Origin of the sequence: Kordia zhangzhouensis (assembly GCF_001005305.1) — a bacterium.
GTDB lineage: Bacteria > Bacteroidota > Bacteroidia > Flavobacteriales > Flavobacteriaceae > Kordia > Kordia zhangzhouensis.
The window spans coordinates 1-57,671 of record NZ_LBMH01000004.1 but is presented as its reverse complement, the minus strand read 5'-3'; the positions used below and the strand labels follow the sequence as shown (position 1 = coordinate 57,671).

Genomic DNA, 57,671 nt, shown 5'->3' with positions numbered 1-57,671 from the left:
GTAACACCTCGTGGTGGACGTGTTTCTGGGACTTCCTCCATTGTACAATTGGACGCTTGGAATTGGGAAGATGCAGCCTTAAAAGCAGATGACGGAATTCATATAAATTGGCCCAATGATTACACAAAAGGTAGATCATGGCTTGGCGAATCTAGAGGTTTACGCCCTAATGAAAATTATTCTAAACAAGTTCAAGAGATACAAAAAACCTTTGATGAAGCCGCAGCTTATCTAAATGGTGACCGAAGCCCAAAAAATCTACCTTTTGAAGCAATGAGTGGCTTACTAAAGGGAACTCAATCACTATTTGTTCATGTAGAATCAGAAAAAGGAATTTTAGATGCGATTGATTTTGGAAAGAAAAACAAGTTAAAAATAGTAATCGTTGGAGGATACAATGCACATAAAGTGGCTAATGAGCTACGTTTACATAAAGTTCCTGTATTATTACACAGAACACATTCTGTTCCTGAGTTAGATGACGAAGACTACGATTTGTCATACAAAAAAGCAAAGTTATTAATGGATGCTGGCGTGCTTGTTGGGTTGGAAAACAGCGGGCAGATGGAACGTATGAACACACGTAACCTTCCTTTTTTAGCTGGAACAGTTGCAGCGCATGGTTTGAATAAAGAAAAAGCATTGCAATTGATTACTTCAAATACGGCACAAATCTTAGGAATTAATGATCGTTTAGGAACATTAGAAGTTGGTAAAGATGCTACTTTATTTGTAAGTGAAGGAGATGCATTGGATATGCGCGGAAATATCTTGACACATGCATTTATCAATGGTCGTGAAATTAGTTTGGAAACACACCAAACAAAATTATGGCAACGTTACTCTAAAAAATATAGTGAAAAACAGTAACTTTAATAAAAAAATTGAAATATCTATGTTTATAGAATTGTAAAATAGCTTTGTTATGAAAAAGATACAAAAATTAACATTCGTATTAGGACTCGCAATAGTTTGTCAAATGTCTGCCCAAGAGCAAGCAGTCACTATGAATAAAGACAATCCTACCATTGAAAATTTTCAATTACCAAGTTTTACTGAGTTATCAAATCATATTGCCACTGAGTATACGACTACACATGAAAGATTACCAAATTTAGCAAACATTGGCGAACATATTCAAAAAAGTATCCCTCAAAACAGGTTCGATGAAAATAGTATTTCTGCTACGTTTCGCAATCTAACTTCAGAGCACTCCATCTTACCAAATATTAGTTCTCAACGTTTCCAATTGAGAAATAGTTTAAACAACATCATGTTTAATGGATTTGATATCAATCAATTGCATCTAAACGAAGCCTATAGAGGTCAATTTTAATTAAACAATATAAAAAAACCTCTTCCATATGGAAGAGGTTTTTTTAATACTTTTTCTTTTTCAATATTCAATTTATTCCCTTGGCACTACAACCGCATTTTCTGGCAGTGCATATGTATCATTACTATATTCTTTATCTGTTAACACTACGTTGGTAAATGTAACTGTATTTCTAGCCTCTGTTACTTTACCTGTATCGTCCGTGTGATACCAAGTAAGTGTTTTAGGCAATAAAACACCTTTTACTTTTTGCCAATCTCCATAGCGAATATAACTAACTTTATCACTTGGTTCTCCGTTAAAATAGGTTACCGTATAACCTAACCATTCCATTTGATAACTTTCTGGATCATAATACAAGAAATAATTATCTTCCGGAGAATCTCCTATGTTTTCTCCATATGAAACTTTAATTCCTGGATACAAAACGCCATCATACAACAAACTGTCTGTTTTTTCATAGGTAATTCCATCATCTCCCAATACAAAAGGCATTGCATAAAAGTAGAAATATAAATTGTGGTAAAAACGGGCATTACTTCTAAAGGCTGTTGAATCTTTTTGAGCTAACCATACATCTTTTCCATCAAAACCGATTGTAAAGTTTTTTCCATCAATACGAGTTTTCCTAGAAGGCAAATCAGTAGTGTGTTTTTCTAAATGGTCAGGCTTTACCATTTCATACACTAGAGTTTGAGCTTTGTTCCATTGACTAATCCCTCCATGCGCATCAAAAACCTTCTCTAAATTTTCAGGATATTTTTTAGTAATTGCGTTTAGCACTGTGTTAGATTCTGAAGCAACAGGCTTCTTTGTTTGCTCGGCACAAGCAGTTAATAAAAGTGTTCCTAATAAGAAACATAAATTTCTTTTCATTTGTTAGTTTTTTTCATATAAACAATTCAGTCGGAACTAAACATACTTCATTACACAATATCAATTAATATGAATAAAAAAATAAACTCTTTTTTATCTTTGCAACATGTACAAGCAAATCTCAAGCACACAAAATACAACTATAAAATACATTTTACAGCTTCAAGAGAAATCAAGAAATCGTAAAAAAGAAGGAAAATGTATCTTAGAAGGTTTTCGGGAATTATCTCTTGCAATGGAAGGCAACTATACCATAGAAACTATTTTATTCTATCCTGAGATTTGTCCACAACCTCACATTCAAGAACTCATCAAGAAAGCTTCTAATTCTCCCGAATATATTGAAATCACAAAAGAAGTCTATCAAAAAATTGCATACCGCAGTAGCACTGAAGGCGTATTAGCAATTGTTCATACCAAAAAACATACTCTATCCAACCTTCAACTATCTAAGAATTCTCCGCTCATTCTTGTGGCAGAAGCTCCTGAAAAACCTGGAAATATTGGTGCCTTACTTCGCACAGCAGATGCTGCAAATGTTGATGCTGTTTTAATAGCCAATCCTAAAACAGACCTCTACAACCCAAACATTGTTCGCTCAAGTGTAGGGTGCGTATTTACCACTCAAATTGCTACAGGAAGTACCTCTGAAATTATTTCATTTCTCAAAGAAAAAAATATAGCGATTTATTGCGCTGCTCTTACAGCTTCAGAACCCTATCACCATCAAAACTTTACAAAACCTAGTGCAATTGTTGTTGGCACAGAAGCTACAGGTTTAAGTGATGAATGGCTGTCAAACTCTTCGCAAAATATCATTATCCCAATGCAAGGAAAAATAGATTCGATGAACGTTTCAGTAGCTGCAGCAATCCTTATTTTTGAAGCCAAACGGCAACGTAATTTTGAAGCGTTTTAAGAGATAAAAATACCCAATCTATTTTTCATTTTTATTCATACAACAAACTTGTTTGTTACATTTCTTTGTAGTAATTTTAATTATATGACAGAAATTGATATCGAAAAAGAAAATGCTGCGATTGCCAAACAGTACAAGGAACTGTTACGCATCAGTTATCAAGTGCTTTCTGCGGAAGACAAAAAAGTAATCCGAAAAGCATTTGATGTTGCTGTTGACGCACATAAAAATCAGCGAAGAAAAAGTGGAGAAGCTTATATATTTCATCCCATTGCAGTTGCCAAAATTGTAGCTTCTGAAATTGGTATGGATGCTACTTCTATTGCTTCTGCCCTATTACATGATGTTGTGGAAGATACTGAATATACGTTGGAAGATATTGAGCGTATGTTTGGAATTACTGTTGCCAAAATTGTCGATGGATTAACCAAAATCTCGCATCTAAAAAAAGATAAAGATGTGTCAATGCAAGCGGAAAACTTCCGTAAAATGCTTTTGACTATCCACGACGATGTACGTGTAATTATTATCAAAATTGCCGATCGTTTGCACAATATGCAAACAATGGAATCAATGCCTGCTCATAAACAAGTCAAAATTGCTTCTGAAACATTGTATATCTATGCTCCTTTGGCGCACCGTATTGGGCTGTATAATATTAAGACTGAACTAGAAGATTTAGGGCTAAAATATACAGAACCAGAAGTTTTTAACGATATCCAAAACAAAATTGAAGAAAGTAAAGAAGAACAACAACAATATATTGATAACTTCTCTTCAATTATAAAAAATTCATTGGATAAGGAAAATTTAACCTACGAAATTAAAGGTCGTTTCAAATCCATTTTTTCTATCCGTAGAAAAATGGTTAAGCAAGGTGTTACTTTCGATGAAGTATATGATAAATTTGCCATCCGTATCATCTATGAAACCGAAGATTTAAGCAATGAAAAATTCCTAGCTTGGAAAATATACTCAATTGTAACAGACCATTTTCGCCCGAATCCGGTGCGTCTTCGTGATTGGATTTCTTCTCCTAAATCTACAGGATATGAGGCTTTGCATATCACTGTCATGGGACCTAAAGGTCGTTGGGTAGAAGTCCAAATTCGCTCACACCGCATGCATGAAATTGCAGAAAAAGGATATGCTGCACATTTTAAATACAAACAAGGAGATCAAAAAGAACACGGACTTGAACCTTGGTTAAATAAATTACAAGAAGCTCTAGAAAACCAAGAAGCTAATGCAGTAGATTTTGTTGAGCAATTTAAGTTGAACTTATACGCTAAAGAAATCTTTGTATTCACTCCTACCGGAGACCTAAAATCGCTTCCTAAAGGAGCTACTCCTTTAGATTTTGCTTTTAGTATTCACACCGAAGTCGGATCTCGTACTCGTGGCGCTAAAGTAAACGGAAAATTAGTTCCGTTAAGTCATGAACTTAAAAGTGGAGACCAAGTAGAAATCATAACATCAGACAAGTCTAAGCCAAATGCAAACTGGCTCGACTATGCGACAACTTCTAGAGCGCGTTCCAAAATTAAATCGTCTTTACGTGAAGAAAAGAAGGAAATTGCCGAAGACGGGAAAGAAATTCTACGAAGAAAGTTAAAACAACTTAAAATTACACTTGATGAAAAATCAATCAATGAACTCGTAAGCTATTTTAAATTAAAAACAAGTTTAGATTTATTTTATCGTGTTGGAATTGGGACAATTGACAACCAAAAGCTAAAGGATTTTGCCGCACAACGCAGTAGTAGCTTTTTCAAATTTTTTAAAAATAAAATTCGCAGAACACCTTCTATTCCGCAAGAAGAAATTGACACCCCAGAAATATCAAATCGTTATGATTTGATTGTTTTTGGAAAAGAAGAAGAAAAACTAAATTATAAACTGGCAAGTTGTTGCAATCCTATTCCTGGAGATCCTGTATTTGGTTTTGTCACTGTTAATGATGGAATTAAAGTTCATAAAAAAGATTGCCCAAATGCAGTAAGTCTACAAGCAAATTATGCGTATCGTATTATGAACGCTAAGTGGATTGATTCTTCTCAAGAAGAATTTACAGCACTATTAGAACTTACAGGAATTGATAATATAGGGCTCGTAAATGATGTAACGAAAATCATTTCGAACAATATGCATGTAAACATCAGAAACATCAGTTTTGAAACTAATGATGGAATTTTTATTGGAAGAATTACTGTAATTGTTAAGAACAATACTATTCTCAAACGATTGATTATGAATTTACAAAAAATCAATGGTATTGAAAAAGTTACGCGAGGATGAAACACCTTTTAAAAGATTCATTAAAACTAATAGGTAGTATTTGTTTAATTACATTTTTTTCTAAAAAAAAGATTGTTTTAAAAAAGTAGTATTAAATATTGAAAATTCATTTAAAAATAGTTTTCTCAGGATTCACTACAAATTTGAAACAATGATGATTTTACCCTATAAATACAATCATTGAACATTTATAAAAAAGAAGACAGCTATACATTCCAAAAATTTTGGATTGGAAATTAAACACACATACATCTTTGATTAACAGATTTATATATTTTTAGTTCACTATTTACAGCTAGCAAATAAAGAAATCATTAAATGAGCCTTTCAAAAGGCTGTTACTACAATGGTATATCTAAATTCTACTTCAGAATATATTCCTAATATCAAAAATAAATGTAACTTTGTTCTTTAATCTTCAGCATAGAGGCAACTATATATGGATGAGAATAATCAAGAAATTGTAAAGAACGTTTTTACGAAGTTTTTAGAAGACAATGGTCATCGAAAAACTCCTGAACGCTTTGCAATACTACAAGAGATTTACGAAAGCGAAGAGCACTTCGATATCGAATCGTTGTACATCAAAATGAAAAACAAAAATTATCGCGTGAGTAGAGCTACACTTTACAACACAATTGAGCTTTTGTTAGAAAGTAACTTGGTACGCAAACATCAATTTGGGCAAAACCAAGCACATTACGAAAAATCATATTTTGACAAACAACATGATCATATCATTTTGACAGATTCTGGAGAAGTAATGGAGTTTTGTGACCCAAGAATTCAAAGCATAAAAAAAACAATCGAAGAAATTTTTGATATCGATATTCACAATCACTCATTATATTTTTACGCAACGAAGAAAAAATAATTGCACAAGCAAACACAAACAACACAAACTAATTTAATACAATGGCAGTAGATTTACTACTCGGACTTCAATGGGGAGACGAAGGCAAAGGAAAAATTGTTGACGTTCTTACCGCAAACTACGATATTATTGCACGCTTTCAAGGTGGCCCAAATGCAGGACATACACTAGAATTTGATGGAATTAAACACGTACTCAGAACCATTCCTTCAGGAATTTTTCATGAAACAGCTACCAATGTGATTGGAAATGGCGTTGTGATTGATCCTGTAGTATTCAAAAAAGAATTAGATGGATTAGCGCAATTCAATATTGACATTCAAAAAAAGTTAATCATCTCTAGAAAAGCACACCTAATTCTGCCTACGCATCGCTTACTTGATGCTGCTTCTGAAGCAGCAAAAGGAAAAGCTAAAATTGGTTCAACACTCAAAGGAATTGGCCCAACATACATGGACAAAACTGGTAGAAACGGAATTCGTATAGGTGATTTGGAACTAGACAATTGGCAAGAAAAATATCGCTCATTAACCAACAAACATGAAGCAATGATTGACTTCTACAACGTAGATGTCCAATATGATCTTGCTGAAATGGAAGCGGAATTTTTTGAAGCTGTCGAAGTATTGAAAACATTACAGTTTATCGATAGTGAAGAATATCTTCATCAAGCACAAAAAAATGGAAAAACCATATTAGCAGAAGGCGCACAAGGTTCATTACTTGATATTGATTTTGGAACGTATCCTTTTGTAACTTCTTCCAACACAACAGCTGCTGGCGCATGTACAGGTTTAGGTGTTCCACCAAATAAAGTACAAGATGTATTTGGAATTTTTAAAGCATATACCACTCGTGTAGGCTCTGGTCCTTTCCCTACAGAACTTTTTGATGAAGTTGGTTCAGAAATGGCGCGTATCGGACACGAATTTGGTGCAGTAACAGGGCGACCAAGACGTTGTGGATGGCTGGATTTGGTAGCGTTAAAATATGCTTGTCAAGTAAATGGTGTTACACAATTAATGATGATGAAAGGTGATGTACTTTCTGGATTTAAAACCTTAAAAGTATGTACTGCATACAAATACAAAGGTCAAACCATCTCACATTTACCTTACAATATAGAAGAAGAAAATGTAGAACCAATCTACACAGAATTTAACGGCTGGAAAGAAGATTTGACAAAAATGACCAATCCTTCACAATTTCCAAAAGAGTTGAATGATTACATCAACTTTTTAGAAAAAGAACTGGAAATTCCAATCAAGATTGTTTCTGTTGGACCCGACAGAACACAAACGATTCATAGATAATTAAAAAGCTTCCAAATTGGGAGCTTTTTTTTGTGTCATTTTTAAGGGTTTTAACATTTTTTATGGCTTTAGGAATGGTTTTTGTTAAGTTTTTAGGTAACTTTGATATTAACTAGTAAAGCGATTTTTATGTTAGGCGGATTCTTTAAAAAGAGAAAAAATAGAACTTTCAATTATACTCCTCAGTACTACAAACCTGAAGAAGAACGTTCCTTGCCCGATAGAAGTTTTGCTAGGTACAGAAGAGCTTGGGAAGATGCTGGCGAAGCAAGTAGAAACAGAAAAAATTCAGAAGTCTCCATACGTCTGGTTATTATATTTTCAGTCTTGGTTTTTATTGCACTTTATCTTCTAGACTTTGAAATATCAATCTTTTTTTAGACAGTAATTCATGGCAGACATAATAAAGCTTTTACCCGATCATGTAGCGAATCAGATTGCCGCAGGAGAAGTGGTACAGCGCCCTGCATCAGTAGTAAAAGAATTACTTGAAAATGCAATTGACGCTAAAGCAACCGAAATTAAACTGATTGTTAAAGAAGCAGGGAAAACACTCGTACAAGTTATTGACAACGGATTTGGAATGAGCGAAACTGATGCACGTCTTTGTTTTGAACGACATGCAACATCCAAAATCCGTACTGCTGAAGACTTGTTTAATTTACACACTAAGGGTTTTCGTGGAGAAGCCTTGGCTTCAATTGCCGCAATTGCACACGTAGAGTTACATACGAAGAAAGAAGAAGTCGAATTGGGTTGCCGTATCAAAATTGAAGGTAGTAAGATTATCTCGCAAGAAGTTGTTACGACACCTACAGGAACCTCAATTGCGGTAAAAAATCTATTTTATAATATTCCAGCACGACGTAATTTTTTAAAATCTGACGCTGTAGAATTGCGACACATTATCGATGAATTTCAACGAGTTGCATTGGCACACCCTGCTATTTCTTTTGTGTTATATCACAATGGAAATGAATTATTTAATCTTCCTGTAAGTAACATTCGTCAGCGTATTGTAAATATTTTAGGAGGAAAAACCAATGAAAAGTTGGTTCCTATTAATGAAGATACAGATATTGTAAAAATCAGTGGTTTTGTTGGAAAACCTGAATTTGCTAAAAAGAATCGGAACGAACAGTTTTTCTTTGTAAACGATCGTTTTATCAAAAGTCCGTATTTGCATCATGCAATTGGCGCAGCGTTTGAAGGCTTACTCAAGGAAAAAATGCAACCGAGTTATTTCATCTATTTAGAAGTAAATCCAGAAACGATTGATATCAATATTCATCCCACAAAAACAGAGATTAAATTTGACGATGAACATTCGCTCTACGCAATGTTGCGCGCTACGGTAAAACATAGTTTGGGACAATTTAATATTGCTCCTGTTTTAGATTTTGATCGTGATGCCAATTTGGATACGCCTTATAATTATAAAGACAAACAAGCTTCTATTCCAAATATTCAGGTAGATCGCAGTTTTAATCCTTTTTCCAATGAAAAAAAAGGAATAGGAAACACGGCAACAGCTCCGAGATATACACACTATAAGAAAGAATCAAATGAAGGTTGGGAAAGTTTATATGTTGGCTTAGAATCAAAATCGAATGGAAATACTGCTTTTTCTACTGAAAATATAGAATTTGAATCGGAAGAAGTGACAAGTTCTTTATTTACCAATGAAGAGCAAAAAGAAACACTAACCTATCAATTACATCGAAAATATATTGTAAGTTCAATCAAATCGGGCATTGTGGTTATTGACCAACACAGAGCACATCAACGTGTTTTGTATGAACAATTGCTACGAAATATTACAGTAAGTGATGCCGTAAGTCAGCAGTTATTATTTCCTGTCACCTTGACGTTTTCTACTAGTGAGATTGCGCTTTTAACAGAAGTAAAGGAAAGTTTAGAAAATATTGGTTTCATGTTTAGCAATATTGGCGACGACAGTATAGAACTTTCTGGAATTCCGTCCAATATTTCTGAGAGCGAGTTACAAATTATCATTGAACAAATGTTAAACGATTTCCAAGGAGAAATTCCAGATGCTGGATTTAGTCAAACCGATGTTTTGGTCAAATCATTGGCAAAAAGTATGGCGATTCGAACAGGAAAAAAACTCGAAATTGCCGAACAAGAAGCACTAGTAAACAACCTATTTGCTTGTAAAGAACCCACTATTTCACCTTTTCAAAAAACTATTTTCATCACGCTTAGCGTAGATGATCTCGATAAAAAATTCATATAAGGTATGATGCGAATTACCGACACTGTAAAACATTTAATCATTATTAATGTCATTCTTTGGCTTGCCACTATGATATTACTAGAAAGAGGTATTGACTTAGTTTCTTTACTTGCGTTGCATTTTCCGGAAAATCCAAACTTTCGGTTTTGGCAACCTGTAACGAGTATGTTTATGCACTCAACAGAGAGTCCAGCACATATTTTATTCAATATGATTAGTTTGTGGATGTTTGGTTCTGCATTGGAAATGCGTTGGGGAAAAATAAAATTTCTTAGTTTTTATATGATTACTGGAGTGGGCGCTGGCCTCATACACACCTTAGTGAATTATTACGAATTTCATACAGCACAGAATTTATTACTAGAAAGCGGATTTTCCATAGCTCAAATAAATGAACTTTTCCAATCTTCATATGAAGGTTTTTATAATATACTAAATTCTAACGCAAGTAAAATTATAGATGCGCAAGCAGTTTATAATAATGGAATATCATATTATGTACCGGCACTTGGTGCTTCAGGCGCATTGTATGGCGTGTTAGTCGCTTTTGGAATGATGTATCCAAATACAGAATTGATGTTATTATTTTTACCAATTCCGATTAAGGCAAAGTATTTCATTCCCGGACTACTTTTGTTAGATTTTATTGGCGGAGTTGCAGGTGGCTTCAGTTTATTTGGCGCTGGAAAAATTGCTCATTTCGCTCATTTAGGAGGAGCTTTATTTGGCTTTTTGCTTATGTGGTACTTTACTAAAACACAGTTTAACAAAAATCGTTGGGACTGATGGACTCAAAAACACGCATATTAACTACGTTTCGTGGATTCAATGCATATGAAAAACTGATCGCGCTTAATATTGCCATTTTTGCAATTGTAGCTGTATTTAGTGCCGTTTATCATATGTTTACGAAAGATTATGTTTCGTTTTTTTACGATTACTTAGCTCTTCCAAAAGATCTAGGTGAATTACTTGTAAAACCTTGGACGATCGTTACCTATGCATTCATGCACGGCGGTTTTTTTCATTTAATTTTTAACTGCATTGGCTTGTATTTTACAGGACGTATTTTTTATATGTTTTTTACTGAAAAACAATTTATTACCGTTTATGTTTACGGAATTTTTGCAGGCGCTTTGGCATTTTTGCTTGCTTATAATTTACTACCTGCTTTTGCGGGCGACAGAGCTACTTTAATGGGTGCTTCTGCAGCTGTTTTGGCAGTTACAGCGGCAGGCGCTACGTATGCTCCAAATTTAATCGTGAATTTATTTGGTGTATTTCCTATAAAATATTGGGTACTGGCCATCTTACTCGTCATTTCATATATTGCTTCCATTCCGTATGACAATGCTGGCGGTCATTTTGCGCATCTAGGCGGATTATTAATTGGCTATATTTTTGTAAAACAATTACAAAAGGGAAATGATATAGGAATAGGTTTTGAGCGTTTTTGGGATCGACTGAACGCTTTTTTTACAACAAAAAAGAAATCTCCTTTGAAAACAGTATACAAAAAAGAGGAGAAAAAACGTTCTACTACTACCAAAAGCAGCGCATCAACTCCATCTTCGGAAAAACAGCAAAAAATTGACGCTATTTTAGATAAAATTAGTAAGTCTGGTTATGAAAGTTTGACCAAAGCTGAAAAGGATTTTTTGTTTAAAGCTGGAAAAGATAATTAATCATATGAACGAAGAAAAGAAGAAGAAAAAGTTAAGTTTTTTAAGTAGAATTATCTTCTTCTTCAACTCTGTGTTTGCTGCATTACTACTCCTTTCTTATATATTACCATATGCGGTTCCTAAAAGCTTTCCTATTTTGTCTGTTTTGAGCCTACTAGTCCCGGTATTTATTATTATTAATTTTTTCTTCATGCTGTTTTGGATTTTAAATGTTCGAAGACAGTTTTTAGTATCATTTGTAGTGCTAATTATTGGCTATTCGCATGTAACGTCTTTGTATAAGTTTTCTAAAAACACATCTAAAGCTACTGAAAATTCAATTTCTGTAATGAGCTATAATGTTCGTTTATTTAACATTTATGAATGGCTTAAGGAATCGCATGTAGACAAAAAAATTGTAGATCTTGTACATGCAGAGTTTCCAGACATTATTGCTTTTCAAGAATTCCACAAAAAACAAATCCCTGCTTTTTCCTTTTATCCACATCAATATGTGGTTCTTACAGGAAAGAATAAAAAGACTGGACAAGCCATTTTTTCAAAATATCCTATCATTCACAAAGGTTCTTTAGACTTTCCGAATACAGCAAACAATGCCATCTTTATAGATATTGTTAAGAATAAAGACACTATTCGAATTTATAATATACATTTAGAATCACTTCGTATTAATCCGCAAAAAGAAGAACTTTCACAAGAAAATTCGGGGCGTTTGTTAAAACGCATGGCAAATACGTTCAAAATGCAGCAAACACAAGCTGAACTTTTTGAACAACATCGCAAGCAAAGTCATCATAGAGAAATTATTTTGGGAGATTTTAATAATACACAATTTTCAAACGTATATAAAAAAATTAAAGGCGACATGAAAGATGCGTTTGTAGAAGCTGGACAAGGTTTTGGAAAAACGCTCGATTTTGCTTTTTTCCCAATGCGAATTGATTTTATTTTAGCGGATCAATCGTTCGTGGTTCACAAATTCAAAACCTTTTCGGAACACTATTCTGATCATTTCCCTGTACAAAGTGTGATTTCATTGCAGTGATTTTTTTTGGGAATTAAAATTTATACTACACCTTTTTCTTTAGCAATTTTCCATATTCTTTTATAGGAACATTTGTTTTATAAAACGACGGCTACCGTTCTTGCATTCAACATTTTGTAACGATATTTTAGCACTCACATTAATTTTAAAACCTTTTTATTATGAAGAAAGAGAATGCTAAATTGCTATTACTTAATAGGCAAAAAATTTCTAGTCTTAAACCAATAAAAATTATGGGTGGAGGCAAAACTTGGGGTTGCACACATACATTGGAATCGATATGCAAAACCAGTATTTGCTATTCTAATGATGGGAATGAATGTAATTTTACAGAGTTAAATTGCCAAACAGAACCTACATATTGTTCAGGCTCTTAAGCTTTTGTACATTTTAAGAATACCTCGCGAGCTTGCTCCGAGGTAATTTGGTTATCATTAATTTTATCAAAACGCCATCATCCAGCAATCTGCCGCATCTGCTAGTATATGAAATAGCAATCCTAAAGCTAATAGTCGTGTTTTACGGAAGAATAACATAGTAAAATACACTACAATAGCATAATAGCTATGTAACGGATGAAAATTGATACTACAGCGATTCGGATCAAAAATAGGAGTCGCAAGTAAATGATCTAAATCAATCAACATTCCTAATAAAAAAATACCATAAACCATTTTCCAGGATCTTCGAAAAAAGAACACAGCCACCAATAGAGGAACGATAAAATGCAATCCATAATGCACAAACGCTCGCAATTCCATTATTTGATAGTTTGCTGCTCTAAATAAGAAAGAGCATTTGTTCCTTCATTGAATAGGAGGTCTAATATACTTAAGTTGGGAAGAAAGCCATGTTTGGCATCAAAGACTTGCGTATATTCATCAAATTGATGAATAGCTTCTTTTTTTACATCAACCAATTCTCTAAAGTCTTTTAGATCAGAAACTATTGATTGATATTTTTGTGTTTTTTGAGTATTTACTTCTAGTTGCAAACATTCGTTGATAATCTCAATCGTATCAAAATTCAGATCGATTAAATAAGTATACTTTTTTTTAAAAAGAGGAAGTAGCTCGTCTTCATAATATTCAAAATAAGGGGATGCTCTATAAGCGCTTTCAAGCGATTTAAAATGTAATCGTTGCCAAGCTGTTTCATTCGCAATTTGAATATCTCTATATTTTTGATGCTTATCTTTTTTAGAATGACGCACCGGAACATTTAACATGAGGCTTCCGTTTGCACCATAAATATATGTTCGATTTCGATAGGTTTGTTTTTGGAAATTATCTTCCATTTCAAATACAATCTCCTCCGCATTTGCAAAGACAACATAATGCGCAATACTTGGAAAATATGTAGGATGAACAATGCTATTCACTCTGCTATAAATTAGTTATACCCTTGTTATTTTGCTTCTTTTTTTCTCTTTCTAAAATAGTTGAATGCAAACCAACCTGCGAGAGCAAATAAAAAGTATTTGAAGTATGATATTGGTTCTCCATTACCGCTAACCGTAGTGAATAATCGATTCCATCGAATTTTATTAAATATACCTTTAGCATCCGTATCCCAACTCATCCAAATAAACACTGGTTTTCCTAATACGTGATCAAATGGTACAAATCCCCAACTTCTAGAGTCTTGAGAGTTTCCTCTATTGTCACCCATCATCCAATAATAATCTTGCTCAAATGTATAAGAAGTAACTGGTTTTCCATCGATTTGGATTTGATTGTCTTTTACAGTTAAATTTTTCCCTTCATATTCTGCAATAGCACGTTTATACAAAGGAATATTATCCATATTTAATTGTACAGTCATTCCTTTAGCTGGAATGGTAATTGGTCCGTATTGATACACATTCCATTCAAATTTCTCAGAATGAGGAAACACATCTCCGCGCTCTCCTTTTGGGAACTGAATCTTTTGTACAGAAGCTACATTGTGATGATTTTTCAATTCTTCTGCAGTCTTTTCCGTCATCCCTGCAAATTGATATATATTATTTTGACCTGTATATATATCATCAGTGATGTCATAACGATCATGTAAATATTGTTTAGAGAAAGGAGCTCCTTTAGATTGTACTAAATAACTAAACTGCAATTTTGCACGATCTGGTAAATCATTTTGTACTCCATCAATGTAAACGTAGCCATCACGAACTTCTAACTTATCGCCAGGCAAACCAACACAGCGTTTTACATAATTAGAACGTTTATCTAAAGGTTTATAAATTGATTTACTATTAGGATTATTAATCACGGTCAACGTATCTGCTGGCCAGTTAAACACTACAATATCATTTCGTTCAATGGTTTCAAAACCAGGAAATCTGTAATATGGTAATTGTGGTTCTTTAAGATATGATTTCATCCCTGTAAAAGGCACTGCATCATGAACCATTGGCAATGCAACAGCCGTCATTGGTGTACGCGCTCCATAATGTATTTTACTTACAAATAGAAAATCACCTACTAGTAATGTTTTTTCTAAGGAAGATGTTGGAATCACGAATGGCTGCATCACATACGTATGTACTAATGTTGCTGCTACAACGGCAAACAAAATTGAAGCTATCCACTCGCCTGCTGGTGTTCTTGGTTTTAGGCTTCGCTCATGTACATATGAGACATCCAACATATAATTTACGTAGTAAATGTAAAATCCTAAGGTTACAATTACCAAAATTGTTTCCATGCGATCTGTACGACCAAAACTTCGAATCGTTTCTACCCAAAGTACTGGGAATACGATTAAATTTACGATTGGAACAAATAATAAGATTACCCAATACCACTCTTTAGGTCTATTGATAATCTTCATTAATACCACTGCATTATATACAGGAATTGCAGCTTCCCACGCTTTTCTACCTGCTTTTATATAGAGTTTCCATGTTCCTAGAAAATGAATTACTTGTACTAATAAGAAAAATAGTATAAATCCTTGCGTAAACGTCATGGTTGTTTCTTTTGATTTTTACAAATATATAAGTCGAATGCAAATATATTTGATATTTATTATATGTTTAACACGTCTTTCATCGTGTATACGCCATTTTTACCTTGAAGCCATTCTGCGGCTACTACAGCACCTAATGCGAATCCTTGTCGGTTATGAGCTTCATGCTTTATAGAGATAGTGTCAATAGTTGAACTATACGTAATTTCATGTGTCCCGGGAACTTCTGGAATTCGCTTTGCTATGATTGGAATTTCGTTTTCTTTTTCAGTACTATCTAATTTCCAGCTATCATAATTGGTATATTTCATAACTCCTTCAGCCAAGGTAATTGCAGTACCACTCGGAGCATCAAGCTTTTTTGTATGATGAATTTCTTCGACACTTACTTTATAATCTTGCAGTTGAGACATCATTTTAGCCAAATATGCATTCATCTCAAAGAAAATATTGACTCCCAAACTAAAGTTAGAAGCATAAATAAATGCTCCTTTCATTTTATCACAGAGAGCAACAACTTCATCGTATTTTTCCAACCATCCAGTTGTACCAGAAATGACAGGCACTTGTTTTTGAAAGCAATGTGTAATATTTTGAAAAGCTGCTGACGGAATGCTAAAATCGATGGCTATATCAACATTTGAAAAGTCATACGACGCAATGTCATTAGAAATTTTGTGTATAATTGTGTGTCCTCTCTCTATGGCAATTTTTTCAATCTCCTTCCCCATTCTACCATAGCCGAGTAAAGCAATATTCATATATATTTTGTTTTGAAAAACTAAAACTTAAAGTTAAGTGTAACTCCTAGGTTTCTTGTAAAATCTACCGCATTTTGATCTATATGTGGGCGTAGTGACAAATCGTCACTAACATTAAACTGAAGTAAATGCGCATCTACATTAGCATCTACAATATTTAGCACATAGGCCACCACAGTAAGTAAAAGTGATAAATCTCGATTTCGTTGATAAAATTCTTGAGCATCAATTAACGCATCATTGTCTGCTACGATTCCTTGAAACTCGTCATCAGTAAAGCCTGCTAAACGGCGTTTGTAGGCACGACGATACCTATTGTATTTATTGTTATTATCTACATAAAAATATATTCCTGTTCCAAGTGCAGCATATACAATAGGAATTTTCCAATATTTTTTATTGTATGCCTGTCCTAGTCCTGGTAAAATAGCAGAATAAAAAGCTGCTTTTGATGGAGACAATGGATCAATTGCCTTTTTCTCAGCAGTATTTACAGTATCTTTAATTTTTAATACCGTTTCTTTTTTCTCTTTTTCTTCGGTTGTTTGTTCTGTTTCGTTTTGTGCCCATGAAAATTGCACTATAATACAGAAAAAACAGAGCATAAACAGCATCTTATTTCCCACTCTTAAGCAATTTTTTAATTCGTGTAAAATCTTCTTCAGAATGGAAAGGAATTGTGATTTTTCCTCTACCATTTTTCCCAACTTTCACATCTACTCTATGTCCAAAATATTCTGAGAATTCTTTCATTCCTTTTTTGATGTATTTTGGCATTTCTTCTTCCTCTTTGACAGGAGTTTCAATAATGTGATCTTTCTTATAGTTTTTCACTAAAGCTTCTGTGTCACGAACTGACAATGATTTGGATAATATTGCCTCGTAAATCTCTAACTGATCGTTTGTGTTTTCAACATTTACTAAAGCACGTCCATGTCCCATACTTAAAAAACCATCGCGCATTCCGGTTTGAATGATTGGATCAAGCTTTAATAACCGTAAATAATTTGCTATGGTTGAACGTTTTTTCCCTACACGCTGACTCATTTGTTCTTGTGTCAAGTTAATTTCGTCAATCAATCGTTGATAAGAAAGTGCTATTTCAATAGGATCCAGATCTGAACGTTGAATATTTTCAACTAATGCCATTTCGAGTGACTCTTGATCGTTGGCAATACGTACGTATGCTGGAATTGTTTCTAAACCTATCATTTTAGACGCGCGATAACGACGTTCTCCAGAAACCAATTGATAGGTATCAAAACCTAATTTTCGAACCGTAATAGGTTGAATAACTCCTAACTCTTTGATAGAAGAAGCTAATTCTCGCAACGATTCTTCATTAAAATTAGTTCGTGGTTGAAAAGGGTTTACCTCAATTGTTTCTATTGCTAATTCTACAATATTTCCAACAACTTTATCTGCATTCTTATCTGAAGCCGATGTAATATCATTTTCAGGATCTTTTAATAATGCCGATAATCCACGTCCTAATGCTTGCTTTTTTGTTGCCTTCGCCATAAATCTTATTTACCACTGTTTTTCTTGATCACTTCGTGTGCCAAGCTTAAATAATTGGTAGCTCCTTTGCTACCTGCATCATAATTAATGATACTTTCTCCATAACTTGGAGCTTCACTTAATCGCACATTTCGCTGAATAATGGTTGAAAATACCATATCATTAAAATGTTTTTGTACTTCTTCTACCACTTGGTTTGACAAACGCAAACGAGAATCATACATCGTTAGTAACAATCCTTCTATATCTAATGCAGGATTGTGTATTTTTTGAACACTTTTAATCGTGTTTAATAGTTTTCCTAAACCTTCCAATGCAAAATATTCGCACTGTATCGGAATCATTACTGCATCAGCAGCTGTTAAGGCATTTAATGTCAACAATCCTAAAGATGGCGCACAATCTATCAAAATATAGTCGTATTCATCTTTAACAGATGCTAATGCCTTACGCAGCATATATTCGCGCTGATCTTTATCGACCAATTCAATTTCAATCGCTACTAGATCAATATGTGCTGGAATGATACTTAAATTTGGAGAACTTGTCTCCATCACAACATCTTTCGCCTCTAAAGTATGTTCTAATAATTGGTAGGTTCCTTTTTCAATACTTTCAACATCAATTCCCAACCCAGAAGTAGCATTTGCTTGCGGATCAGCATCAATTAATAACACCTTTTTTTCAAGTACGCCTAGAGACGCGGCTAAATTCACTGATGTGGTTGTTTTTCCAACACCACCTTTTTGGTTTGCAATAGCAATTATTTTGCCCATTTTTTGTTTGAGGATTTTAAGCGATAAAAATACAATTATTATTGAGTTAATGAAATGAAAATTATTAACAACTATACTAAGTTTTCGTTAAATATACATCTTGAAATTGTATTCCATTGAATTGTAGATTGTGAGGGAATCCACTGGTTTAGAAGAAAGAGTGTCGTATTTACAAGTTAAAAAATCATAAATTCTAAACATTGCATATAAAAAAGTTTATTTTTGAACGAAAATTTAAACAATTGTCATCCTTTGCTATAAACTACTTTGACGCAATTGTTTTTAGATTATGAAACGCTTTTATGAAGAAATTAATTGTCTTACTTTTTTTTACACAGATTGTATTTTCGCAAACACAGCCTACTAATAGCCAAAAGACCATTATCAAAATAGTATATGGTGGTGATTTAACTGTGAACGAAAATAAATACCCTGGCGCAAAAATATTTTCTAAAACAGATACAAGACAAGTGCGTTTTGAACATGAAGGAATGGATTTGTGGTGTGATAGAGCAGTTTTGTTTCAAGACAGAAATTGGGTAAAAGCATACGGAAATGTATTTATTCAACAAGGAGATTCTGTTGAAATGTCTAGCGAATATATTGAGTATGATGGCAATACTAAACTAGCTGTTTCCAAACGAAATGTACGTCTGCAAAATACAGACATGACATTGACAACAGACACTTTATATTTTGATAGAAACGCACAAGAAGCCTATTTTAACACAAAAGGAGTTGTAAAAGATAGTGCAAGTACATTAACCAGTATCGAAGGACGTTATTTTATGGAAAAAAATAAATATCAGTTCCTAAAAAATGTACAAATTAACAATCCTGAATATACAGTCAATTCTGCCCAATTAGATTATTACACAGATTCCAAACATGCATATATGTATGGACCATCCACAATTAAAGGAAAAGAATATACAATATTTTGCAAACGCGGTTTTTACAATACAGTTTCTGAAACTGGGTATTTTGTTAAGGAATCACGAATTGATTATGACAACCGAATTATAAATGGTGACAGTTTATATTTTGAAAAAAATACTGAATTCGCATCTGCAACAAACAACATAAAAATTACAGACACCATTAATAAAATGGTCTTGAAAGGGCATTATGGCGAAATTTTTAAAGCCAAAGATTCTGCTTTTATAACCAAACGTGCTGTGGCTATTAGTCTGATAGAAGAAGATTCCATGTACATTCACGGAGATCGTTTACTTGTTACAGGACCAGAAAAAAACAGAGTTATTAGAGCTTACAAAAATGTCAAGTTTTTCAAAACTGACATGAGCGGAAAATGCGATTCATTATTTGCCGACAACAAATCTGGTATAACAAAATTGCTTCGTCGTCCAATTATGTGGAACGGAGATAGCCAGATGACAGGAGATACTATTTTTCTAATCTCAAATGTTGAAACCGAAAAGTTAGACTCTCTCAAAGTAATTAATAACGCTTTTATTGTGAAAAAAGACACTCTTGGAGATGGGTATAATCAAGTAAAAGGTCAAAATTTGTATGGAAAATTTAGAGACAACAAATTATACGAAGTTGATGTTATCAAAAATACAGAAGTTGTCTATTTTATGTACAATGATAAGAATGAGTTTATCGGAATTGACAAAACAATCTGTAGCGCTATCAACCTAACATTGAATAATAATCAAATAGAAGATATTACCTTTTTTACACGTCCTGATGGTGTAATTTACCCAGATAAAGACTTACCTAAAAATGCTCGTAAACTTCGTGGTTTTATTTGGCGAGGTGATGAACGTATGTATACTAAAGATGACATCTTTGATGAAGACGACAATAATATAGTTTTACCAGTAATACGAGGTATAAACAACCCTATAGATCCTTTAAAAGAAGATGAAAAAGATCCTGATAATACGCCTGTAAAGCCAACGGTTAAAACCACTGTTCCTGATAAGAAAAAACAACTCAAAGCAAAAAAACTAACGGCTCAATCTGAAAAAGAGAAACATTAAAGACGTACACTTTATATTTTCTATAATATTCACAGAAATTACTTTGTGTATATGTGTATTATTCCAGCTGTTCACATCCTTACAAACCTTGCAAATTGTAAAAATTAAATTAATAACAGTAACGCATTTAATATAAATATTAGCTCTTCTGTAAGTCAATCTATTACCGCTTATAAGTTTCACGTTTTCCCATATACATTTTAATCCAAACACATACAAAAACACAGGTTTTTCCTCATAATTTTGAAATGAACAAAAACCTAAATAAAATGTTACGAAAAAAACTTATGCTTGGCGCTTTAAGTCTTACAATTGTAAGCTGCTCTCATGATATATCAGCGCCCGAGTCCATTCAAAAAAATGCAGAAACCTCTTTTTCAAGCCCCGAAAAAGCCTATCCTCATGAAAAAGGAGAAATTTTCTATTTGAACTCTAAATCCTCAAATCCTACTCGTGTTGATTTCATTGACGGAAAGTTTATATGGAATAACGACATGATTCTATCAGAAGATCAAGTAGCAAAGTTAAACAACCCAAATCTAGCTGAACGAGCAGGTAGTAACGACTTAGCAAAACGCTGGCCAGATGGTATAATTTATTATACAATTGCTCGAAACATTCCAGATCAAACACGAATTACAGACGCTATTGCCCATTGGGAAGCAAATGTTCCTTCAATTCGATTTGTAGAAAGAACTTCTGAAACCAACTACGTCATGTTTACTGTTGGTCGTGGATGTAGTTCTTTTTTAGGAATGGTTGGTGGACGACAATATATTTTTGTCGCTTCAAGTTGCAATACAGGAAATATAATTCATGAAATTGGTCACTCACTTGGGCTCATTCATGAAATACAACGAACAGACAGAGACAGTGCCATTCTAATCAATTGGGAAAATATAGTAAATGAAGAAACCTCTCATTTTAATACGTATGCTGATGACAATATCAATGGGTTTCAATTTGGTCCTTTTGATTTTAACTCAATTATGATGAATGGCTCTTTTGACTATAGCAGCAATGGACTGCCAACTATTGTCAAGTTAGACGGAAGTACTTTTCTTGCCAATAGAAGCTCATTATCTGAAGGAGATCTAGAGACTGTTAGTAAAATGTACGATCATCCTGAAATTAATGGAACTTCTATTATTTGTGATAATAGAAGCGTTACGTATAATCTTGATACTTTTGTCCCAACAGCTCCTTCTTGGTCGGTTTCAAGTAATCTACAAATTATTTCAAGTTCAAACATATCTATTACGGTACAAGCACTAGATTCCAGCACATCCGACGAAGCTTGGATACGCACCGATATGAACGGACTTATCACAACAAAAGAAATATGGATTGGAAAGCCGTTACTTCCTACAGACCTCATCCATGAACCTGTATTTACATGTGTTGGAAGTACTATAACTGCAAAAATTCTTGGCGCTGAAACATACGAATGGAGTATCTCTAGAGGAACAATTAATTTTCCTGCTTTAGCAAACGATAATACTTATGTAGGAAGCTCTGATACAATTTCAGTAGAACCTGTAAATGACCCCAATGGATTTACAGTACAAGTAAAAGCCACGAATTCATGCGGCGAAACTAACTATTTCTCCAAATTTATTCCTACCAACTGCAATGATGGAGATGGTGGTAGCGTCCCTCTTTAAAAACAACGTATAAAACAATAAGAAAAAAGGAATACTGAGTTGTCAGTATTCCTTTTTTTTGTCAAACCTCTCTTTTTTCTGTAGACAGAAACTAAGCACTAAAACAAATACTTCGCAGTAATTTACTTTGTATCTTTGCTTTTATTTTCTAAAAGCATCATTTTATAAATGAAAAAAGACTTTTTTACATATCAAGCCCAAACAAGTCCTCATCCACTCGCTATGGAAATATCGCATGCTGAAGGAAGTTATATTTATGATACCAATCAAAAAGCATATTTGGATTTTGTAGCAGGCGTTTCTGCATGTAGCTTAGGTCATAAACACCCGAGAGTTGTTAACGCTATCAAAGAACAACTTGATCAATACTTACACGTAATGGTGTATGGAGAATATGTACAAAAAACTGCAGTAGATTTTACCAAATTGCTAGCTTCTCAACTACCTAAACCTTTAGAAAAAACATATCTTACTAATTCAGGAACTGAAGCCATTGAAGGCGCTATGAAACTTGCCAAACGTTTCACAGGAAGGTCTGAGATTATTGCTGCCAAACGCGCTTACCACGGAAATACACAAGGTGCGATGAGTATCATGGGATTCGAAGAACGTAAAGGACCATTCCGCCCACTGCTTCCAAACATTAACTTCATAGAGTTTAATAATGAAGATGATTTGAACAACATTACTACCAAAACAGCCGGTGTAGTTTTAGAAACAATACAAGGCGGCGCTGGTTTTATTGTTCCTACAAATAATTATTTGACGAAGGTAAAAAGACGTTGTGAAGAAGTCGGAGCCTTATTAATTTTGGACGAAATACAACCTGGTTTTGGTCGCACAGGAAAATTGTTTGGTTTCCAGCATTACAATGTAGTTCCCGATATATTAGTCATGGGAAAAGGTATGGGTGGCGGAATGCCTGTTGGAGCATTTACTGCTTCTGCGGAAATTATGGACTCTCTTTATGATCAACCTAAACTAGGGCATATTACTACATTTGGTGGTCATCCAGTGATTGCCGCCGCAAGTTTGGCTACGCTTACAGAAATTACTGATAGCGACCTAATGATGCAAGCACTTGAAAAAGAAAAACTTTTTAGAGAATTATTGCAACACAAGCACATTGAAGAAATTAGAGGAAAAGGACTAATGCTATCTCTAATTGTAAAAAATGCTGACATTGCCAATCAAATTATTTTAAACTGTTTAGATGAAGGTCTTATTTTGTTTTGGTTGCTGTTTGAACCGCGCGCAGTACGAATTACTCCACCTTTAACCATTTCTGAAGAAGAAATAAAACAAGGGTGCGCTATAATTATGAAAGTTTTACGAAATATAAGAGACTAAATTGAACAATTATTCGTTTATACACACCAGCCTTAAATAATCATTGTAACCATCAATAAGAAAACGTTGTTGATTATTTTGTTGAAAACAATTAGAGAATTACTCTCAAATCAACAAGAACATCAACTACATTTAATGTTATAGAAATCTAAAAGCACGTATTGCCTATGCTATTTAGCTCTAATGAAGATGAAAATTTTGCCCTTTCAAGGTTTGAATCTATGCTGAAAACAAATAATGTTTTCTTTTTTGATTCTGCCGAATTTGAAGATATCATTCATCATTACCTTGATTCTGGAAAAGTTGCTCTTGCCAAAAAAGCAATTAAAATTAGCCTAGAACAACATCCAAGTTCTGTGAATTTAAAACTCATGGAGATTGAACTAATGGTATTTGAAAATAAATTGGATGAAGCAGAAAAGTTGTTGGATAATCTGTATTTATTAGAAACTTCAAATGCAGAAATTTACATACAAAAAGCAAATATCTACTCTAAAAGAGACGAACATTACAAAGCGATTGAACTCCTAAAAACTGCTTTAGAATATAGTGATGATTTGGCAGATGTAAACTCGTTAATAGGAATGGAATATCTTTTTATTGATGATTTTAAAGAAGCCAAACGTTATTTTATGAAATGTTTGGAGCTCGACATTGATGATTATTCTTCACTTTACAATATCATTTATTGTTTTGAATTTTTAGAAGATATCGATGGAGCTATTAGTTATTTGAATGAATATATTGATAAAAACCCGTATTCGGAAGTAGCTTGGCATCAACTCGGAAAACAATATTATGCTAAAAAAATGTTCCCTGAAGCATTAACCGCTTTTGACTTTGCAATTATTGCAGACGATCGATTTATTGGTGCATATATTGAAAAAGGAAAAGTTCTTGAAAAATTAGGTGACTACGAAGAAGCTATCTATAATTATCAAATTACTCTTGAACTTGATGACCCAACATCATTTGCATATTTGCGTATCGGAAAATGCTATGAAAAATTAGGCCAAAAAGAACTTGCTGTCAAATTTTACTACAAAACTGTACACGAAGACCCTTTATTAGATAAGGGCTGGACAGCAATTACTGATTTTTATATGCGCCAGGAAAACTATCAAAAAGCATTGTACTACATTAACAAAGCTATTAATATAGATACTGAAAATGTTTCCTATTGGAAACGAAGTGCCGAAATTCATAAATCTTTACAACTCTATGAAGAGGCTGATATTGCCTACCAAAAAACAGTTGAGTTAGGAAATTATGAACTTAGCACGTGGATTTCTTGGGCAGACATCTTGAAACTATTAGGAGAGTACAATAACAGCATTCATGTACTGTTACAAGCACTAGAATTTTATCCTGACAATTCAAAGATTGAATACCGACTAGCAGGTATGTATTTTACACTTGGAGAACAAAATAAAGGTACATTTCATTTAAAAAATGCATTGCGAAATAATTTTACCCAACACTTACAATTTCAAAAATTATTTCCATCTGTATTTACACGAATTTCTGTAAAAAATATTATTTCAGAATTTAAAAAATCGTCCACATAAAATTCCATACTTTTGCGTAGCTTTCCAAACGCAAATACATTTACATTTGTGTTTGACTATTAAATTAAATTAGCTACAAATGAATAGAAACCTATTCGATTATTTGATTATTACCTTCAAAGGAATTGCAATGGGCGCTGCAGATGTTGTTCCTGGTGTTTCTGGTGGAACCATTGCTTTTATTTCTGGCATTTATGAAGAATTGATTACCTCAATCAATAACATCAATCTAGATCTTTTTAAAACATTTAAAAACAAAGGAATTAAAGCTGCGTGGGCACAACTTAATGGTAACTTTTTACTTGCACTACTTCTTGGTATTGGTATCAGTATTTTATCATTAGCCAAAATCATTAAATCATTACTTAATGACGAACCAGTACTTTTATGGTCTTTTTTCTTTGGATTAGTAATCGCTAGTATTCTCTTTATTGGCAAACAAATAGAAAATTGGAATTGGAAAACAATTCTCGTTTTTTTACTAGGCACAGTTCTCGCCTATTACATTACTATTTTACCAAGTGGAGATGAAAGTATACAGGCATCTTGGTTTGTTTTTATTGCTGGTGCATTAGCCATTTGTGCCATGATTCTTCCTGGTATTTCAGGAGCTTTTATTTTAGTTCTTTTGGGTGCATATGAACCCGTACTGTCGGCTATTAACAATAGAGATATAAAAACCATTGCTATTTTTGCAGTAGGTGCCGTGATTGGATTGTTATCTTTTTCCAAATTATTGAAATGGTTATTTAGCCATTATAAAAACTTGACACTTGCCCTATTAACAGGTTTCATTTTAGGTTCTCTCAATAAAATTTGGCCCTGGAAAATAATCACAGGAACTCGTATCGATTCGCACGGACAAGAAGTAAACGTGTATGGAAAAAGTGTCCTCCCAAATACATTTGAGACTGTCAATCAGATAGAACCTCAAATCCTTTTTGCAATAGTATTGATGATTGTGGGATTTCTAACTATTTTTATAATGGAAAAATTTGCTTCTAGCAAAAACAAAAAACATTCCTAACCTTTATGGAAAACACGCGCACACTGAAAGACAAAATATTGCTAGTTATAAAAGGCTTAGCAATGGGTGCTGCCAATAAAGTACCTGGAGTTTCTGGCGGTGTTGTAGCGTTTGTTGTAGGATTTTACGAAGAATTTATCTTTTCATTACAACGCATCAATGGAAAAGCATTCAAACTGCTATTCAACGGACGTTTTAAAAGCTTTTTCGAATACATTAACGGGCGATTTTTAGGATTGCTTATTCTCGGAATGTTAATCAGCTATTTTAGCGTTTCCAAAATACTCGATTACTTTATTCAACATTACGAACTCTATGTTTGGTCTGCTTTTTTTGGAATGATTCTAGGTTCAATCTATTATATCTCAAAAGATTTTAAACACTGGAATCAAGCAACAATAATAAGCTTGCTTATAGGCGCATTCTGCGGAATTGCTATTAGCTTAATGAATCCTGCCAAAGAAAATGACCATCTAGGCTTTGTATTCATTTGTGGAATTATTAGCGTTTCTGGAATGACGCTTCCCGGGCTTTCAGGCTCATTTATTCTTATCCTTTTAGGAAATTATGTACTGTTATTGGTAGACTCTGTTAATGCTTTGTACGATACAATGGCAGATATGTTAAAAGGGAACTTTGAATTTACAAACAACCCTGAGCGTATTCGTGAACTAAAAATTCTCGGTGTTTTTACCGCAGGTTCTGCTGTAGGATTAGTTACACTATCACATCTGTTGAATTATGTTTTAAAGCACTACAAGCATATTACTACGGCAGTTATTATTGGTTTTATTTCGGGTTCTCTAGGTGTTGTATGGCCCTGGAAAGAAACCATCTACAAAACAGATGATACTGGCATTCATTTATTAGATTCTAACGGAAAAATGATCATTCAGAACTATGAGCGAATGCTCCCTAATATTGCTTCAAGCGAAACGTGGATTGCAATCTTCTTTATTTGTATCGGAATTTTAATTGTATTAGCTTTAGATTGGTATGGAAAACGAACTCAAAACGTATAAAACACTTTTTGGACTACTCGGTAAACACATTGCGTATTCGTTTTCTCGTGGATATTTTTCAGATAAATTCAAGAAGTTAAATCGGGACGACCATTTTTATACCAATTTTGATATTCCTAGTATTGAAAAATTTCCTCAACTCATCTCTGAATATTCAAATCTCAAAGGAATGAACGTTACAATTCCTTACAAAGAAGCAGTGATACCCTATCTGGACAATCTTCATAAAAAAGCGAAAAAAATTGGTGCTGTCAACACTATCAAAATTAAAAAAGACGGTTCTCTAAAAGGCTACAACACTGACTGTTATGGCTTTAAAAAATCCATTAAGCCCTATTTAGAAAAACACCATACGAAAGCACTAATTTTAGGGACTGGTGGTGCTTCTAAGGCGATAGCATTTGTTTTTGAAGAACTTGGTATTGATTATCAATACGTATCTCGAAAACCCAAAAACACGCAAACAATATCCTATCAGGATTTAAGTGAAAAAATAATGAAATCACATCCTGTAATTGTGAATTGTACGCCATTAGGTACTTTTCCAAAAATTGACGATTGTCCTGATATTCCTTACAAATATGTTTCAAAGGATTTCTTGCTGTTCGATCTAATCTATAATCCGTCAGAAACTACTTTTCTCAAACTCGGTCGTTTACAAGGAGCACAAATTGTAAATGGGTATAAAATGTTAGAATATCAAGCCGAAAAAGCTTGGAAAATCTGGAATTCTTAAAAAAAGTCTGATTTTTTAGAGCAATTCTCGCAGTTTCTCTTCAGTAAAACTTTGTCATTTTGTTTGTTGTTAGTATCTTGGGACTTTAAAGCTTACGACGAACCTAAACATTTGAAGATGTTAGAAGAAAAAGATGATAACCTGCAAAATGCAGATGGAAATTTAGAAAAGCAATCTGCTACTGAAAACACGAATCCTGTTGCTGACACAGAAAATAACCATTCAACAGCAGTTGATACAGATATCAGTAACACTCAATCAGTAAATCAAACTTCTGACGATGAAGTAGAAGATTCTGAACAAACTAAAGAAGAGCATAAAGATGCAGTAAATGAAGTTCACGAAAGTGTTGCCGAAGATGCTGAAGACGAAAGTGCAAACGAACGACATGAAATTCCTTTGTTAGATTATCATTCAATGAGCATGGAAGCCTTAGTAGACGAATTGGAAAAACTCGTCAAGAATGAAAAGGTACAAGCCATTAGAGAACATGTGGAAGGCATAAAATCTGAATTTAAAGAAAAATACAATGAAGTGCTAGAACAGCGAAAAGAAGAGTTTTTGGCGGATGGTGGTAATAGTATTGACTTTCAATTTTCATTGCCTGTAAAAGGTCGCTTCAATGTGATGTATAACGAATATCGTAGTAAGCGTTCAGAATATTATAAAAATCTTGAAAAAGATCTCAACGCAAATTTAGATAGACGTTTAGCTTTAATTGAAGAACTAAAAGGGTTGTTGAATATAGAAGAAAATATTAACACGACCTACAAACAATTTAAACAAATCCAAGAAGCTTGGCGTAATGCTGGCGCTATTCCAAAAGCTCAATACAATAATGTTTGGCGAACGTATCATCATCACGTAGAGCGTTTTTACGATTTTTTACACTTGAATAGAGACTTACGTGATTTGGATTTTAAACGCAATTACGAAGAAAAACAAAAAATTGTAGCACGCGCAAAAGAATTAGCAAATGAAGAGAATGTAATCCATGCATTTCGTGAATTGCAAAATTTACACAGATTGTGGAAGGAAGATGTTGGTCCTGTTGCTAAAGAACTACGTGAAGATATTTGGAATGAATTTAGTGAAGTAACTAAAATCATTCACGACAAACGCCAAGAATACTTTAAAAATATTGATCAGATTTACGAGCAAAATTTAGTCGTTAAAGAAGAAATCATTGCTAAAATCAAAGATATTGCTACTGGAAATTTTAAAGTCCACAATCAATGGCAAAACAAAATTAAAGATGTAGAAAAGTTACGAGAAGCTTTTTTCAACGCAGGAAAAGTTCCTCTAAAAGTCAATGAAGAAACGTGGGCTAAATTTAAACAAGCTGTACGTGAGTTTAACGCTAATAAAAATGCTTTTTACAAATCTTTAAAGAAAGAACAACAAGAAAATTTAGCTAAAAAACTAGCACTTATTGAACTTGCTGAATCATTGAAGGATAGTGAAGATTGGAATGATGTAACTCCTAAAATGAAAAAAGTACAGTCTGATTGGAAAAAAATAGGACACGTTCCTAAAAAGATATCCGATAAAATCTGGAAACAGTTCAAGGATGCTTGCAATCACTATTTTGACCGTTTACACGCTCAAAAAAATGCCGCTAGTGCTGAAGAAAAAGTTGCTCTTGAGAAAAAAGAAGCCTTTTTGGAAACCATGCTATCCTATACATTATCTGGTGATGCAGAAAAAGATATTGAAAACATCAAAGAAAAAATTGCAGATTGGAAAGCTATTGGCAGAGTTCCCTACAATAAGAAAAATATTGACACTAAGTTTAATAAAGTAATTGATGATTTATTTAAACAACTAAATATTGATAAGCAAGAGTCTGAATTAATCAAATACAGTAATCGTTTAGAAAATTTAGATGAATCAAAGATTAACTCTGAACGTATTTTTATAAGACGAAAAATTGATGAAATATCAGGAGAAATTCGCCAGTTAGAAAACAACTTACAGTTCTTCTCTGATGCGTCTGCAGATAATCCTATGATTAAGAAAGTACATCAAGATATCAAACGACAAAAAAGAGCGCTGGATACATGGAAAGCCAAACTTAACCAGCTTCGTTCATTGTAAAATGAATATAATTTATATATAAAAACCGTTTCAAATTGAAACGGTTTTTTATTTTTAAGACGCAACAGTAATTATCAAATTATTATAATTGTTTTGCTTCTTCCCAAAAAACATCCATTTCTGCCAAAGTCATATCGGCTAGCTTTTTATTAAGTTCTGCTGCTTTTGTTTCTAAATATTGAAAGCGTTTGATAAACTTTTTATTGGTTCGCTCTAATGCATTTTCAGGATTAATTTTTAAAAATCGCGCATAATTAATCATAGAAAATAATACATCTCCAAACTCAGATTCCATTGCATCACGATCTCCTTTAGCCACTTCCTCTTGAAACTCAGACAACTCTTCTTGCAACTTCTCCCAAACCTGTTGTGGCTCTTCCCAATCAAAACCAACACCTGCTACTTTATCTTGAATTCTGTTGGCTTTTACCAATGCCGGCAAACTTCTAGGCACGCCTTCTAATACTGATTTTTTTCCTTCCTTTAATTTTAAATTCTCCCAATTGCGCTTCACTTCTTCTTCATCTTTCACTTTAACATCTCCATAAATATGCGGATGGCGTGCAATTAATTTTTCACAGATTTCATTTGCGACATCAGCAATATCAAAAGCATTAGTTTCGCTTCCTATTTTTGCGTAAAATACGATGTGTAACAACACATCTCCCAACTCTTTTTTAACTTCTTCCAAGTCATTATCTAAAATCGCATCGCCAAGCTCATAAGTTTCCTCAATAGTTAAATGACGTAAACTTTGCATTGTTTGCTTCTTGTCCCACGGACATTGCTCTCGAAGTTCATTCATTATAGTTAGTAAGCGATCAAAGGCAGCCAATTGTACTTGTCTAGAATTCATATATGTAATTTATGAGAAGCACAAAACTACTAATTTTAACGGCAATCTCTCCTACTTTTCATTGTAGAATGTAGACAATCTTTGTACTTTTAACTACATAAAAAAACACCATGAAAACAACCATTACCGAATTATACAAAAGAGAACTTGACCGATTATATACAGAAATTGATTCGTACATAGAAGAAGATTCTTTATGGAAACTTGCCGATCATATTTCAAATTCAGGAGGCAATTTATGCCTTCATTTAATTGGAAACTTACATCATTTTATTGGAAAATATATAGGAAATACCGATTATGTTCGTCACCGCGAAGCAGAATTTGACACAAAAAATACACCTAAAGCTACATTACTTACGGAAATTAAAACTGTACAAAAAACTGTTGTTTCTTCATTAACCCAATTACAAGAAGAAGATCTCGCCAAAAACTATCCAATAGAAAAAAATGGCGAAATAGTTACCATCGGACATATGCTATTACATCTATTTTGGCATTTGAGTTATCATATTGGACAAATTAATTACCACAGGCGTTTGCTAGATCAATAATACTACTATTTTTCCGGATAATTACTAGTGAACAAAACCGATTGGGATACAGGTTCAAAATAAAAAAGGTAATACATCCGTATTATTCAAATCAAATCATTCCTAGTAAATAGTTAGACTTTTCATATAGTACGAATAAGCGTCTATGTGTTATTTTGCAAAATATGGCATGCTTTATGTCTTACATGATACAATATAATTACGGAATTAAGTTTGTAGTAAAAACTATTCCGTACATTTGAAATTATAAAACATAAAATAACAATGAAAAAAACACTATTCGCTCTGTGTATTCTATTTATCGGATTCAATGCGCAAGCACAAACAGAACAAGCAGAAGTAGATAAGCAAAAAGCTGCTAGAGCTATGGAACTCATGTCTAAAAAAGTAGATATGACTGTAGATGAGGAATTATTTATGGCAGTAACTCAAAACACTTATGTTTCTGAAAATCCAAAAGCTGTAGTAATGGCAATGATGATTCCTGAAACTTATGCAGATTCTAAGAAAAAAATGGACACAGACATGTCTAATAAATTCAATGTAACTAGCAAAGGAGAAAAAGAAATCAATGGCGTTAAAGTTTTATATATGAATGGAACTAGCGAAGCCGAAGGCGTTACATTGAACAATACTATTTATTGTATAGAATATGATGCTAATACTTGTATCATGTTTATAGGAATGGTTGAAGAAGGCGCTGACAAAAAATATACAGACGCGATTAATGCTTCTGCACAATCAGTAGTCAAAAAGTATTAATTTGATCTTTTTTAAACTAAAAAATCCAGCGAAAGCTGGATTTTTTTTGACTAAACTTTGGTAATTCGTGCTATTTATTCTTCTTCAGAAGAACTTGCTGAAGTAAACTCAGTAATTCCTTTAGAATGCAATAGATTATACCATTGAATTACTTTTTTAATATCGCTTGGGTACACTCTATCTTGATCATAATCTGGAAGAACTTCCGAAAAATAATCAACTAAAGCTTCTTTCGAATCCTTATGACTAATTGAAGTAGCTGCTCCGCTTTCTTTTTCTTTTACTTTTTCTAATACATCTCCAAGCGGCATTTCTTCTGTATTCGTATAGATTGCAATTTCAGATAATAAACTTACATTGTGTCGCAAACTTACAGAGATTTTCTTTCCATCTGCTAAAGATTCTGCAACAAAACCGTTGCGAGTTTGTGTTTTCAATTCATAAAGTCCTGGTTTCCCAGAAATAGCTAATATTTTTTCTAAACTCATAGTTATTTTCTTCATTAAGGATGGCAAATATAAAAATTGTGCCTAATTACAACACAATTTTAACGTTAATTTACCAGCGTTATTATCGTATTTTTTTCGCTTCAGGAAAACGCATTTTATAATCAACTTTAATGCGTCCACGTGATATATTACTCAATTTTCCTTTCAATAAACGTCTTTTTAGTGCAGAAAGTTTATCCGTAAATAAAATTCCTTCAATGTGATCGTATTCATGCTGAATCACTCGTGCAGCCAAACCATCAAATTCTTCTACATGTTTATTGAATTGCTCATCGTAATACTCAATTTTAATCGTTTCAGGACGAAATACATCTTCACGAACATCTGGAATGCTTAAGCAACCTTCGTTAAAAACCCAAGGTTCTCCATCGCGTTCTACGATTTTTGCATTAATGAAGACTTTTTTCATGCCTTCTAATTGCTTTCTTTGTGCTTCATCCAGTTCTTCATCATCGGCAAAACCAGTCGCATCAATAATAAATAAACGAATTGGTAATCCTATTTGAGGAGCCGCCAAACCAACACCATACGCATTATACATAGTTTCAAACATATCTTCTAAAAGCGTATCTAAGTTTGGGTATTCTGGTGTAATGTCAGTAGCAACTTTTCGTAACACTGGATCGCCAAAAGCGACAATTGGTAAAATCATATTTCTTTCATTTTGCGACTGCAAAAATACAAAGTATTACGAAATTACTACACTATAAGAGATTTTAATATTAATAGACAACAAGTTTTTTAGTAAGTTTTTGATCTTCTACTTGTACACTTACCATATAAATTCCTTGTTTTAGAGAAACCGTTTCAATATGAAAAGTATTTACATTATGTACTGCATGCTTCGCTATACGTAATCCGTTGATGGTATAAATAGAAACTGTTCCTGAAACTTTTTTTCCAAAAGATAGCACAGAACCATTTCTTTTTTCAGAAGGATTTGGATATATCTTTATTTCAGTAGTTTCGAGTTCATTAGTAGAAAGAGTTTGTCCGCTCAAAGTTCCATTGACATAGGTACACTCTCCAAAGCCAAAATCTGCCACAAAGTTATTTGGATCGGCCAAAGGTGGACCCGATACCAATACATATTCTAAATTAGCTCCATTACAAGAGGTTTGTTCAAAAACACTACCATCTATCGTAATAGTCATAGGCCAATCTGAACAATTGGTATTTCCTTGATCAATTTTAAAAAAAGGTTCACTTGCTGTCGTTTGATTAGCTAGTGTACCAGGGCATGTTTGCGAAAACGCATAAGACGCTAGAAGCAAAGCAATTACAAAGGTTACTATTTTATTCATAAGTAGGAAATTTATAATATGTAAGAAAATTACAATTTTTTTATTTAATACAACTTAGAATACTTACTAAAACTGGAGATTCGACAAAATGCATATAATTAAAGCTAAAAACAGCATTTTATCACTTGTATAGATACGATTGTAAAATGATAGTAGCACTTATTTCGTCAATCAGCTCTTTATTTTGACGTTGCTTTTTTTTCAATCCACTATCTATCATTGTTTGAAAAGCCATTTTTGATGTAAAACGTTCATCAACTCGTTTTATAGGGATTGAAGGAATTGCTTTTTGAAGTAACTGAATAAATTTTTGAATTAACACTTCACTTTCTGAAGCTTCATTGTTCATTTGTTTTGGCTCACCAACTAAAAATAATTCAACATTTTCATTGGCAACATAGTCTTTTAAAAATTGAATCAAATCATGTGTACGCACAGTTGTTAAGCCAGATGCAATGAGTTGCATTTCGTCTGTAACTGCAATTCCAGTACGTTTTTTACCATAATCTATTGCAACAATACGTGCCATAATTTTTTTTACAAAAATAGGGTATATATTTTATTGTATACACGCAATTGCGAGGTTAATTCTAGTAAAGAAAAATCTATCGCTGTTTTTTCAATTAATAATTCTTATAAAGAAGGAAGTCATTATTACTGTTCTTTGCTAAAAAATAATTTTGAAACGCATCCTAAAAATGTAAATAGTAAAGGAATAAAAAAATTACATTTTGTTTGAAATCAGTAAAATCTGTTACACTTGTAAAAATCAACAAAAGTTTCTAAGGAACGTTCTATCTTTGCATAACACAATTTAAGAAAAACACACACAGAATATGATCGCATTAAAAGAAGCTATTGAAAATGCTTGGGACAACCGAGAATTATTAAAAAATGAAGATACACAAGCTGTCATTCGTAAAGTTATCGATTTACTCGACGCTGGAGAATTACGTGTTGCAGAACCTACAACCAATGGTTGGCAAGTAAATGAATGGGTTAAAAAAGCGGTTGTACTCTACTTCCCAATACAAAAAATGGAAACATTAGAAGCTGGAATTTTTGAGTATCATGATAAAATTCCTCTTAAACGTGGATATGCTGAAAAAGGAATTCGAGTTGTTCCTCATGCTATTGCTCGACACGGAGCATATGTTTCCAAAGGTGTCATCATGATGCCTAGTTATGTAAATATTGGTGCGTATGTTGATGAAGGAACCATGGTTGATACTTGGGCTACTGTTGGAAGTTGTGCACAAATTGGTAAAAATGTTCATCTTTCTGGCGGTGTTGGAATTGGTGGTGTATTAGAACCGCTACAGGCTGCTCCAGTAATTATTGAAGATAATGCTTTTATTGGTTCACGTTGTATTGTAGTAGAAGGCGTTCGTGTAGAAAAAGAAGCCGTTTTAGGAGCTAATGTAGTACTAACTGCCTCAACAAAAATTATTGATGTAACTGGAGAAAATCCTATTGAATTAAAAGGGAGAGTTCCTGCACGTTCAGTGGTAATTCCTGGTAGTTATACTAAAAAATTCCCTGCGGGAGATTACCAAGTACCTTGCGCTTTAATTATTGGAAAACGAAAAGAAAGTACCGATAAAAAAACATCGCTAAATGATGCTTTACGTGAACATGATGTAGCAGTATAATTTATATTTGTTAGATTTTTAGACTTGATTGATTGTTACAACTATTGATTATAACTTTATAAAAGTCTAAAAATCTAACCTACAAAGTACTTTTATAACTTCTACAATTTGATACGTTTATCGTCGTTTCAAATATTTTTTCTTCAAATACTTTTTACGATTGATTTTACGCTTGAAAGCCTGACTGTATTTTAAAAGTAAGTCTTGTACTTCATATAATTCTTTATTGACTAATTCAGCATAACGTTTACTAATAATGTGAATCATTTGTTTAGAAAGCCACAAACGTTTTAAATTTTCCATTCGCTGCACCAAATTCATAGATTCAAACTTCATACGATTCAAGTCGATTAAATAAAAATCGTATTTAGTATTATTCCGTTTAACTATCAACGTATTTCCTGGCGAATGATCTAAAAAGTTGATGTTATTTTCATGCAATTGAAAACAAAACTCAGCAAATTGCTCCAAAATAACGGTACGATTTTCAAACAACGGATCGTGGATTAATGCGCGAAAATCAAAATCATAATCTATATGTAAACTCACATAATAGCTTTCTTTTAAGCCCAAACCTCTGTAATTTTCAACATAAGCGACTGGAAAAGGTGTTTTAATTGCACGCATCAACAATTTTTCAGCATATTCAAAAGAACGCCTCGCTTTTGAAAGGCGAAAGTATCTATACACAAAACTATTGAATGCTTTTGGCACACGAAAAGACTTTACATTAATTGTATTTTCTCCTAGTGGAAATGATTTAATTACATTTCGCTCTCCTTTAGTCACATATTCTCCTTGAGATTCAAAGTTCTGTATACAAGTTAAAATAGCTTCTTTTTGAGCTTGAAATGTAGGATGGATATGTACCTTTTGCATAATGTGAAGATATTTTTCAAAGATATACAAATGACAGTAAATAGGACAACTTTTTGATTTTTGAATAAAAACCGAATTACACAGAATGAAATTTTAATAAACGGTGAAAAAATGATATTTTGCACAAATCGTTAGTTTTACTATTTACACTACATGAAAAAAATATTGATTATACAGAATAAACGCATCGGAGATGTATTAATTAGTTCTGTAATTGCCAATAATATCAAAAAAATATTCCCCGAAAGTCGTGTAGATTTTATGGCGTATGATTTTACTACTGGCGTCATCGAAAATAATCCTAATATTGATCGAATTATACCAATCAATGAAAAGGAATTAAAAAAAATCCCTAATTTAATTAGAATGATTCGTAAAGTTCGGAAAGAACGATATGATATCATTTTTGACCCGTATTCAAAATTGCAAAGCCGCTTGATTTGCTATTTTTCTAAAGCTGCGTATCGCATTGGAAATAAGCGAAAACATAAAAAATTACCTCTTCCCTTCTATTCGCATCCTGTAAATTTGTTGGATGAAAAGACACAAAACTGCGGAAAAGCAATTGAAGATCGCGTAAATTTAATTACAAGTGTTTTTTCATTAAAAGAACCCGATTTTGAGCCAAAAATTACTTTAACTGAAGAAGAAAAAAATTACCCAAAACTAAAAACATATAAGTACCCTGTTATTATGTTGGGGATTTTAGGCAGTACTCCACAAAAATCAATGCCCTATGAATATATAGCAGAAATTGTAGATTATATAGTTTCTACCCGCAACGTACATATTTTATTTAATTATGCACCGCATCAAAAAGCGGAAGCAAACAAAATCTATGAACTTTGCAAACAGAAAGAACAAATTATTTTGGACATTTATGAAGATAGTATTCGTGGATTTATACAACTCATGTATACTTGCGATTTAATGGTTGCAAATGAAGGTGGCATTGTACACATAGCAAAAGCGTTGAACAAACCCACATTTACTATATTTTCGCCGTACGTAAACAAAGATCATTGGGCAAGTTTTGAAGATGGAAAAAAGCACACTTCCATTCATTTGTTAGAAGAAAAACCTAATTTATTTGATACATTTACATTTGAGGAACGAAAGAAAATTGAAGAAAATCCTCATGACCTATACAAACAACTAACGCCAGAGATGATTATTCCTAAATTGGAAAAATTCTTAGCATTACACATACCAAGAAAACCATGAACCTACTAGATAAATTTCATAATTGGCGACGAAAACTTCGTTGGAACAAACAATACCGTAGAGGTCGTTGGGATAATCTTCGCAAGCCTATTGAAGCTGGACGTTATACCACAATTATAGAGTTTATAAAATCTTATGGAAAATTAAAACCTAGTATTTTAGATCTTGGTGCTGGTGAAGGTGTACTGAACGAATATTTAAGTCCAAAAGATTATTCATACTTTTTAGGTGTAGATTTTTCAAGTGTTTCTATTGAAAAAGCTAAGACTAGAAATTTTGTGAAAGCTGAATTTCTTACTGCAGATATTCATACTTATTCTCCTCACCAAAAGTTTGATGTTATTATTTTTAATGAGGCTTTTTATTATGTGCACGAATCTGAAAAACAAAACGTACTCGACAGAATGCTTTCACACTTAGCAGACAACGGAATACTAATTGTGTCTATATATCGAGAAGGAATTGGTTGTTGGGAGTATTTTGATAAATTAAAACAACTCAATTTCAAAACAGTCAAAACTAACGAAGAAAAAACCTATTGGAAGATTGGCGTGTATAAGGTTTAATTTTTTATACTCCATATCAAAGAATAAATTTCTCTAAACAACACAGCACATCAAGACAATATTTTACGCCACACCATTCTCCTTCACAATTCCAAAATTCGTCCACTTTCGCTTTTCGTCTTTGGTGGTTTTACGAATGGCTAAATTTTTATTGATAGATTCTTGATTTTTATAACCTCTCGGATGATCTAGATGCACACAAACCGCACTGTAGCGAATTTGTTTACTTTTTAATCCATAATTAAATAATCGTTCGCCCAATTCTCGATCTTGTCCTCCATATTGCATGCGTTCATCAAAACCATTGATTGCTACAATATCTTCTTTCCAACCTGAAGCATTATGTCCGTTCCAACTAGCATTAGTAGGCGTAATTGCATTTAAAAAGCGTGACTTTAAACCTGTAGACGTCAACTTGTTATTTTTAAAAGAAGCTTTCAATCCGTGTTTTTTCAACCATGACACATCAAAACAATTTCCTTCATAAATATCTTCTTTAGTAATCAATTCAGATATATTCATTGGAAGCATAAAGTATCCACCCGAAAGGAAAAATCCTTCTTCACGATGTTTAACGTGATGTTCTACAAAATCAGCGCGCGGAATACAATCTCCATCAGACATAATTATATATGGCGTACTACATTTTACAATTGCTTTATTGAGAATTTGCGACTTTTGAAAACCATTGTCTTCGTGCCACACATGAACAATTGGATAAAAAACCTCTTTTTGCAATTTGTCAATCAAATCACGAGTTTCTTGCTTGGAACCATCATCAGCAATGACAATTTCAAACAAACGATACGTTTGATTGTTGTAACCATGTAAAACTTTTGCCAACCACTCTGGAGAGTTATACGTACTAATAATTATGGATGTGTCTATTGTTGTCATACAGTCTGCAAAGATAAAGTTTTTTAGTAAGTTTCTTCTGCAAGAGCTAAATTTTGAAACAAATAAAGAATACAAAATTTTGCTTTGCATCAAGAAGCATTTTATTAGTACAAATATTTTTTCATTGGCTTTTTATAAAGTTTTTAATGAAAAAATTATATGTACTTTTGTGTTTTAATTTTATCATGCCAACATTATCTGTCATTATTCCTACATATAACGAAGCTTTATATCTTGAAGGAGCTTTGTATTCGGTACAATTTGCAGATGAAATTATTGTGATTGATTCATTAAGCACTGATGACACAGTTGCGATAGCCGAAGCACATGGTTGCAAAGTAGTTTCTAGAAAGTTTGATAATTTTTCCAATCAGAAAAATCATGCGTTGCAATTCGCTACCTGTGATTGGGTATTGTTTTTAGATGGCGACGAACGCATTCCGTATGTATTACAAAAAGAAATACAAGTAGCTATGCAATCAGGAAAACATACTGCTTACAAACTCAATTTTCCTCATTTTTACATGAATCGTTTCTTGTATCATCATAATAATGACGTCACGCGATTGGTACAACGAGAAAAGTGTCATTTTGAAGGAAATGTACATGAAAAATTAATCGTTGATGGTACTGTAGGCAAATTAAAAAATATGGTATTGCATTACACTTACAAAGGACTACTACATTACATCAGTAAAAAAGATAGTTATGCTTGGTTTCAAGCAGAACGCATGCTAGAAAAAGGTAAAAAAGCAACCTATTTTCATCTAGCGTTTAAGCCTTTGTATCGCTTTTTTCATGAATATATCGTAAAAAGAGGTTTTATGGACGGAGTTCCCGGACTAGCCGTTGCAGGAATAAATGCTTATGGTGTTTTTTCTAGGTATGTAAAATTACTATTACTACAAAAAGGGATTCGATAGGAACTAAATATTAATTTTCGTACTACTCATCTATAAAATTCCTTTCTTTTATCTAAAAAAAATAAATACAAACGTATTTCGTATTACTTTTGAGTAGTGTATTTTTTATAAATACATTACCCCCTTTTTATTTACGGCCAAAAGAGTTCTTCTCGAAGAACTCTTTTGCATCTAAACATGAATGTCAATTATTTTACAGGAAGCAAAAGTTTCATTTTGTCAATTTCTAAAGCATCTACATGTCCCATCATTGTTTTTGTCTCATTGATTAAATGCATATGAACATTAGAGTCATGATGTGTAAAAATCCCTTTGTGTTCTGTAGAAAAAAATCCAACGATATCAACTTCTTCATTATATAGCTGATAATTTATTTGCCCTTGATGCGCTTCTGCAGGAGAGGAAACTATTGTTCCTTTGGGTAAATTTTGAACGTGAATTGTGGCTGTTTTGAGCTTACCAACTAATTTGAATGCCAACGGTCGTTTATATCCTACTGTTTCTGCATTCACAAAAAACGCTACATCTTTTAAAGAACGAATATCATTAGGCAATTCAATCTCTTTCCATTGAACGACATGACCATACACAAAAAATGGTGCAGAAATATCAAAACGTTCTTCTACAATCATTGTCGAATCAGAAGTAACTCTTGATACATAGCTTTTTCCATCGTTTATTAATATTTCTCCAGTTAAGAAACTTTCTGGTCCAATTCCGTAAAGTCCTTTTTTATTGGTAATAGTATCTAACTGAATTTTTCCTTGCAACTCTCCTTTCCACATGACGTTTTTCATTGCCGATATAATCGTAATATCGTCATATACTATCCTTGCAGAATCTTTTTTAGTAGATTCACAACCAACAGAAAGAAAAAGGACGTAAGTAATTAAAAAACTCTTGAAAATACGCATGAATTATTTTTTATATGATGATTCTAGAAAAATAACGATTTACCTCGTTTCAATTTCGAAATAAACTTTTTTAACGAGTCTTCTCCCTTTATGTCTAATCGTTGTACTTCATAATTATTTTTGAACGGATAGTTATTTACACGATTTCCTATACGTAAACCAAAAGCCACTTTGTGCTCATGTAATTTTTTGAAGAAACTCGTTTGTTGCGGATCTTTTCTAGGATATTTTCCATACGGATAAGCCAACACATTACTTACATTTAATTGATTTTCAACAATAAATGCTTTGCATTTTTCAAAATCTTTATCCATTTCCTCCTCAGTAAGTGCATCGTATTTTTTGTGTGCAAACGAATGCAAACCAAGTTCGATTGTCGCTTCGTCCATGCTTTTTAATTGTTCAACAGACATAATTTTTTCTTTGCCTGTATTCCACTCGTCTACTCCGTTCACATATTGAAACGGAATATAAAAACTGGCTTTCAAATGGTACTTTTGCAACAATGGATATGCCAATTCCAACTGATTTATATATACATCATCAAACGTAATGATTACAGCTTTTTTAGGGAAGTCGGAAGGTGTTTTTAATTGCTGCAAATCGCCAAAATGTAAACTTGTATAATCGTTTTCTTTTAAATAGCGAAATTGCGCTTCCAAATTATCAGTAGAAATCGTTAACCCTTTACTTTCTAAAGCATTTTCAGAAACAGCATGATACATTAAGATAGGTAGTTTAGGCATATATACGATGTTATGCCATCAAAAATACTAATCTTTCAATGATTTCTTTTAATCTTCTTAAAATTGTTACTTTTGTCTTGCAGATGTGATGTCATGAAAATGATTCAACACCAAACAGAAATTATTTATGCTGATAGGCTTTTTCTTTATTATGGCATTATTTTTATTTTACCCTAGAGGAAGCTCTAGAGGACGTCACATTTCTACGTATCATACCAAAAAGAATTTACGCATTAAAGAAAAAGTGGAAAATGCAGAAAATTAGTGCGCTCGCTATAACATTCAATGAAGAAGACAATATTGAAGCCTATATTGAACAACTATCCTTTGCGGACGAAATTATTATTGTAGATTCTTTTAGTACTGACAATACTGTACAACTCGCTAAACAATATGATGTAAAGATCATTCAACGTAGATTTGACGATTTTTCTTCACAGAAGAATTTTGCTATTGACCAAGCTTCAAACGATTGGATAATCTTTTTTGATTTGGACGAAAAAGTTCCAGAAGCTCTTGCCGAAGAGATTATAACAGTTGTAAATAGTGAAAACCCTTATAAAGCGTATCATGTAAAACGCGATTTCCACTTTATGGGGAAACGCATGAAATACAGTGGTTTTCAAACAGATATTTCAGTTCGATTGTTTCATAAGCAATTTGCTCGTTACAATGGAAAACCTGTACATGAAACAATTCAAACTACCGAAAAGATTGGCAAATTGAAACATGCGGTTGCGCATCAAACATATAAAAGTTTCGATAACTACAACCAAAAACTAAGTCATTACAGTCGTTTACAAGCTGCTGCATTATATAAAAAAAATGTACGTCCTAATGCGTATCATTTTTTCTTCCGTCCATTGTATCGTTTCCTACATCAATATTTTTTGCGATTAGGATTTATGGATGGAAAAGAAGGATTTATTTTGTGCTATGTACATGCATTTTCAGTATTTAAGCGTTATTTACAACTTTGGACTATGTACCGAAAAATAGATTAAATTAGAAGCATGAAGAACGTCTTTTTAGAATCTCACAATATCAAAAATTTACATTTTGGCTTTGGTCAATTTAACTATCATTTGATTAAAGGATTATACCAAGCAAAAATTGATGATTTTAAAATGACTCTTCACGCAAAAGATATCAGCAAATTAAAACATGAATTTGGTGATTATTTTAACTATAAAAAGTATCAATCATTTCGCCGTTATCCGTTATTACGTATTCGCAAAAAATACAATTTGTGGCATTCCTTAAACCAAAATATAAAGATTGAGCCTTATCATGATATTCCGTATTTGCTTACTGTACATGATGTAAATTTTATTGAGGAAGAATCAAGCGATATGAATCACGAACGCAATGTTCGTTTTCGTGAAAAATTACAACGCAGTAGTGCCATTACATATATTTCTAACTTTGCCAAAGCATCTACACATCAGTATTTTGACGTACCAAACGTTCCTGAATATGTGATATATAATGGCAATCCAATTCGGGAGGTTACACTGCCTGAAAATTATCAACCAAAATTGGTTTCTAACAAGCCGTATTTGTTCAGCATTGGCGAGTTTACTCCTCGAAAAAATTTTCATACTCTAGTAGAAATGTTAACATGCCTTCCTGATTTTAATTTAATTCTTTCGGGAAATAATCAAACTCAATATGCTCAGGGAAAACTTGCCGAAACAATTCAAAAATACAACTTGCAAGAACGCGTACTCATTACAGGAAAAATTGACGATTTAGAGAAACAATATTACCTTCAAAATTGTACTGCTTTTGTTTTTCCGTCGTTACGAGAAGGGTTTGGCATTCCTCCAATAGAAGCCATGCGCTTTGGAAAACCCATATTTTTATCGCATAATACATCTTTACCTGAAATTGGAGGGAAACACGCCTTTTTTTGGGAACATTACGACTCAAAATACATGGCGGAAGTCTTTGAACAAGGCATGCATATTTTTGAAACCAATAAAGACATGTATGAACGTGCTTATATAGAACGTGCCCAAAGCTTTGATTGGAATGCTACAGCCAAAGAATACAAAAAAGTGTATCGTAGTTTGTTATAAGTCGCAACGCAACCTTTTATTAAAAACAACATCTAAAAAGTAACACGCATAAAAATATCGTTATGAAAAAGATATTCCTTGTTTTCCTAGTTTCTTCACTTTTTATAGCATGTAATGTTGATAGTATTGAAAGCGACTTGATTCCTGCTAATGGAAATTCAAATCCACAAAATTCTGCATGCATTATTGACACCAACAATCCGCCAGCATTTCAAGGAACTTTATGGAATCGAACAGGTTTTTTTATTGATAGTACGATTGATGGAAATAATGATGGTGTGTATTCTGCTAATCTAATGACTGAAACTACTTTAGGTCAACACATTATTCAATTTTCTAATGATTTTTCAGTTGAGAATTTCACACATGTCACATTAGGATTCAATGTTGTTTCTGACGGAAATGGAGGATTAATGCAAGCCATTCATTCTGGCGGAAATATTGACGGACCAGCGCTAAGATATATTCAAGACGGAGATACAATCAATTTTTGTTTGAATGGGCAAGTTTTTTATTCAGGTACACTTTCAAATAATGAAACCGTACTTACAATTGAATTGCCTCGAGAACAAATATTCTTTTCTTTAATCACTACACGTATTTTAAGGGAAGATGACTCTATCGAAGAATATCAAGGCGGAGCTACGTTGGTATACGAGATACAATAATTTTCTCTCTATTGTTTTAAAACTACAATATAAATGAGGCTAGTTTGACAGCTCAAAAATAGGTCGCACCCAATTTTCTATTTTGTATTTGGAAAGAATGTTTTCGTCTATTTCTACGTACGGAGAAGTTACAAATGACTCTGGGATTTCAATATTTTCTTCGTCCACAACCAAAATATTTTGCGGATGATAAAAATCGTAATTTATGATATCTTTATTCGTTGTAATGAGTTTTTTGCGATGTCCCAACGCTTCGAAAATACGAAATGATAAACCAACTTGTTCAGTACGTTGAATTTCCACGATAATTTTTGCTTTTTGAATCAGTTGTGAGACTTCTTGAATGGATTTTTGCGTTGTAATAATTGTTACATGCTCTGCAGGCATATCGCTTCCATTATACACTTGTATGTTATACGTCCAACCATTTTCTTTTAAGTATTTTGCCACATTTTCAATGAGCGGAAAACGATAATCGTTCGTAGAAATGTTAAAAAACTGATAATCATATGATTCTTGGCGACTTTCTTCAAAAATGTAATTGGTTAAAAACGACAATTGATATTTTTCAACATCCAATCGGTCATAACTATACACTTTATCAAACAAAGGAATAATAGCTACTTTTCGTTGAAAACGACGTGTACTATCATAATAATAAGCAATAAACTTTTGAGTGTGTGTTTTTAGTAACTGCAACACAACGTCACTCAACATATCAGGACGGATGATAAAAATTTCATCCTGCTTTCCTAGTTCTTTTAGTCTTTTTAAAATACGATTGTCAACAAAAGTCTTTTTTAAATTTTTCCCTAAAAATGCCTTTGAGAAAAAATTCTGAAGCTTATGAAAAAAGTTTTTGTACTGAAATACGGGAAAGTCCAAATACACAATATTCGCTTCTACATTATCATATTGCTGTAATGCATTGTGAATATGCGATGTATAACCAAAAGCATACGGCGCAATAATGAGTATTTTTTTAGTAGTATTCAACAGAAATTACACAATAATCCCTAATCCGTTGCAATGCGGATAGTTATATACACGTTTTCCTGTAGCTTTTGCAATATCAATCACAGCACGACGCACTTCTGGAAAACTTTCCGTATCATGAAAAATGGTGCATTCACTATGTTGTGCAGCCCACAAACCACATTCATACGTTTCTTTGTAATTATGAACAATATCTACATGCGAAAAATTGTACTGTTTATCGTCTTTTTTAATCCAATCACGATAATCTGATTTGATGAGTTCAATATTGGTATATTCTGTTAAAGATGCTTTTGTCTTTTCATAATGATCTCCTTTATGATCTGTATGTTCATCCCCAATAAAAATATCAATTCCTTTTACTTCTTTAAAGAAATTAGAAAAAACTACTGCCGAATAGCCAAACTCAACCCCAAATTCAATACAGGAATCACGCCCAATATTAAATCGTTCTAAAATATCTTCTATGATTAATTCCAAGCCTTTCCAAGCAGTGACCATTTCTTTAATATTTTCAGGTCTAGACTTTTTGATTGGTACATAGGTTTCAATCGGTAGTCTTTTGTGTAATAGGTATTTTTTAAATTTTGAACGAAGTCCCATAATTCTGGTTTGTGTTTTCGCAAAAGTATAAAATTCAATATAAAATTATGTAATTTTGCCCAACATCTGCTCTTATGAAAGATATTTCGATTGTTATCATTAATTATAATACCGCAAAATACACGCTTAAATGTGTGAACTCTGTCCTTCAACTTACGGACAATTCACTCTCGTATGAGATTGTAGTTGTGGACAATAATTCTAAATCTGAAGATTTTACCTACTTACAAGAACATTTTCCAAAAGCAGAACACCTGTCTCTACATCGAAGCATAATTAATACTGGTTTTGGTGGAGGAAATATGTTCGGAGCGCAATACACCAATGGAAAATATATCTTATTTCTAAATAACGATGCTTTTTTTCAAAATGATTGTCTGTCAATTTTATATAATTATATGGAACAGCATCCAAATATTGGGGTATCTACTGCGCAAAATTACGATGAGCATAATCAGCATGTTATTTCATTTGATCATGATAAAGGAATTCGAAAGTTATTAGTAGGTCGTAGTTTTTTAGAAAAAAATTGGCCTGCTCAATTTCCAAAACGGAAAAAGCAATACACAGAACCTGTTAACGTAAATTTTGTAAATGGAGCTTTTATGTTTTTTAGACGTGAAGCCTTTGAAAAAGTTGGCGGATTTGACACCAATATTTTTCTGTACTTTGAAGAAATGGACATTTGTTTTCGCTTACGCAAGAATGGGTATACCAGTGTTTTAGTTCCTGAAGCAAAAATCACACACTACCAAGGCGTTAGCACCGGAGTCTCTCAAGCAATCAGTAAAGAAGGCATGATTTCACACTTGTACGTGATTAAAAAAAATTATTCCTACGCCAAGTATTTATTCATCAGAAGCTATTATTGCCTTAGTTTTTTAATAAAACCTAAAAAATGGTTCATGTTGGCACTTGTTTGGAAAGGTGCACATGTATCCGAGTCTCTAAAACAACAACAGCAAATTCGTTTTTAGATTAGATTATGACAGAAGAAATTGAAAAAACACTAGCACAACTGCAACAAGGAAACACCATTTTGTATCCTACAGATACGGTTTGGGGATTGGGTTGTGACGCTACAAATCCTGCTGCTGTAGCTAAAATTTATCAACTTAAAAAACGAGAAGAAAGCAAAGCCTTAATCTGTTTAGTGAGTGATGTTCACATGCTAGAACGCTTTGTGGAAAATATTCCTCCAGTTGCATACGAACTATTAGAAGCTGCTGATAGACCAACTACTATCATCTATGACAATCCTGTAGGGATTGCTAAAAATTTAGTAGCCGCAGATTGTACTTTGGCGATTCGTATCCCTGCAAATGATTTTTGTCAACAACTCATACGAAGATTCAAACGCCCAATCGTTTCTACTTCTGCAAACATTAGTGGGCAACCTACTCCAAAAAGCTATCAAGAAATTAGCCAAGAGATTTTAAAAGGTGTGGACTATGTTGTAAATTTGCAAGACGAAAATAAAGTCTCCAAACCGTCAACAATCATACAGTTGCGATCTAACGGAGAAATAAAGATCATTAGAGAGTAGTTTTGATGTTTGTCGTTTGAATTTTTAGACGTATAATAGTTCTAAATCTTTTTTGACATGTCAAACTTCGTCCCATCGCTATAAGTAGTACAATTAATGAATTATAAAGAAGCCTTACAACTCGATATATTTTCAATCATTTCAAAAGCAGCTACCGAATTACAGCTAGAAACTTATGTGATTGGCGGCTATGTGCGTGATTTTTTACTGCAAAGAGGAGATGCCAAAGATGTCGATATTGTTGCCGTAGGAAGTGGAATTGAATTGGCAAAAAAAGTAGCTTCTTTACTCCCTGGAAAACCAAAAGTACAGGTGTTTAAAAATTATGGCACAGCTATGATTCTCACTGAAGAAATTGAAGTGGAATTTGTAGGTGCACGAAAAGAAAGCTATGAACGTAACAGTAGGAATCCTGCTGTAGAAAATGGGACGCTAAAAGATGATCAAGATCGCCGTGATTTTACGATCAATGCAATGGCTTTAAGCCTTAATACGGAAAATTTTGGAGACCTTTTAGATCCTTTTAACGGATTACAAGATCTAGAAAATAAGCGTATTGTAACGCCTCTCAATCCAGATATTACTTATTCTGATGATCCGTTACGGATGATGCGTGCTATACGATTTGCAACACAACTCAATTTTAAAATTGACCCTGAATCACTTGAAGCAATCAAGCGAAATGCTGAACGTATAGAGATTATTTCCAAAGAACGTATTGTAGTTGAGCTCAATAAAATTTTGGCAAGCAATACGCCTTCTATTGGGTTCAAACTTTTGGAAAAAACAGGACTTCTTTCCTATATTCTTCCAGAATTAGCCGCCTTGAAAGGAATTGATGAAAAAGAAGGACAACGTCATAAAGACAATTTTTATCATACCTTAGAAGTAGTTGATAATATTGTACCAAACACCGAAAATGTTTGGTTACGTTGGGCTGCATTGTTACACGATATTGGTAAAGCTCCAACTAAACGCTTTCATAAAAAAATAGGTTGGACATTTCACGGACATGAATTTGTAGGCGGAAAAATGGTGTATAAACTTTTTAAACGCTTACGAATGCCGCTAAATGAGAAAGTGAAATATGTCCAAAAAATGGTTTCAATGAGTTCTCGTCCAATCGTTTTATCTCAAGATGGTGTTACCGATTCTGCTGTACGTCGCTTGGTATTTGATGCTGGCGATCATGTGGATGATTTAATGACACTTTGCGAAGCAGATATCACGACAAAAAACCCAAGAAAGTTCCAAAAATACCATCATAACTTTCAAATTGTCCGACAAAAAATTGTAGAAGTAGAAGAACGTGATCATGTTCGGAACTTTCAACCTCCAGTTTCAGGTGAAGAAATTATGGAAACATTCAATTTAAAACCTTCTAAAGAAATTGGAATTATCAAACACGCTATTAAAGAAGCAATTCTAGAAGGTGAAATTCCTAACGAATATGAAGCAGCTCACCAATTTATGATTGCCAAAGGAAAAGAACTAGGTTTAGTAGAAAACACTTCAAACAAGTAATTTTCTACAAGAAGTAAAAAATACCATATGAAAAAACATTTTAATACGATTGCTAAAGTTACGCTTGTCTTGGTATATTTAGTAATTATAGCAGGCGCATTTGTTCGAATGACAGGAAGTGGAATGGGTTGCCCTGATTGGCCAAAATGTTTTGGGTATTACATTCCGCCAACCGAAGAATCTCAATTGCAATGGAAACCCAACCACTTTTACGAAAGTGGAATGGTGATTATTGTGAACGAAACACTGCAAGTTGCCAAAGACGATTTTACCACATCAAGTGTATATAACAATACTAATTGGGAACCGTATACAAAACATGATTATGCTATTTTTAACCCGTATCATACGTGGGTAGAATACATTAATCGTTTGTTTGGAGCTCTTTCTGGAATTGCCACAATCGTATTATTAATTATTTCTTTTAGCTATTGGAAATCACAAAAATTAATTCCTTTACTGTCTTTATTTGTTGTTTTAGGTATGGGATTTCAAGCTTGGTTAGGAAAAACTGTAGTCGATTCAAATCTTGCTCCTTTTAAAATTACCACACACATGGCAATGGCACTCGTTATTGTAGCTGCCTTATTATATATTGTACACAAAACTTCTACCAAGATTAAGTCACACACGTATGACAAAATTTTCATGCAGCTATTAATCGCTAGTATAATGTTGACTTTCATTCAAATTATACTAGGTACACAAGTACGTCAATTTGTTGACGAACAAGTAAAAATGGTAGGAGAAACAAGCAAGTCATTATGGTTAGCAAATCCTGAGTTAGATTTTTATGTTCATCGCTCATTTTCCATCATCGTTTTTCTAGTTAATGTTTGGCTTTGGTATCGATATAAAAAACTACGCCTTGGGTTTCAAAAAGTAAATTGGGTTATGTTATTGATTGCTTTAGAAATCATTTCAGGAATTGCCATGTATTATTTTGACTTTCCTTTTGGAACCCAAACCATTCACATAGTATTAGCCACAATATTATTTGGAATACAATTTTATCTCATCTTAGAGGCAAATAAAACGCGAAAGCACGCCAAAAGTTTGTAAATTTGCAGTCCTAATTTTTTATCGAGTATGATTTTTAGATTTAGAGTAATATTAGATGCTACCGAAGATATCTTTAGAGATATTGAAATTCAAGAAGAAGCAACTTTTGAAGATTTTAGTAATGCCATAACACAAGCATTTGGGCTTGACGGTATGGAAATGGCGTCTTTTTATGTAAGTGATGATGAATGGAACCAAGGGGAAGAAATTTCTCAATTTGACATGGGTGAAGGAAATGATTCTGTTCGATTGATGAATGAGACCACATTAGATAGCATTTTTTCTGAAGATCAAACACGCATGATTTATATTTACGACTTCTTAAATATGTGGACGTTTTTAGTAGAATTGGCAGAAATTGCAGAACCAATTAACGGGCAATCGTATCCAAATTTACTGTTTTCTCATGGTGTGCTACCAGATAGCGCTCCCGATAAGCAATTTGAAGCCGATGAAGATGAAGATCCATATGGTTTTAATGATGATGACAATTTAGATATCAATGACTACGATAGCCTAAATTTTGACGAGAATTGGAATTAGTTTTTGCAAGCTAGCTCATTCTCTACTAACTTAAATATCAATTTTACGTAATTCACGTTACTTTTACATGTAATTTGAGCTACCTGAACACCTAACGCAATAAAAATATACCCTAATAATGATCAATTTATACAGTGCGCAAGTAGATACTTTATCTATTCATAAAGTTGGAAATAAAAGTAGAAACGAAAATGTATTTCTTTCTGCCGAAGCGTATCAACTTACTGATGAGTTAACTCCTTTAATTAAAGAATACTTTTTTAAGCCTTTTCGAGACAAAGAAGAAAACTATTTTCAATTTACCAATGAAGTCGATCTAGAATTCAATCCATTATACACCATTGTTGTAGATATTTTTGGAAATCCTGCTACTGTTCATGAAAATTCTAAAAAGATTGCTTCACTCCTTTTTGAACAATCTCAACATCCGCATATTAAAAGCGGAGAAGTGTATGTAGGATATTTTGAAAATGTAATGATTGACAATGAAAAAGTTGATGCTATTGGTATTTTCAAATCTGAAATCAAACATGATTTCCTTCAATTTGAAGAAAAAGGAAGTAATCTTGATATTTTATTACAACAAGGTGTTTCACTTAACAAACTTGACAAAGGATGCATTATTTTTAATGTAAAAAAAGAAGAAGGTTACAAAATTCTTTCTGTAGATAGTAATAAATATGACACCAAATATTGGTTAGATCATTTTTTAGGTGTCGATGCTTTTGCTGATGAAAATTTTTACACTAAAAAATACCTAAAATTCTGTCAAAACTTTGCAAAAGATGTCGTATTTCCTGCTGAAGATAAAAAGGAAGAAGTGATGTTTATGAACCGTGCAGTAAATCATTTTGCAAAGAATGATACTTTTGAAGAAACACAATTTTTAAATGATGTTATCGAAAATCCTGATTTGATTCCAGAATTCAAACATTACAAAGTCGAAAAAGGGCCAAAATATAGCATTGAAGATATTTCAGAGTTTCCAATTGCCAACAAAGCCGTTTCTTCTGCACGAAAAAGCATCAAAAATACGATTAGTTTAGATACGAATATTCAAATAAAAATGGATTTTATCAATCCAGAATCTGCAGAAAAGTTTGTTGAAAAAGGCTGGGACGAAGAAAAGCAAATGTATTATTATTTGGTCTATTTTAACAAAGAACAAAAATCATAAAACTGAAGAGCCTTTACCAAAAAAGTAGAGGCTTTTTTATTACTTTGAGATTAGCTCATTGAAAGAAGCTTTGCATATTTTGTAACAATTTTTCGTTTAAGTCGTCAACTATATACAATCAATCAAAAAGCTATTTATATTGAAAACTATTTTAACACTGCAAAATTTGAGTAAAAATTACGGTAGACTCAAAGCAGTACAAGACTTATCATTTTCTATTGAAAAAGGAAATGTGTATGGCATTTTAGGACCTAATGGAAGTGGAAAATCCACCACTTTAGGAATGGTTTTAAATGTGGTCAATAAATCCTCAGGACAATTCTATTGGTTTGACGGTTCCGTAGCCGTTCATGATGCACTTAAAAAAGTTGGAGCCATTATTGAACGTCCAAATTTTTACCCGTATATGACTGCATACGACAACTTAAAGCTTGTATGCAAAATTAAAAACGTATCAACCGAAAAAATTGACGAAAAGTTAGCGATTGTTGGTCTTTTAGAACGAAAAGACAGCCGATTCAAAACATTTTCTTTAGGGATGAAACAACGATTAGCAATTGCTTCTGCCCTATTGAATGATCCTGAAATTTTAATCTTAGATGAGCCAACTAACGGATTGGATCCGCAAGGAATTCATCAAATAAGAGAGATTATTAAAGAAATTGCTACCCAAGGAACTACTATTTTATTAGCTTCCCACCTTTTGGATGAAGTTGAAAAAGTATGTTCTCACGTTGTAATTTTACGAAAAGGAGAAAAAATATATTCAGGCCGTGTAGACGAAATGGTTGCTAGTCAAGGTTTCTTTGAACTCCAAACAGACAAAGAAGATCAGTTACTTTCATATTTAGAAAATGACACTGCTTTTGGTTCTGTTAAGAAAGTAGACGACAAAATTGTTGCCTTTTTGAAAGAACCTTTAAATGCTGCAGATTTTAACCAAAAAATGTTTAATCAAGGAATTGTATTATCACACTTAGTGAAGCGAAAAGAAAGCTTAGAAGAACAATTCTTAACATTGACTAAAAACCAATCTAACTAATTTATTTCGCTACTACTATGTTACGTTTATTACAAATAGAGTTCCAAAAACTTTGGTTAAATAAAACGAGTAGAATACTAATATACATATCGTTTATTTTTCCATTATCTATACTGATCCTTTCCTCAATTAAGATTAACTTTTTTGGATATTTCACATTAGATTTATCAGAAACTAAAATTTTTGAGTTTCCATATATATGGCACATTACGACTTTTTTTGTTGCCTTTTTTAAATTTTTCTTTGCAATTGTGGTGGTTTCCATGATTGGAAACGAGTATAGCAATCGTACTTTAAAACAAAACCTCATTGACGGATTGAGTAAAAAAGAAGTCATTCTTTCAAAATTTTACTTCATTCTCGCGTATTCACTAGTGACAACCTTAGTGGTAAGTTTGATTGTTTTAATATTAGGTATGGTCAATACACCTACGGCAGATTTGTATTTAGATACCATTTTTAACGGTTCAGAGTTTATCTTAGGTTATTTTGTCAAACTGCTTACTTTTTATAGTTTCTGCTTATTTGTAGGAGTATTGATTAAACGTTCTGCCTTCTCTCTAGGTTTTTTGTTCGTGAGCTTTATTGCCGAAATGATTTTGTACTCGCTATTATGGTTTGAGTGGTATAATGAAACTACGGCTAAATCAATCATGCAGTTCTTTCCATTCACATCTATGTGGAACTTAGTAGATCATCCTTTCATCCGAATGAAAAATGTACATGATCCTACAGAAATTATTCCTACAGATTATGCCGTACATTGGTATGAAGTATTAATTGCATTGACTTGGGTATTTATTTATATCTTTTTATCGTACCGATTGTTAAAAAGAAGAGATTTATAACAAAATAGTATACAAATCAACTAGATTTAAGAGAAAGAGCGTGTGATATCGCTCTTTTTTTCATTGTGAATTACTATATTTGACGGCAATTGAGTGTTTAAAAATTGCTATGAAGTAATCACAATAAAAATCGCCATCATTCCCTAAATAACAATTGATTTTTGGCAGGATTTTGTACACTGTTATTTCAATTACACTCATTTAACAAAAGAAACAATTCTCAAAATCATGAAATAATAATTCTTTCAAAGAGTTATTACAATGGATTATTGAGTTTTTTTAGTTTGAAAATTATTGATGAATGATGAAAAAATTACTATTATTCTTTTTTATTCTTGTAGTGACACCAACATTTGTTACGGCGCAAGGAGAAGCTGCTAATTGGTATTTTGGGCAAAGAGCAGGTCTGCAATTTGATGTAACTACAGGTAACGTAACTGCTGTTACTGATGGAAGTTTGGACACTCTTGAAGGTTGTGCTTCCATATCTGATGCACAAGGAAATTTACTATTTTATACAGACGGAATTACAGTTTGGAATAGAAATCACTTAATTATGACCAATGGAACGGGTCTAAACGGGGATCCATCAAGTACATCTTCTGCGATTATAGTACCAAAACCACAAGACCCTAATATTTTTTACATCTTTACCGTTGATGAGCCTCATCATAATGATGGAGGAGTTAATCATGGTCTCAATTATACCGTGGTTGATATGAGCAATGGAATTGGTGAAGTAGATAATACACAAAAAAACGTACCACTAATTACCTATGATACAACAGATACAAATGAATCGAGATTCAAATGTTCTGAAAAAATCACCGCAGTAAAAAGTGCCGACTGTGATTCATTTTGGGTTGTAACGCACTTTATCAATAATTTCTATTCTTTTAGGGTAGATATAAACGGTGTAGACACCACTCCTGTTATTAGCAACACGCCGCTAACAGTTCCTATTTCTGGATATCGCAGAAATGCTTTAGGGTATGCAAAAGCCTCTCCTCAAGGTGATAAACTTGCCGTAGCGCATTTAGGATTAGCAACTATTGAAGGTGGTGATGGTCCTGGGAAAATTATGCTATACGATTTTGATAATAGTACTGGAATTGTTAGCAATGAGCTAGAATTATATAACGGAGACGCTCCATATGGAGTAGAATTTTCTCCACAAGCTACCAAACTATATGCAACTGTTGGGCTAGGAAATAGCGGAACAGGAAATAGTTTATTATTACAATATGACCTACAAGCGGTTGATATTCCGGGGTCACAATTCACAATTCACAACTCATCAGCAAATTCGGCAGGAGCTATCCAAGTTGGAATTGATGGAAAAATATACAGAGCCTTAGTAGATTTTGCGAATTTCAACAACACAGGACGATTTTTAGGCGTGATTGAAAATCCTGAAGCAGCAGCAGCTAGCGTTATATACAACGAAAACGGAATCTTATTAGACCTAACCAATACAAATAGTAATTTATCTAGAATTGGACTTCCGCCATTTATTCAATCACTATTTGCGACTCCTGTTGACATTATCAGAAATGGTATTTCTTCAACAGAATTATCCTTATGTACTACACAAAGTTACACGTTGATGGCTGATAATATTCCAGGAGCTACGTATACATGGACTTTTAATGGAAATCCTTTAGCAGAAACCTCTTTTCAATTAAACTTATCAAATGTAAGTCTATCTGATGCAGGATTATATGCTGTAGAAATTGACCAGAATAATGGAGAATGTCCGTTAATGGGTGAAGCAAATGTATTCATCTTTACCCTACCAACTGCCAACCCTGTTGATGATCAACTTATTTGCGACGATAACAATGACGGATTATGGTCTTTAGATTTAACCTCAATAGCTTCTACTGTTCTTGGAGCACAATCTGCCACACAGTTTACAGTAAGCTTCCATTCTAGTCAAGCAGATGCTGATGCAAATACGAATGCTTTAGCGACTCCATATATCAATCAAGTAGCGTATGGACAAGAAACAATTTATATCCGAATTGAAAACAATGATAATACCGACTGTTTCGATACAACTTCTTTTATTTTTGACGTATTTGATCAACCTACTGCAAATGTAGTGACCAACTACGAACGTTGTGATGACGATACAGATGGTGACGACACTAATGGTTTTACAAATTTCGATTTATCTATTATTAACACTGAAGTGTTAGGAATGCAAAACGCAGCACAATTCAATATTTCCTACCATGCCAATCAATTGGATGCTGATGATAATATGAATGCATTGCCTACTAACTATACTAACACAACTACAGGAGGAAATGAAGTCATTGCACGTATTGAAAATGTAGACAATCCAAACTGTTATAGTACGATTTCTTTCAATGTAATTGTAAATCCGTTGCCAGTTGTCTTACAACCTGTCGCATTAAGTCAGTGCGACGATGACACAGATGGCTTCTCTGATTTCAACTTAACAGAAGCAAATTCCAACCTGTCTACAAATGCCATAAATGAAATATTTACCTATTATACAAGTCTAATAGATGCACAAAATGCCACAAATCCTATCGTAAATGACACAGTTTACAATAGTGGAAACGGCGGACAAGTATTTGCTCGTATTGAAACAGTTAATGGTTGTTTTAGAACAGGAGAAGTAAATCTTATTGTCACGACGACTCAAATACCAAGCAGTTTTCAACTTACCTACGAAGTATGTGATGATACTACTGTAGATGGTGACAATACAAACGGAATTGCTACTTTCGATTTTAGTGATGCAGACGCACAAATCAATGCTCTTTTTCCTTCTGGGCAAAACTTAACAATCACTTACTATGAAAACTTTGCGGATGCTTTAGCAGAGCAAAATGCTATACCAGACGTTAGCAACCATAGAAACGATGCCTCTCCAAACATTCAAAACATTGTAGTTCGAGTAGATAGTGATACAAATAATGCGTGTTTAGGACTTGGAGAACACATTACCCTAACAGTAAATCCTATACCTACTCAAAACACAGTGACAGACTATGTAGTATGTAGTGATATTGCTAATCAATTTACATTTGATCTTACTACAAAAGACTCAGAAGTTGTCAACGGGCAATCTAATATAAGTGTAACCTATCATGAAACACAAGTGCACGCAGATGCTGGTACAAGCTCTATTGCGAGTCCATACACTACATTTCCTAGAACCATTTATGTACGTGCTACCAATACTATTACTGGTTGTATAAACACGAACATGAATTTTGAATTGATTATTAATGAAAATCCAATAGCAAACACTCCTTCAAACTTATCCATATGTGATGAAACTCCTTTTGATGGATTCACTACTGTAGATTTAAACTCAAAATCTGCAGAAATTATTGGATCACAAATGGGCTTATCAGTTCAATACTATGCAACTCAAGCAGATGCAGAAAATAACGTAAATGCCTTATCAAGCCCGTACATGAATACTGTAAATCCGCAAACCATTTATGCGAGAGTAGAAAATGGAAGTACAGGCTGTTACAGCATTACAAACTTTGATATTGTGGTAAGCGAAGCACCAATTGCCAATCAACCTTCTCCTCTAGAAATCTGTGATACAGACAATGATGGTTTTGGACCATTTAACATTCGAAGTACAGAAAGTCAAATCACAGGAGGAATACTTCCAGGACAAGTTACTGTAAGCTATCATGAA

The 57,671-nt window shown here is 33.3% G+C and carries 55 protein-coding genes and 1 pseudogene (1 of these 56 running past the window's edge); 37 read left to right on the top strand and 19 right to left on the bottom strand.

From position 1 onward, the window contains the following. A protein-coding gene (locus AA088_RS06810) for an amidohydrolase family protein (RefSeq protein WP_046744233.1) crosses the window boundary here: on the top strand, window positions 1-870 show its 3' portion. It extends 432 nt beyond the left edge of the window; the window shows 870 of its 1,302 coding nt (coding positions 433-1,302); its start codon lies beyond the left edge, outside the window; it ends in the stop codon at window positions 868-870. Window positions 871-925: 55 nt separating this feature from the next. Next, window positions 926-1,336 (top strand): hypothetical protein, encoded by a 411-nt coding sequence (locus AA088_RS06805; RefSeq protein ID WP_156168466.1) that lies wholly within the window; start codon window positions 926-928, stop codon window positions 1,334-1,336. A gap of 72 nt (window positions 1,337-1,408) precedes the next feature. Here the strand turns inward: AA088_RS06805 and AA088_RS06800 are convergent, their stop codons facing one another. Beyond that, window positions 1,409-2,212: a DUF6503 family protein gene (locus tag AA088_RS06800; RefSeq protein WP_046744231.1), complete on the bottom strand. Its 804-nt coding sequence runs from the start codon at window positions 2,210-2,212 to the stop codon at window positions 1,409-1,411. A 106-nt stretch (window positions 2,213-2,318) separates the two neighbouring features. On the opposite strand from AA088_RS06800, the gene AA088_RS06795 reads away from it, so the two are divergent. From AA088_RS06795 to AA088_RS06755, 8 genes are all read left to right on the top strand, one after another. Then, entirely contained in the window at window positions 2,319-3,131 is an 813-nt protein-coding gene (locus tag AA088_RS06795) for a TrmH family RNA methyltransferase (RefSeq protein ID WP_046744230.1), read from the top strand. Between the two features lie 84 nt (window positions 3,132-3,215). Beyond that, complete coding sequence (locus AA088_RS06790) at window positions 3,216-5,429, top strand: RelA/SpoT family protein (RefSeq protein ID WP_046744229.1); 2,214 nt, start codon at window positions 3,216-3,218, stop codon at window positions 5,427-5,429. Window positions 5,430-5,868: 439 nt separating this feature from the next. Continuing rightward, complete coding sequence (locus AA088_RS06785) at window positions 5,869-6,303, top strand: Fur family transcriptional regulator (RefSeq protein ID WP_046744228.1); 435 nt, start codon at window positions 5,869-5,871, stop codon at window positions 6,301-6,303. Window positions 6,304-6,344: 41 nt separating this feature from the next. Then, window positions 6,345-7,616 carry an adenylosuccinate synthase gene (locus AA088_RS06780; RefSeq protein ID WP_046744227.1) on the top strand — a complete coding sequence of 424 codons (1,272 nt, stop codon included), beginning with the start codon at window positions 6,345-6,347 and terminating at the stop codon, window positions 7,614-7,616. 391 nt (window positions 7,617-8,007) lie between these two features. Continuing rightward, window positions 8,008-9,873 (top strand): DNA mismatch repair endonuclease MutL, encoded by a 1,866-nt coding sequence (mutL, locus tag AA088_RS06770; protein WP_046744225.1) that lies wholly within the window; start codon window positions 8,008-8,010, stop codon window positions 9,871-9,873. 3 nt (window positions 9,874-9,876) lie between these two features. After that, window positions 9,877-10,659: a rhomboid family intramembrane serine protease gene (locus AA088_RS06765; protein WP_174442402.1), complete on the top strand. Its 783-nt coding sequence runs from the start codon at window positions 9,877-9,879 to the stop codon at window positions 10,657-10,659. Further along, window positions 10,659-11,558, top strand: a complete 900-nt coding sequence (locus AA088_RS06760; protein ID WP_046744224.1) for a rhomboid family intramembrane serine protease — start codon at window positions 10,659-10,661, stop codon at window positions 11,556-11,558. The genes AA088_RS06765 and AA088_RS06760 overlap by 1 nt, the downstream gene beginning before the upstream one ends. Before the next feature lie 4 nt (window positions 11,559-11,562). Next, complete coding sequence (locus tag AA088_RS06755; RefSeq protein ID WP_046744223.1) at window positions 11,563-12,603, top strand: endonuclease/exonuclease/phosphatase family protein; 1,041 nt, start codon at window positions 11,563-11,565, stop codon at window positions 12,601-12,603. Window positions 12,604-13,046: 443 nt separating this feature from the next. Here AA088_RS06755 and AA088_RS06745 read toward each other — a convergent pair whose 3' ends face one another. From AA088_RS06745 to AA088_RS06715, 7 genes are read right to left on the bottom strand one after another with little or no spacing between them, the layout of a single operon-like run. Then, entirely contained in the window at window positions 13,047-13,364 is a 318-nt protein-coding gene (locus AA088_RS06745) for a DUF6122 family protein (protein WP_046744221.1), read from the bottom strand. Further along, the gene (locus AA088_RS06740; RefSeq protein WP_046744220.1) at window positions 13,364-13,984 is read right to left on the bottom strand and encodes a WbqC family protein; all 621 of its coding nucleotides are present in this window, start codon (window positions 13,982-13,984) and stop codon (window positions 13,364-13,366) included. The genes AA088_RS06745 and AA088_RS06740 overlap by 1 nt, the downstream gene beginning before the upstream one ends. A gap of 26 nt (window positions 13,985-14,010) precedes the next feature. Beyond that, the gene (lepB, locus tag AA088_RS06735) at window positions 14,011-15,570 is read right to left on the bottom strand and encodes a signal peptidase I (RefSeq protein ID WP_046744219.1); all 1,560 of its coding nucleotides are present in this window, start codon (window positions 15,568-15,570) and stop codon (window positions 14,011-14,013) included. A 59-nt stretch (window positions 15,571-15,629) separates the two neighbouring features. After that, window positions 15,630-16,331, bottom strand: a complete 702-nt coding sequence (dapB, locus tag AA088_RS06730; protein WP_046744218.1) for a 4-hydroxy-tetrahydrodipicolinate reductase — start codon at window positions 16,329-16,331, stop codon at window positions 15,630-15,632. A 20-nt stretch (window positions 16,332-16,351) separates the two neighbouring features. Continuing rightward, the gene (locus AA088_RS06725; RefSeq protein WP_046744217.1) at window positions 16,352-16,957 is read right to left on the bottom strand and encodes a DUF5683 domain-containing protein; all 606 of its coding nucleotides are present in this window, start codon (window positions 16,955-16,957) and stop codon (window positions 16,352-16,354) included. Then, window positions 16,947-17,852, bottom strand: a complete 906-nt coding sequence (locus AA088_RS06720) for a ParB/RepB/Spo0J family partition protein (RefSeq protein ID WP_046744216.1) — start codon at window positions 17,850-17,852, stop codon at window positions 16,947-16,949. The genes AA088_RS06725 and AA088_RS06720 overlap by 11 nt, the downstream gene beginning before the upstream one ends. Window positions 17,853-17,857: 5 nt before the next feature. Next, window positions 17,858-18,628, bottom strand: a complete 771-nt coding sequence (locus AA088_RS06715; RefSeq protein ID WP_046744215.1) for a ParA family protein — start codon at window positions 18,626-18,628, stop codon at window positions 17,858-17,860. A gap of 302 nt (window positions 18,629-18,930) precedes the next feature. Here AA088_RS06715 and AA088_RS06710 point away from each other — a divergent pair, with 302 nt between their 5' ends. From AA088_RS06710 to AA088_RS06675, 8 genes are all read left to right on the top strand, one after another. Beyond that, window positions 18,931-20,637, top strand: a complete 1,707-nt coding sequence (locus tag AA088_RS06710) for an OstA-like protein (RefSeq protein ID WP_046744214.1) — start codon at window positions 18,931-18,933, stop codon at window positions 20,635-20,637. Window positions 20,638-20,906: 269 nt separating this feature from the next. After that, window positions 20,907-22,301: a M12 family metallopeptidase gene (locus AA088_RS17580; protein WP_162199673.1), complete on the top strand. Its 1,395-nt coding sequence runs from the start codon at window positions 20,907-20,909 to the stop codon at window positions 22,299-22,301. Window positions 22,302-22,469: 168 nt separating this feature from the next. Further along, complete coding sequence (locus AA088_RS06700) at window positions 22,470-23,651, top strand: aspartate aminotransferase family protein (protein ID WP_046744213.1); 1,182 nt, start codon at window positions 22,470-22,472, stop codon at window positions 23,649-23,651. A gap of 167 nt (window positions 23,652-23,818) precedes the next feature. Beyond that, the gene (locus AA088_RS06695) at window positions 23,819-25,219 is read left to right on the top strand and encodes a tetratricopeptide repeat protein (RefSeq protein WP_046744212.1); all 1,401 of its coding nucleotides are present in this window, start codon (window positions 23,819-23,821) and stop codon (window positions 25,217-25,219) included. 79 nt (window positions 25,220-25,298) lie between these two features. Further along, the gene (locus AA088_RS06690; protein ID WP_046744211.1) at window positions 25,299-26,246 is read left to right on the top strand and encodes a DUF368 domain-containing protein; all 948 of its coding nucleotides are present in this window, start codon (window positions 25,299-25,301) and stop codon (window positions 26,244-26,246) included. Between the two features lie 5 nt (window positions 26,247-26,251). Beyond that, window positions 26,252-27,268 carry a DUF368 domain-containing protein gene (locus tag AA088_RS06685; RefSeq protein ID WP_046744210.1) on the top strand — a complete coding sequence of 339 codons (1,017 nt, stop codon included), beginning with the start codon at window positions 26,252-26,254 and terminating at the stop codon, window positions 27,266-27,268. Beyond that, window positions 27,243-28,004: a shikimate dehydrogenase family protein gene (locus tag AA088_RS06680; RefSeq protein ID WP_046744209.1), complete on the top strand. Its 762-nt coding sequence runs from the start codon at window positions 27,243-27,245 to the stop codon at window positions 28,002-28,004. Before AA088_RS06685 ends, AA088_RS06680 begins: the two co-directional genes overlap by 26 nt. Before the next feature lie 117 nt (window positions 28,005-28,121). Beyond that, the gene (locus AA088_RS06675) at window positions 28,122-30,101 is read left to right on the top strand and encodes a DUF349 domain-containing protein (protein WP_046744554.1); all 1,980 of its coding nucleotides are present in this window, start codon (window positions 28,122-28,124) and stop codon (window positions 30,099-30,101) included. 82 nt (window positions 30,102-30,183) lie between these two features. On the opposite strand, the gene mazG is transcribed toward AA088_RS06675, so the two are convergent. Then, on the bottom strand, window positions 30,184-30,957 hold the full coding sequence (gene mazG / locus AA088_RS06670; RefSeq protein WP_046744208.1) for a nucleoside triphosphate pyrophosphohydrolase: 774 nt from the start codon (window positions 30,955-30,957) through the stop codon (window positions 30,184-30,186). Window positions 30,958-31,067: 110 nt separating this feature from the next. Here mazG and AA088_RS06665 point away from each other — a divergent pair, with 110 nt between their 5' ends. Together AA088_RS06665 and AA088_RS06660 are read left to right on the top strand one after the other, a co-directional pair. After that, window positions 31,068-31,511 carry a DinB family protein gene (locus tag AA088_RS06665; protein ID WP_046744207.1) on the top strand — a complete coding sequence of 148 codons (444 nt, stop codon included), beginning with the start codon at window positions 31,068-31,070 and terminating at the stop codon, window positions 31,509-31,511. Between the two features lie 264 nt (window positions 31,512-31,775). Continuing rightward, complete coding sequence (locus tag AA088_RS06660; protein ID WP_046744206.1) at window positions 31,776-32,273, top strand: hypothetical protein; 498 nt, start codon at window positions 31,776-31,778, stop codon at window positions 32,271-32,273. A gap of 74 nt (window positions 32,274-32,347) precedes the next feature. Here AA088_RS06660 and AA088_RS06655 read toward each other — a convergent pair whose 3' ends face one another. The 4 genes from AA088_RS06655 to ruvX form a co-directional block, all read right to left on the bottom strand. Beyond that, the gene (locus AA088_RS06655) at window positions 32,348-32,761 is read right to left on the bottom strand and encodes a DUF5606 family protein (protein WP_046744205.1); all 414 of its coding nucleotides are present in this window, start codon (window positions 32,759-32,761) and stop codon (window positions 32,348-32,350) included. Between the two features lie 82 nt (window positions 32,762-32,843). Further along, a complete protein-coding gene (def, locus tag AA088_RS06650; protein ID WP_046744204.1) occupies window positions 32,844-33,434 on the bottom strand; it encodes a peptide deformylase in 591 nt (196 codons plus the stop codon). 70 nt (window positions 33,435-33,504) lie between these two features. After that, on the bottom strand, window positions 33,505-34,086 hold the full coding sequence (locus AA088_RS06645) for a T9SS type A sorting domain-containing protein (protein ID WP_046744203.1): 582 nt from the start codon (window positions 34,084-34,086) through the stop codon (window positions 33,505-33,507). Between the two features lie 121 nt (window positions 34,087-34,207). Further along, complete coding sequence (gene ruvX, locus AA088_RS06640) at window positions 34,208-34,615, bottom strand: Holliday junction resolvase RuvX (protein WP_046744202.1); 408 nt, start codon at window positions 34,613-34,615, stop codon at window positions 34,208-34,210. A gap of 307 nt (window positions 34,616-34,922) precedes the next feature. Here ruvX and AA088_RS06635 point away from each other — a divergent pair, with 307 nt between their 5' ends. Next, entirely contained in the window at window positions 34,923-35,738 is an 816-nt protein-coding gene (locus tag AA088_RS06635; RefSeq protein ID WP_046744201.1) for a 2,3,4,5-tetrahydropyridine-2,6-dicarboxylate N-succinyltransferase, read from the top strand. A gap of 117 nt (window positions 35,739-35,855) precedes the next feature. Here the strand turns inward: AA088_RS06635 and AA088_RS06630 are convergent, their stop codons facing one another. Beyond that, on the bottom strand, window positions 35,856-36,617 hold the full coding sequence (locus AA088_RS06630) for a lipopolysaccharide kinase InaA family protein (RefSeq protein ID WP_046744200.1): 762 nt from the start codon (window positions 36,615-36,617) through the stop codon (window positions 35,856-35,858). 153 nt (window positions 36,618-36,770) lie between these two features. On the opposite strand from AA088_RS06630, the gene AA088_RS06625 reads away from it, so the two are divergent. Both AA088_RS06625 and AA088_RS06620 read left to right on the top strand, forming a co-directional pair. Continuing rightward, complete coding sequence (locus AA088_RS06625) at window positions 36,771-37,841, top strand: glycosyltransferase family 9 protein (protein ID WP_046744199.1); 1,071 nt, start codon at window positions 36,771-36,773, stop codon at window positions 37,839-37,841. Then, window positions 37,838-38,407 carry a class I SAM-dependent methyltransferase gene (locus AA088_RS06620; protein WP_046744198.1) on the top strand — a complete coding sequence of 190 codons (570 nt, stop codon included), beginning with the start codon at window positions 37,838-37,840 and terminating at the stop codon, window positions 38,405-38,407. The genes AA088_RS06625 and AA088_RS06620 overlap by 4 nt, the downstream gene beginning before the upstream one ends. Window positions 38,408-38,470: 63 nt before the next feature. Here AA088_RS06620 and AA088_RS06615 read toward each other — a convergent pair whose 3' ends face one another. Next, window positions 38,471-39,304 carry a glycosyltransferase family 2 protein gene (locus tag AA088_RS06615; protein ID WP_046744553.1) on the bottom strand — a complete coding sequence of 278 codons (834 nt, stop codon included), beginning with the start codon at window positions 39,302-39,304 and terminating at the stop codon, window positions 38,471-38,473. Window positions 39,305-39,450: 146 nt separating this feature from the next. Here AA088_RS06615 and AA088_RS06610 point away from each other — a divergent pair, with 146 nt between their 5' ends. Beyond that, window positions 39,451-40,227, top strand: a complete 777-nt coding sequence (locus tag AA088_RS06610; protein ID WP_241483390.1) for a glycosyltransferase family 2 protein — start codon at window positions 39,451-39,453, stop codon at window positions 40,225-40,227. A gap of 188 nt (window positions 40,228-40,415) precedes the next feature. On the opposite strand, the gene AA088_RS06605 is transcribed toward AA088_RS06610, so the two are convergent. Together AA088_RS06605 and AA088_RS06600 are read right to left on the bottom strand one after the other, a co-directional pair. Further along, window positions 40,416-41,141 (bottom strand): acetolactate decarboxylase, encoded by a 726-nt coding sequence (locus AA088_RS06605; RefSeq protein WP_046744197.1) that lies wholly within the window; start codon window positions 41,139-41,141, stop codon window positions 40,416-40,418. 23 nt (window positions 41,142-41,164) lie between these two features. Then, on the bottom strand, window positions 41,165-41,887 hold the full coding sequence (locus tag AA088_RS06600) for a polysaccharide deacetylase family protein (RefSeq protein WP_046744196.1): 723 nt from the start codon (window positions 41,885-41,887) through the stop codon (window positions 41,165-41,167). A 127-nt stretch (window positions 41,888-42,014) separates the two neighbouring features. On the opposite strand from AA088_RS06600, the gene AA088_RS18220 reads away from it, so the two are divergent. The 4 genes from AA088_RS18220 to AA088_RS06585 all read left to right on the top strand — a co-directional run bounded on the left by AA088_RS18220 (window position 42,015) and on the right by AA088_RS06585 (window position 44,636). Then, window positions 42,015-42,152 (top strand): hypothetical protein, encoded by a 138-nt coding sequence (locus AA088_RS18220; RefSeq protein WP_156168464.1) that lies wholly within the window; start codon window positions 42,015-42,017, stop codon window positions 42,150-42,152. Further along, the gene (locus AA088_RS06595) at window positions 42,139-42,891 is read left to right on the top strand and encodes a glycosyltransferase family 2 protein (protein WP_046744195.1); all 753 of its coding nucleotides are present in this window, start codon (window positions 42,139-42,141) and stop codon (window positions 42,889-42,891) included. The genes AA088_RS18220 and AA088_RS06595 overlap by 14 nt, the downstream gene beginning before the upstream one ends. Before the next feature lie 9 nt (window positions 42,892-42,900). Continuing rightward, entirely contained in the window at window positions 42,901-43,968 is a 1,068-nt protein-coding gene (locus AA088_RS06590) for a glycosyltransferase family 4 protein (protein ID WP_046744194.1), read from the top strand. A gap of 62 nt (window positions 43,969-44,030) precedes the next feature. Beyond that, the gene (locus AA088_RS06585) at window positions 44,031-44,636 is read left to right on the top strand and encodes a hypothetical protein (RefSeq protein WP_156168462.1); all 606 of its coding nucleotides are present in this window, start codon (window positions 44,031-44,033) and stop codon (window positions 44,634-44,636) included. A 39-nt stretch (window positions 44,637-44,675) separates the two neighbouring features. Here the strand turns inward: AA088_RS06585 and AA088_RS06580 are convergent, their stop codons facing one another. After that, the gene (locus AA088_RS06580) at window positions 44,676-45,632 is read right to left on the bottom strand and encodes a hypothetical protein (RefSeq protein WP_046744192.1); all 957 of its coding nucleotides are present in this window, start codon (window positions 45,630-45,632) and stop codon (window positions 44,676-44,678) included. A 6-nt stretch (window positions 45,633-45,638) separates the two neighbouring features. Further along, on the bottom strand, window positions 45,639-46,235 hold the full coding sequence (locus AA088_RS06575) for a class I SAM-dependent methyltransferase (protein WP_046744191.1): 597 nt from the start codon (window positions 46,233-46,235) through the stop codon (window positions 45,639-45,641). Window positions 46,236-46,309: 74 nt separating this feature from the next. Between AA088_RS06575 and AA088_RS06570 the strand changes: the two genes are divergently transcribed. The 9 genes and pseudogenes from AA088_RS06570 to AA088_RS17575 all read left to right on the top strand — a co-directional run. Beyond that, entirely contained in the window at window positions 46,310-47,212 is a 903-nt protein-coding gene (locus tag AA088_RS06570) for a glycosyltransferase family 2 protein (RefSeq protein ID WP_046744190.1), read from the top strand. A gap of 8 nt (window positions 47,213-47,220) precedes the next feature. After that, window positions 47,221-47,781 (top strand): L-threonylcarbamoyladenylate synthase, encoded by a 561-nt coding sequence (locus AA088_RS06565; protein WP_046744189.1) that lies wholly within the window; start codon window positions 47,221-47,223, stop codon window positions 47,779-47,781. Window positions 47,782-47,877: 96 nt separating this feature from the next. After that, window positions 47,878-49,305 carry a CCA tRNA nucleotidyltransferase gene (locus AA088_RS06560; RefSeq protein ID WP_046744188.1) on the top strand — a complete coding sequence of 476 codons (1,428 nt, stop codon included), beginning with the start codon at window positions 47,878-47,880 and terminating at the stop codon, window positions 49,303-49,305. A gap of 27 nt (window positions 49,306-49,332) precedes the next feature. Next, a complete protein-coding gene (locus AA088_RS06555) occupies window positions 49,333-50,367 on the top strand; it encodes a COX15/CtaA family protein (protein ID WP_046744187.1) in 1,035 nt (344 codons plus the stop codon). Between the two features lie 27 nt (window positions 50,368-50,394). Further along, a complete protein-coding gene (locus tag AA088_RS06550; protein WP_046744186.1) occupies window positions 50,395-50,910 on the top strand; it encodes an IS1096 element passenger TnpR family protein in 516 nt (171 codons plus the stop codon). A 118-nt stretch (window positions 50,911-51,028) separates the two neighbouring features. Continuing rightward, window positions 51,029-52,087: a nucleoid-associated protein gene (locus AA088_RS06545; RefSeq protein WP_046744185.1), complete on the top strand. Its 1,059-nt coding sequence runs from the start codon at window positions 51,029-51,031 to the stop codon at window positions 52,085-52,087. Window positions 52,088-52,226: 139 nt separating this feature from the next. Next, window positions 52,227-53,129, top strand: coding sequence for an ABC transporter ATP-binding protein (locus AA088_RS06540; protein WP_046744184.1), 903 nt, complete (start codon window positions 52,227-52,229; stop codon window positions 53,127-53,129). A 17-nt stretch (window positions 53,130-53,146) separates the two neighbouring features. Continuing rightward, on the top strand, window positions 53,147-53,977 hold the full coding sequence (locus AA088_RS06535) for an ABC transporter permease (RefSeq protein WP_046744183.1): 831 nt from the start codon (window positions 53,147-53,149) through the stop codon (window positions 53,975-53,977). Between the two features lie 301 nt (window positions 53,978-54,278). Further along, a pseudogene (locus AA088_RS17575) lies at window positions 54,279-57,671 on the top strand (CUB protein); the annotation flags it as partial.

Bases quoted from the DNA above. Each gene is read 5' to 3' on its own strand.
- AA088_RS06805 (WP_156168466.1), top strand. From the start codon at position 926: ATGAAAAAGATACAAAAATTAACATTCGTATTAGGACTCGCAATAGTT.
- AA088_RS06800 (WP_046744231.1), bottom strand. From the start codon at position 2,212: ATGAAAAGAAATTTATGTTTCTTATTAGGAACACTTTTATTAACTGCT.
- AA088_RS06795 (WP_046744230.1), top strand. From the start codon at position 2,319: ATGTACAAGCAAATCTCAAGCACACAAAATACAACTATAAAATACATT.
- AA088_RS06790 (WP_046744229.1), top strand. From the start codon at position 3,216: ATGACAGAAATTGATATCGAAAAAGAAAATGCTGCGATTGCCAAACAG.
- AA088_RS06785 (WP_046744228.1), top strand. From the start codon at position 5,869: ATGGATGAGAATAATCAAGAAATTGTAAAGAACGTTTTTACGAAGTTT.
- AA088_RS06780 (WP_046744227.1), top strand. From the start codon at position 6,345: ATGGCAGTAGATTTACTACTCGGACTTCAATGGGGAGACGAAGGCAAA.
- mutL (WP_046744225.1), top strand. From the start codon at position 8,008: ATGGCAGACATAATAAAGCTTTTACCCGATCATGTAGCGAATCAGATT.
- AA088_RS06765 (WP_174442402.1), top strand. From the start codon at position 9,877: ATGATGCGAATTACCGACACTGTAAAACATTTAATCATTATTAATGTC.
- AA088_RS06760 (WP_046744224.1), top strand. From the start codon at position 10,659: ATGGACTCAAAAACACGCATATTAACTACGTTTCGTGGATTCAATGCA.
- AA088_RS06755 (WP_046744223.1), top strand. From the start codon at position 11,563: ATGAACGAAGAAAAGAAGAAGAAAAAGTTAAGTTTTTTAAGTAGAATT.
- AA088_RS06745 (WP_046744221.1), bottom strand. From the start codon at position 13,364: ATGGAATTGCGAGCGTTTGTGCATTATGGATTGCATTTTATCGTTCCT.
- lepB (WP_046744219.1), bottom strand. From the start codon at position 15,570: ATGACGTTTACGCAAGGATTTATACTATTTTTCTTATTAGTACAAGTA.
- dapB (WP_046744218.1), bottom strand. From the start codon at position 16,331: ATGAATATTGCTTTACTCGGCTATGGTAGAATGGGGAAGGAGATTGAA.
- AA088_RS06720 (WP_046744216.1), bottom strand. From the start codon at position 17,852: ATGGCGAAGGCAACAAAAAAGCAAGCATTAGGACGTGGATTATCGGCA.
- AA088_RS06715 (WP_046744215.1), bottom strand. From the start codon at position 18,628: ATGGGCAAAATAATTGCTATTGCAAACCAAAAAGGTGGTGTTGGAAAA.
- AA088_RS06710 (WP_046744214.1), top strand. From the start codon at position 18,931: ATGAAGAAATTAATTGTCTTACTTTTTTTTACACAGATTGTATTTTCG.
- AA088_RS17580 (WP_162199673.1), top strand. From the start codon at position 20,907: ATGTTACGAAAAAAACTTATGCTTGGCGCTTTAAGTCTTACAATTGTA.
- AA088_RS06700 (WP_046744213.1), top strand. From the start codon at position 22,470: ATGAAAAAAGACTTTTTTACATATCAAGCCCAAACAAGTCCTCATCCA.
- AA088_RS06695 (WP_046744212.1), top strand. From the start codon at position 23,819: ATGCTATTTAGCTCTAATGAAGATGAAAATTTTGCCCTTTCAAGGTTT.
- AA088_RS06690 (WP_046744211.1), top strand. From the start codon at position 25,299: ATGAATAGAAACCTATTCGATTATTTGATTATTACCTTCAAAGGAATT.
- AA088_RS06685 (WP_046744210.1), top strand. From the start codon at position 26,252: ATGGAAAACACGCGCACACTGAAAGACAAAATATTGCTAGTTATAAAA.
- AA088_RS06680 (WP_046744209.1), top strand. From the start codon at position 27,243: ATGGAAAACGAACTCAAAACGTATAAAACACTTTTTGGACTACTCGGT.
- AA088_RS06675 (WP_046744554.1), top strand. From the start codon at position 28,122: ATGTTAGAAGAAAAAGATGATAACCTGCAAAATGCAGATGGAAATTTA.
- mazG (WP_046744208.1), bottom strand. From the start codon at position 30,957: ATGAATTCTAGACAAGTACAATTGGCTGCCTTTGATCGCTTACTAACT.
- AA088_RS06665 (WP_046744207.1), top strand. From the start codon at position 31,068: ATGAAAACAACCATTACCGAATTATACAAAAGAGAACTTGACCGATTA.
- AA088_RS06660 (WP_046744206.1), top strand. From the start codon at position 31,776: ATGAAAAAAACACTATTCGCTCTGTGTATTCTATTTATCGGATTCAAT.
- AA088_RS06655 (WP_046744205.1), bottom strand. From the start codon at position 32,761: ATGAGTTTAGAAAAAATATTAGCTATTTCTGGGAAACCAGGACTTTAT.
- def (WP_046744204.1), bottom strand. From the start codon at position 33,434: ATGATTTTACCAATTGTCGCTTTTGGCGATCCAGTGTTACGAAAAGTT.
- AA088_RS06645 (WP_046744203.1), bottom strand. From the start codon at position 34,086: ATGAATAAAATAGTAACCTTTGTAATTGCTTTGCTTCTAGCGTCTTAT.
- ruvX (WP_046744202.1), bottom strand. From the start codon at position 34,615: ATGGCACGTATTGTTGCAATAGATTATGGTAAAAAACGTACTGGAATT.
- AA088_RS06635 (WP_046744201.1), top strand. From the start codon at position 34,923: ATGATCGCATTAAAAGAAGCTATTGAAAATGCTTGGGACAACCGAGAA.
- AA088_RS06630 (WP_046744200.1), bottom strand. From the start codon at position 36,617: ATGCAAAAGGTACATATCCATCCTACATTTCAAGCTCAAAAAGAAGCT.
- AA088_RS06625 (WP_046744199.1), top strand. From the start codon at position 36,771: ATGAAAAAAATATTGATTATACAGAATAAACGCATCGGAGATGTATTA.
- AA088_RS06620 (WP_046744198.1), top strand. From the start codon at position 37,838: ATGAACCTACTAGATAAATTTCATAATTGGCGACGAAAACTTCGTTGG.
- AA088_RS06615 (WP_046744553.1), bottom strand. From the start codon at position 39,304: ATGACAACAATAGACACATCCATAATTATTAGTACGTATAACTCTCCA.
- AA088_RS06610 (WP_241483390.1), top strand. From the start codon at position 39,451: ATGAAAAAATTATATGTACTTTTGTGTTTTAATTTTATCATGCCAACA.
- AA088_RS06605 (WP_046744197.1), bottom strand. From the start codon at position 41,141: ATGCGTATTTTCAAGAGTTTTTTAATTACTTACGTCCTTTTTCTTTCT.
- AA088_RS06600 (WP_046744196.1), bottom strand. From the start codon at position 41,887: ATGCCTAAACTACCTATCTTAATGTATCATGCTGTTTCTGAAAATGCT.
- AA088_RS18220 (WP_156168464.1), top strand. From the start codon at position 42,015: ATGCTGATAGGCTTTTTCTTTATTATGGCATTATTTTTATTTTACCCT.
- AA088_RS06595 (WP_046744195.1), top strand. From the start codon at position 42,139: ATGCAGAAAATTAGTGCGCTCGCTATAACATTCAATGAAGAAGACAAT.
- AA088_RS06590 (WP_046744194.1), top strand. From the start codon at position 42,901: ATGAAGAACGTCTTTTTAGAATCTCACAATATCAAAAATTTACATTTT.
- AA088_RS06585 (WP_156168462.1), top strand. From the start codon at position 44,031: ATGAAAAAGATATTCCTTGTTTTCCTAGTTTCTTCACTTTTTATAGCA.
- AA088_RS06575 (WP_046744191.1), bottom strand. From the start codon at position 46,235: ATGGGACTTCGTTCAAAATTTAAAAAATACCTATTACACAAAAGACTA.
- AA088_RS06570 (WP_046744190.1), top strand. From the start codon at position 46,310: ATGAAAGATATTTCGATTGTTATCATTAATTATAATACCGCAAAATAC.
- AA088_RS06565 (WP_046744189.1), top strand. From the start codon at position 47,221: ATGACAGAAGAAATTGAAAAAACACTAGCACAACTGCAACAAGGAAAC.
- AA088_RS06560 (WP_046744188.1), top strand. From the start codon at position 47,878: ATGAATTATAAAGAAGCCTTACAACTCGATATATTTTCAATCATTTCA.
- AA088_RS06555 (WP_046744187.1), top strand. From the start codon at position 49,333: ATGAAAAAACATTTTAATACGATTGCTAAAGTTACGCTTGTCTTGGTA.
- AA088_RS06550 (WP_046744186.1), top strand. From the start codon at position 50,395: ATGATTTTTAGATTTAGAGTAATATTAGATGCTACCGAAGATATCTTT.
- AA088_RS06545 (WP_046744185.1), top strand. From the start codon at position 51,029: ATGATCAATTTATACAGTGCGCAAGTAGATACTTTATCTATTCATAAA.
- AA088_RS06535 (WP_046744183.1), top strand. From the start codon at position 53,147: ATGTTACGTTTATTACAAATAGAGTTCCAAAAACTTTGGTTAAATAAA.